This window comes from Pseudomonas sp. PGPR40 (assembly GCF_022014505.1).
Lineage (GTDB): Bacteria > Pseudomonadota > Gammaproteobacteria > Pseudomonadales > Pseudomonadaceae > Aquipseudomonas.
Window position 1 is genome coordinate 1 of sequence record NZ_JAKLSP010000038.1, and the last position, 52,223, is coordinate 52,223.

The 52,223-nt window shown below is 59.1% G+C and carries 37 protein-coding genes; 20 read left to right on the plus strand and 17 right to left on the minus strand.

The window, feature by feature from the left end:
* Positions 1-203 precede the first annotated feature (203 nt).
* The 3 genes from MEB48_RS25970 to MEB48_RS25980 all read right to left on the minus strand — a co-directional run bounded on the left by MEB48_RS25970 (position 204) and on the right by MEB48_RS25980 (position 3,445).
* Positions 204-1,025 (minus strand): M23 family metallopeptidase, encoded by an 822-nt coding sequence (locus tag MEB48_RS25970; protein WP_237886646.1) that lies wholly within the window; start codon positions 1,023-1,025, stop codon positions 204-206.
* A gap of 3 nt (positions 1,026-1,028) precedes the next feature.
* Entirely contained in the window at positions 1,029-2,408 is a 1,380-nt protein-coding gene (gene xseA, locus MEB48_RS25975; protein WP_237886647.1) for an exodeoxyribonuclease VII large subunit, read from the minus strand.
* Positions 2,409-2,497: 89 nt separating this feature from the next.
* Positions 2,498-3,445: a LysR family transcriptional regulator gene (locus tag MEB48_RS25980; RefSeq protein WP_237886648.1), complete on the minus strand. Its 948-nt coding sequence runs from the start codon at positions 3,443-3,445 to the stop codon at positions 2,498-2,500.
* Positions 3,446-3,545: 100 nt separating this feature from the next.
* On the opposite strand from MEB48_RS25980, the gene MEB48_RS25985 reads away from it, so the two are divergent.
* The 4 genes from MEB48_RS25985 to guaA all read left to right on the plus strand — a co-directional run bounded on the left by MEB48_RS25985 (position 3,546) and on the right by guaA (position 8,411).
* Positions 3,546-4,313 (plus strand): sulfite exporter TauE/SafE family protein, encoded by a 768-nt coding sequence (locus MEB48_RS25985; RefSeq protein ID WP_237886649.1) that lies wholly within the window; start codon positions 3,546-3,548, stop codon positions 4,311-4,313.
* Between the two features lie 187 nt (positions 4,314-4,500).
* Positions 4,501-5,049 carry a sugar ABC transporter ATPase gene (locus MEB48_RS25990; protein ID WP_237886650.1) on the plus strand — a complete coding sequence of 183 codons (549 nt, stop codon included), beginning with the start codon at positions 4,501-4,503 and terminating at the stop codon, positions 5,047-5,049.
* A gap of 215 nt (positions 5,050-5,264) precedes the next feature.
* Positions 5,265-6,734 (plus strand): IMP dehydrogenase, encoded by a 1,470-nt coding sequence (gene guaB, locus MEB48_RS25995; RefSeq protein ID WP_237886651.1) that lies wholly within the window; start codon positions 5,265-5,267, stop codon positions 6,732-6,734.
* Between the two features lie 99 nt (positions 6,735-6,833).
* Positions 6,834-8,411 (plus strand): glutamine-hydrolyzing GMP synthase, encoded by a 1,578-nt coding sequence (guaA, locus tag MEB48_RS26000; protein WP_237886652.1) that lies wholly within the window; start codon positions 6,834-6,836, stop codon positions 8,409-8,411.
* Between the two features lie 72 nt (positions 8,412-8,483).
* On the opposite strand, the gene treR is transcribed toward guaA, so the two are convergent.
* Positions 8,484-9,188, minus strand: a complete 705-nt coding sequence (gene treR / locus MEB48_RS26005) for a trehalose operon repressor (RefSeq protein WP_237886653.1) — start codon at positions 9,186-9,188, stop codon at positions 8,484-8,486.
* A 237-nt stretch (positions 9,189-9,425) separates the two neighbouring features.
* Between treR and treP the strand changes: the two genes are divergently transcribed.
* The 7 genes from treP (at position 9,426) to tadA (ending at position 19,086) form a co-directional block, all read left to right on the plus strand.
* Positions 9,426-10,868 carry a PTS system trehalose-specific EIIBC component gene (gene treP, locus MEB48_RS26010; protein WP_237886654.1) on the plus strand — a complete coding sequence of 481 codons (1,443 nt, stop codon included), beginning with the start codon at positions 9,426-9,428 and terminating at the stop codon, positions 10,866-10,868.
* A 118-nt stretch (positions 10,869-10,986) separates the two neighbouring features.
* Positions 10,987-12,636, plus strand: coding sequence for an alpha,alpha-phosphotrehalase (gene treC / locus MEB48_RS26015; protein ID WP_237886655.1), 1,650 nt, complete (start codon positions 10,987-10,989; stop codon positions 12,634-12,636).
* Between the two features lie 107 nt (positions 12,637-12,743).
* Positions 12,744-13,967 (plus strand): maltoporin, encoded by a 1,224-nt coding sequence (locus MEB48_RS26020; RefSeq protein ID WP_237886656.1) that lies wholly within the window; start codon positions 12,744-12,746, stop codon positions 13,965-13,967.
* 62 nt (positions 13,968-14,029) lie between these two features.
* The gene (ptsP, locus tag MEB48_RS26025; protein ID WP_237886657.1) at positions 14,030-16,564 is read left to right on the plus strand and encodes a phosphoenolpyruvate--protein phosphotransferase; all 2,535 of its coding nucleotides are present in this window, start codon (positions 14,030-14,032) and stop codon (positions 16,562-16,564) included.
* A 2-nt stretch (positions 16,565-16,566) separates the two neighbouring features.
* Positions 16,567-16,857, plus strand: a complete 291-nt coding sequence (locus MEB48_RS26030; RefSeq protein ID WP_237886658.1) for a PTS transporter subunit EIIB — start codon at positions 16,567-16,569, stop codon at positions 16,855-16,857.
* Between the two features lie 355 nt (positions 16,858-17,212).
* Positions 17,213-18,589, plus strand: a complete 1,377-nt coding sequence (locus tag MEB48_RS26035; protein WP_237886659.1) for a multicopper oxidase family protein — start codon at positions 17,213-17,215, stop codon at positions 18,587-18,589.
* Positions 18,589-19,086, plus strand: coding sequence for a tRNA adenosine(34) deaminase TadA (gene tadA, locus MEB48_RS26040; RefSeq protein WP_237886660.1), 498 nt, complete (start codon positions 18,589-18,591; stop codon positions 19,084-19,086). The genes MEB48_RS26035 and tadA overlap by 1 nt, the downstream gene beginning before the upstream one ends.
* A 149-nt stretch (positions 19,087-19,235) precedes the next feature.
* On the opposite strand, the gene cmoB is transcribed toward tadA, so the two are convergent.
* The 9 genes from cmoB to MEB48_RS26090 all read right to left on the minus strand — a co-directional run bounded on the left by cmoB (position 19,236) and on the right by MEB48_RS26090 (position 31,927).
* Complete coding sequence (gene cmoB, locus MEB48_RS26045; protein WP_237886661.1) at positions 19,236-20,192, minus strand: tRNA 5-methoxyuridine(34)/uridine 5-oxyacetic acid(34) synthase CmoB; 957 nt, start codon at positions 20,190-20,192, stop codon at positions 19,236-19,238.
* Complete coding sequence (cmoA, locus tag MEB48_RS26050) at positions 20,189-20,968, minus strand: carboxy-S-adenosyl-L-methionine synthase CmoA (RefSeq protein WP_237886662.1); 780 nt, start codon at positions 20,966-20,968, stop codon at positions 20,189-20,191. The genes cmoB and cmoA overlap by 4 nt, the downstream gene beginning before the upstream one ends.
* A gap of 110 nt (positions 20,969-21,078) precedes the next feature.
* Positions 21,079-21,723, minus strand: coding sequence for a lysoplasmalogenase (locus MEB48_RS26055; RefSeq protein WP_237886663.1), 645 nt, complete (start codon positions 21,721-21,723; stop codon positions 21,079-21,081).
* A 2-nt stretch (positions 21,724-21,725) separates the two neighbouring features.
* Positions 21,726-22,118, minus strand: a complete 393-nt coding sequence (locus MEB48_RS26060; protein ID WP_237886664.1) for a protease inhibitor I42 family protein — start codon at positions 22,116-22,118, stop codon at positions 21,726-21,728.
* Between the two features lie 262 nt (positions 22,119-22,380).
* Entirely contained in the window at positions 22,381-24,798 is a 2,418-nt protein-coding gene (lon, locus tag MEB48_RS26065; RefSeq protein ID WP_237886665.1) for an endopeptidase La, read from the minus strand.
* A gap of 330 nt (positions 24,799-25,128) precedes the next feature.
* Entirely contained in the window at positions 25,129-27,537 is a 2,409-nt protein-coding gene (locus MEB48_RS26070; RefSeq protein ID WP_237886666.1) for a glucose/quinate/shikimate family membrane-bound PQQ-dependent dehydrogenase, read from the minus strand.
* 215 nt (positions 27,538-27,752) lie between these two features.
* The gene (locus MEB48_RS26080; protein WP_237886667.1) at positions 27,753-29,135 is read right to left on the minus strand and encodes a carbohydrate porin; all 1,383 of its coding nucleotides are present in this window, start codon (positions 29,133-29,135) and stop codon (positions 27,753-27,755) included.
* 244 nt (positions 29,136-29,379) lie between these two features.
* Positions 29,380-30,618, minus strand: coding sequence for a serine hydroxymethyltransferase (gene glyA / locus MEB48_RS26085; protein ID WP_237886668.1), 1,239 nt, complete (start codon positions 30,616-30,618; stop codon positions 29,380-29,382).
* A 103-nt stretch (positions 30,619-30,721) separates the two neighbouring features.
* Positions 30,722-31,927 (minus strand): benzoate/H(+) symporter BenE family transporter, encoded by a 1,206-nt coding sequence (locus tag MEB48_RS26090; RefSeq protein ID WP_237886669.1) that lies wholly within the window; start codon positions 31,925-31,927, stop codon positions 30,722-30,724.
* Positions 31,928-32,276: 349 nt separating this feature from the next.
* Between MEB48_RS26090 and MEB48_RS26095 the strand changes: the two genes are divergently transcribed.
* From MEB48_RS26095 to MEB48_RS26105, 3 genes are all read left to right on the plus strand, one after another.
* Positions 32,277-33,665 (plus strand): aminotransferase-like domain-containing protein, encoded by a 1,389-nt coding sequence (locus tag MEB48_RS26095; protein ID WP_237886670.1) that lies wholly within the window; start codon positions 32,277-32,279, stop codon positions 33,663-33,665.
* 160 nt (positions 33,666-33,825) lie between these two features.
* Positions 33,826-34,056 carry a VF530 family DNA-binding protein gene (locus MEB48_RS26100; RefSeq protein ID WP_007941719.1) on the plus strand — a complete coding sequence of 77 codons (231 nt, stop codon included), beginning with the start codon at positions 33,826-33,828 and terminating at the stop codon, positions 34,054-34,056.
* A gap of 2 nt (positions 34,057-34,058) precedes the next feature.
* The gene (locus MEB48_RS26105) at positions 34,059-34,718 is read left to right on the plus strand and encodes a Pr6Pr family membrane protein (RefSeq protein ID WP_237886671.1); all 660 of its coding nucleotides are present in this window, start codon (positions 34,059-34,061) and stop codon (positions 34,716-34,718) included.
* 52 nt (positions 34,719-34,770) lie between these two features.
* Here the strand turns inward: MEB48_RS26105 and MEB48_RS26110 are convergent, their stop codons facing one another.
* Together MEB48_RS26110 and MEB48_RS26115 are read right to left on the minus strand one after the other, a co-directional pair.
* Positions 34,771-35,559, minus strand: coding sequence for a siderophore-interacting protein (locus tag MEB48_RS26110; RefSeq protein WP_237886672.1), 789 nt, complete (start codon positions 35,557-35,559; stop codon positions 34,771-34,773).
* Complete coding sequence (locus MEB48_RS26115) at positions 35,556-36,131, minus strand: PadR family transcriptional regulator (RefSeq protein ID WP_237886673.1); 576 nt, start codon at positions 36,129-36,131, stop codon at positions 35,556-35,558. The genes MEB48_RS26110 and MEB48_RS26115 overlap by 4 nt, the downstream gene beginning before the upstream one ends.
* A gap of 473 nt (positions 36,132-36,604) precedes the next feature.
* Here MEB48_RS26115 and MEB48_RS26120 point away from each other — a divergent pair, with 473 nt between their 5' ends.
* From MEB48_RS26120 to MEB48_RS26145, 6 genes are all read left to right on the plus strand, one after another.
* Positions 36,605-37,099: a CS1 type fimbrial major subunit gene (locus MEB48_RS26120; RefSeq protein ID WP_237886674.1), complete on the plus strand. Its 495-nt coding sequence runs from the start codon at positions 36,605-36,607 to the stop codon at positions 37,097-37,099.
* A gap of 109 nt (positions 37,100-37,208) precedes the next feature.
* Entirely contained in the window at positions 37,209-39,734 is a 2,526-nt protein-coding gene (locus tag MEB48_RS26125; protein WP_237886675.1) for a CS1-pili formation C-terminal domain-containing protein, read from the plus strand.
* A gap of 3 nt (positions 39,735-39,737) precedes the next feature.
* A complete protein-coding gene (locus tag MEB48_RS26130) occupies positions 39,738-40,985 on the plus strand; it encodes a hypothetical protein (protein ID WP_237886676.1) in 1,248 nt (415 codons plus the stop codon).
* Positions 40,986-41,028: 43 nt separating this feature from the next.
* The gene (locus tag MEB48_RS26135) at positions 41,029-41,772 is read left to right on the plus strand and encodes a molecular chaperone (protein WP_237886677.1); all 744 of its coding nucleotides are present in this window, start codon (positions 41,029-41,031) and stop codon (positions 41,770-41,772) included.
* Between the two features lie 31 nt (positions 41,773-41,803).
* Positions 41,804-42,298, plus strand: a complete 495-nt coding sequence (locus MEB48_RS26140) for a CS1 type fimbrial major subunit (protein WP_237886678.1) — start codon at positions 41,804-41,806, stop codon at positions 42,296-42,298.
* Positions 42,295-43,554, plus strand: coding sequence for a hypothetical protein (locus tag MEB48_RS26145; protein WP_442969124.1), 1,260 nt, complete (start codon positions 42,295-42,297; stop codon positions 43,552-43,554). Before MEB48_RS26140 ends, MEB48_RS26145 begins: the two co-directional genes overlap by 4 nt.
* Before the next feature lie 70 nt (positions 43,555-43,624).
* Here the strand turns inward: MEB48_RS26145 and MEB48_RS26150 are convergent, their stop codons facing one another.
* Positions 43,625-48,544: an NEL-type E3 ubiquitin ligase domain-containing protein gene (locus tag MEB48_RS26150; protein WP_237886679.1), complete on the minus strand. Its 4,920-nt coding sequence runs from the start codon at positions 48,542-48,544 to the stop codon at positions 43,625-43,627.
* 165 nt (positions 48,545-48,709) lie between these two features.
* Positions 48,710-51,820, minus strand: a complete 3,111-nt coding sequence (locus MEB48_RS26155; protein ID WP_237886680.1) for a transglycosylase domain-containing protein — start codon at positions 51,818-51,820, stop codon at positions 48,710-48,712.
* Positions 51,821-52,223 lie beyond the last annotated feature (403 nt).

Consider the following 52,223-nt stretch of genomic DNA (forward strand, 5'->3'; position numbering starts at 1 on the left):
TACAACCAAGCGAATGGCTTCCGCTTTTTCCTCGGCGTTAACAACCCGATATCCCATGATGCTTCCTTAGATCGACACTCCTACATCATGGTCCAAAAACATTGAGCCACAACAGCCTCGCTCCTACGGATTTGCGTGCGGTCACCCGAAATCTGTAGGAGCGAGGCTTGCCCGCGAAGAGGCCATCAGCCTCAACAACTATCTTATGGTTGAAACGCCCCAATAAAAATCGCCGGATCCACCCGCGCATCATTCAGGCTGATATTCCAGTGCATGTGCGGCCCGGTCGCGCGGCCGGTCGAACCGACTTTCCCGACCACGCCACCACGCACCAATTGCTGCCCAACCTTCACGTCGATCTTCGACATGTGACAGAACATGCTGATAAAGCCCTGACCATGGTCGACGAACACCGTGTTGCCGTTGAAGAAATAATTACCGATCAGCATCACCTTGCCGGCGGCCGGAGTCTTGATTGGCGTGCCGGCAGGCACCGCGAAGTCGAGGCCTGCATGGGGGTTGCGTTCTTCGCCATTGAAAAAACGGCGCACGCCAAACTTGCTCGACAGCGGCCCGTTGACCGGTTTGTCCAGCAGCAGGTTGCTCGGGGTGTTCGGGCTGAAGGTGCGGTAGGCCTGAATCTGTTCGGCCAATTCGCTCTCGATGCGCTTGAGGTTTTCCGGGTCCGGATTGACCTGCTGCTTGTTCTTCAGGGTGATGTGCTGTTCCGGGTATTTCTTGCTACCGACGGTGAAGCTCAGAGTGCGACCACCGCTCTCAAGAGACTGACTGCCCGGTTTGACAGTCAGCGGCACGCCGACGATCGCCAGCCAGTGGTTCTGTTCCTTGACCACCAATACCTGTTTGCCTTGATAGCTGGCTTTTGGCGCTTGGGCGGAGTTGCCCAGATCCACTACCGCCACGCCACCCGGCACCGGTTTGTTCAACAAGCGAGTGATGTAACTGTCGGCGTGGGCGCTGAAGGTCAGGCACAGCAACAGCAGCGGAGCTAAAAAACGCGGCATGGATCAATCCAGTAAAGAAAGGGTGACAGGCGTCAGGTGATTGTCTTCGACCCGCACGTGCAGCTCACCTTCGCCCAGTTTGGCTTTCAGGCGCTGACCGGTGTGGGTCTGCGCGGCGCTGCGGATCGCGTTGCCGCGCTCGTCCAGCAGAATGCTGTAGCCACGCGCGAGGGTCGCCAACGGGCTGACCACATGCAGCGTCTGCATCTGACTTTGCAGTTGCAGGCGGCGGGATTTAAGCCCTTCACGCATGGCTCGGGGCAGGCGCTCGGCCAGGCTGTCGAGGCGCTGGCGAAGCATCGCTAGTTGACGCCCGGGATGTTGCCCGGCGAGGCGGGTTTCCAGACGGATCAAACGTTCACGACGGGTGTTGAGGCTGCGTTCGAACGCGCGGCGCATGCGCATGTCCAGATCATCCAGACGTTGTGCTTGCTGGCGCAGTCGTTCGCCGGGATGACGCAGGCGCCGGGCCATGCCTTCCAGGCGCAACCGGTCGCGCATCAAACGGTCGCGGATGCGCATCACCAGGCGTCGGTGCAGACTTTCGACGCGCCGCACCAGATCGCTGGAGTCCGGCGCGAGCAGTTCGGCGGCGGCAGAGGGGGTCGGGGCGCGGACGTCGGCGACGAAGTCACTGATCGACACATCGGTTTCGTGGCCGACAGCGCTGACAATCGGCGTCACGCAGGCATCCACGGCGCGAGCCACGGCTTCTTCGTTGAAGCACCAGAGGTCTTCCAGCGAACCGCCACCACGGGCCAGGATCAATGCGTCGAAACCGCGGGCGTCCGCCAGTTTCAGCGCGCGGACAATCTGCGCGGTGGCTTCGCGGCCTTGCACGGCGGTGGGGATCAGCGTCAATTGGATCTGCGGCGCGCGGCGGCGGAACACACTGATGATGTCGCGGATCACTGCGCCCGTGGGCGAACTGATGATGCCAATGCGTTGCGGGTGCGCCGGCAGCGGCACTTTGCGTTCGGCACTGAACAGGCCTTCGGCACTGAGCTTTTCCTTCAATGCATCGAAGGCCAGACGCAGGGCGCCGTCACCGGCCGGTTCCACGGTGTCGAGAATCAGTTGGTAATCGCCACGGCCTTCAAACAGCGACACCTTGCCGCGAACCTTGACCGCCAAACCGTCCTTCAACGCTTGGCGAACCCGAGCGGCGTTCTGCCGGAACAGCGCACAACGCACTTGGGCGCCGCTGTCCTTGAGGGTGAAATACACATGGCCAGATGCCGGTCGGGCGAGGTTGGAAATTTCGCCTTCGACCCAGATATTGCTGAACACGTCTTCGAGCAACACCCGCGCACGGCCGTTGAGCTGGCTGACAGTCAGGACTTCCCGGTCCAGGCCGAGTCTTGCAAAGGGATCTTTAATCATGGGGCGCAGTTTAAAGGCAATCGGCGATCAATCTCCATGAATCAACACAAATCCCCTGTGGGAGCGGGCTTGCTCGCGAAGAGGTCATGTCAGTCGACATCATTGTTAAATGACCCACCGCTTTCGCGAGCAAGCCCGCTCCCACAGTGGGTTGTGCAGGCATTGATGAAGTGTTGAACCAGCATCGTGGGATGTTGCCGACAGGCGAGGGCGACCGTGCTCTGGCAATCGGGATCGGCCAAGGGCAGAAAGTGGATATCCGGCGGCGCGATGTCCTGCATCGATTCCGGTAACAGCGCGATGCCGAATCCGGCCTGGATCAATTGCAGTTGCGTGGTTTTGCGCGACACCACCCGAGCCGCCTGGGGAAAGAACCCCTGGCGCATGCACAACTCGGCGGACAGATAACTCAGGCCGCCACGTTGTGGATGAGGGATGGAAATAAATGCTTCATTCTTCAACTGCGCCAGATCGATGCCTTGCGCGGACTTATCCACAGCCAGCCGATGATTCGGCGGTACCGCCAGCAACAGACGCTCGCTGTACAGCGGAACAATCTGTACCCCTTCACGCTGACGCAATACCGGCAGGCGCAACAGACCCACATCGAGGCGACCTTCGGCCAATTCTTCCAGTTGCGCCTCGGAGGACAGCTTGACGATGTCCACGGACACACCGGGGTGCCGATCCAGATAGACGCTGATGCCTCGCAGCAGCCGACCGCTCATGGGCACGGTACTGGAATGGCTGAGGCGCAAAGTGCCGAGTTCACCGTTTCCCACCTGAGTGGCCATCTCGCTGGCCTTGGTCAGTTCGTTCAGCAGGTTTCTGGCCCGAGGCAAAAAGGCTTCACCCGCCGCCGTCAGTCGGGGCTGGCGCGCGGTGCGTTCGAACAGCGGCGTTTGCAGCCGGGTTTCCATGTCCTTGATCTGCCGGCTCAAGGCTGATTGGGCAATAAACAGTCGTTCGGCCGCAGCGCTGAAGCTGCCGCTCTCGGCGATTTCCACGAAGTAGCGTAATTGACGGGTTGAAAGCACAAGGCATGCCTTTTCGAGATGGGTGGTCGATGTTGAAGATATTAGTCGCAACGCTCGGCGCTGGCTAAAGTCAGCACAGGAATAAAAGGAAGCCGTGTCGATGAATGTGCTGGAGCTGTTAAACCAATGGCCGTGGGATACGTTGGATTGGCTGGTGATCGGGTTGGGCGTCGCCCTGGCCTACATCGTGTTCGGCATCGCCGGTTTTGGCACCGCGCTGGTGGCGGGGCCGATTCTGATCCTGTTCATGCCGCTGTCGAAAATCGTGCCGTTGCTGGTGTTGCTGGATTTCGTCGCGGCGTTCGGCAATTTGCTGCCTTCGCGACGGAATGTGGCGAGCCCCGAGTTGCTGCGATTGTTGCCGTGCATGGCAGTGGGCTGCACGTTGGGGGTGATTTTTCTGCTGAACCTGAAATCCGATGTTTTGCTGCTGTTGATGGGGCTGTTTATCAGCGCCTATGCGATTTACAGCCTGTGGATTAAAACCCGTCCGGCGCAATTGTCCGCCGGGTGGGCGGTACCGATGGGCACTGTGGGTGGGATGTTCGGGGCGTTGTTTGGCAGTGGCGGCTTTTTATATGCGATCTATTTGAACAGTCGATTACCCAAGGATGCGGCCCGGGCAACCCAGAGTGCGCTGATCAGTTGCAGCACCGTGGTGCGTTTGAGCCTGTTTGCCGTCGCCGGTGTGTATGCCGAGCTACCCTTGTTGGTATTGGCGCTGTGTTTGTTGCCAGCGATGGCGCTGGGGTTGTGGATTGGCCGGCGGTTGACCATGAAATTGTCCCGCGAGGCCTTCGTGCGGCTGGTGACCTGGCTGGTGCTGGCCAGCGGGATTGCCTTGATCGGGCGTTATTTGAGTACTTGACCGGATTTCGTCAGGGATTAAGCTGCCGGCCGTCCTGACGTCTTCGCGGGCAAACCTCGCTCCTACAGGATTGGATGCCGTTCGCAAATTTATTGAACGGCACCAATCCTGTAGGAGCGAGGCTTGCCCGCGAAAGCGTCCTCCGGCACGCCGCAGAAATATCCATTTGACGCAGTAGGCTTGCACCATGAATTCCCAAAGCATCATCGTCCCGAAAATCTCCACCCTGCCGGTACACGAACCCCGGGCCCGGGCGGTCGTGCGTTGGCTGGTGCGCAAGAACATCATTAAAGAAGAACTGACCACCTGTGGCCGCACCGGCAATCGCATGGCCCACGCCATCGCCGACGGTGCCCGCGCCGTGGTCCTGCACCCTGAAGCGCTGCCGTTCGGCGAGCCGATCAATGGCCTGGAGATCATCACCAAGCGCTGCATCTATACACCGGCCAAGGGGTTTCTCGAAGAAGCCGGTTGCGCCGAGTGCCGCAAGGAAATCGGCGAAGCGCTGTTCGAAAGCCTGGAAGACTGGATGCCAGGGCGCACCGATAACTTCACGTGTCCTGAATGCGGGCATGAAGACGACATCAACGGGTTTCTGTTCTTGCAGGAATGCGGCTTCTCCAACCTGGGGTTTATCTTCAACAATTGGCTCGAAGCCGGGTTCAAGCAGAGCTTCATCGACGAATTTGCCGATTGGCTGGATCAACCGGTGAGCTGGATCAAAGTCGAACTGTAACTGAACCCGAACCCGAACCCGTAGGAGCGAGGCTTGCCCGCGAAGCTTTTAGCACCAGTGAGGACGCCTTCGCGGGCAAGCCTCGCTCCTACGGATTTGTGTGCCAAAACCTCCGTCGATCACTGTGTCGATAATAGACAGAGTTTTACATTGAACCCGAGGGGGTGTCTGACTATAATGGCGCGCTTCCATTTTCCCGCTCGGGAGCCCCCGCGATGCTGCGTATCAGCCAAGAAGCTCTGACCTTCGACGACATTCTTTTAGTGCCCGGTTATTCCGAGGTTCTTCCTAACGAAGTCAGTCTCAAAACCCGCCTTACCCGTGGCATCGAGCTGAATATTCCACTGGTTTCTGCTGCCATGGACACCGTTACTGAAGCCCGTTTGGCAATTGCCATGGCTCAGGAAGGTGGCATCGGTATCATCCACAAGAACATGACCATCGAGCAGCAAGCTGCCGAAGTGCGTAAGGTCAAGCGTTACGAAGCCGGCGTGGTCAAGGACCCGATCACCATCGAGGCTGACGCCACGGTTCGTGAACTGTTCGAACTCACCCGCCAGCACAACATCTCCGGCGTTCCGGTACTGCACGATGGCGACCTGGTCGGCATCGTCACTTCCCGTGACGTGCGTTTCGAGAACCGTCTGGACGCCACCGTCCGTGAAGTGATGACGCCTAAAGAGCGTCTGGTCACGGTCAAGGAAGGCGCCAACAAGAACGATGTGCGTGAGTTGCTGCACAAGCACCGCATCGAACGCGTACTGATCGTCGACGACAAATTCGCCCTCAAAGGCATGATGACCGTCAACGACATCGAAAAAGCCAAGGCTTACCCACTGGCCAGCAAGGACGATCAAGGTCGTCTGCGCGTTGGCGCCGCAGTTGGTACCGGTAAAGACACCGGTGACCGCGTAGCTGCCCTGGTCCACGCTGGCGTTGACGTGGTAGTGGTCGACACTGCTCATGGTCACTCCAAAGGCGTGATCGACCGCGTTCGCTGGGTCAAGCAGAACTTCCCTGAAGTGCAGGTCATCGGCGGCAACATCGCCACCGGCGCTGCCGCCAAGGCCCTGGCCGAAGCCGGCGCTGACGCAGTCAAGGTCGGTATCGGCCCAGGCTCGATCTGCACCACCCGTATCGTCGCCGGTGTCGGCGTTCCGCAAATCAGTGCCATCGCCAACGTCGCCGCTGCCCTCGAAGGCACAGGCGTTCCGTTGATCGCCGACGGCGGCATCCGTTTCTCCGGTGACCTGTCCAAGGCCATCGTTGCCGGTGCTTCCTGCGTGATGATGGGCTCGATGTTTGCCGGTACCGAAGAAGCGCCAGGCGAAATCGAACTGTTCCAGGGCCGTTCGTACAAGGCTTACCGCGGCATGGGTTCGCTGGGCGCCATGTCCCAGGCTCAAGGTTCCTCCGACCGTTACTTCCAGGACTCCTCGGCAGGCGCCGAGAAACTCGTTCCGGAAGGCATCGAAGGGCGTGTTCCGTACAAGGGCACCCTGAGCGCGATCATCCATCAACTGATGGGCGGCCTGCGTTCTTCCATGGGTTACACCGGTAGCGCCGATATCGAAGAAATGCGCACCAAGCCTGAGTTCGTGCGGATCACCGGCGCTGGCATGGCCGAGTCCCACGTTCACGACGTGCAAATCACCAAAGAAGCGCCAAACTACCGCGTAGGTTGAGGCTTCAAGCAAATCGTTAAGCAACCGGGGCTGTTTTATTCAGCCCCGAGTTGTTTCTGAATCACGACTGTTTCTGAATTACTTAGACGAGACTGAATCATGGCCCTCGACATTCACGCTCACCGCATCCTGATCCTCGACTTCGGTTCCCAGTACACCCAGCTGATTGCCCGCCGCGTGCGTGAAATCGGGGTGTATTGCGAACTGCATCCGTTCGACATGGACGAGGAAGCCATTCGCGAATTCGCGCCAAAAGGCGTGATTCTCGCTGGCGGCCCCGAGTCCGTGCACGAAGCCGACAGCCCGCGCTGCCCGCAAGCGGTGTTTGACCTGGGCGTGCCAGTCTTCGGTATCTGCTACGGCATGCAGACCATGGCTGAACAGCTGGGTGGCAAGGTCGAAGGTTCCGAGCTGCGTGAGTTCGGTTATGCCCGCGTTGACGTAGTCGGTAAAAGCCGTCTGCTCGATGGCATCGAAGACCATATCGACGCCGATGGCCTGTTCGGCCTCGACGTGTGGATGAGCCACGGTGACAAGGTCACCAAGCTGCCGGAAGACTTCCACATCCTGGCCAGCACCCCGAGCTGCCCGATTGCCGGCATGTTCAACGATGCTCGCGGCTACTACGGCGTGCAGTTCCACCCGGAAGTGACCCACACCAAGCAGGGCGGTCGCATCCTCTCGCGCTTCATCCTCGACATCTGCGGCTGCGAAGCCCTGTGGACGCCTTCGAAGATTGCTGAAGACGCCATCGCCCAGGTCCGCGCCCAGGTTGGCACCGACAACGTGTTGCTCGGCTTGTCCGGCGGCGTTGACTCCTCGGTGGTTGCCGCGCTGCTGCACAAGGCAATCGGCGACCAGTTGACCTGCGTCTTCGTCGACAACGGCCTGCTGCGCCTGCACGAAGGCGAGCAAGTGATGGCCATGTTCGCCGAGAACATGGGCGTCAAAGTAATTCGCGCCAACGCCGAGGACCAGTTCCTCGACAATCTGGCCGGCGAAAGCGACCCGGAGAAGAAGCGCAAGATCATCGGCCGTACCTTCATCGACGTGTTCGATGCCCAGTCCAACAAACTGGATAACATCAAGTACCTCGCCCAAGGCACCATCTACCCGGACGTGATCGAGTCGGCTGGCGCGAAAAGCGGCAAGGCTCACGTGATCAAGTCGCACCACAACGTGGGCGGCCTGCCGGAAGAAATGAACCTCAAGCTGGTTGAACCCCTGCGCGAGCTGTTCAAGGACGAAGTCCGTCGTCTGGGCCTGGAACTCGGCCTGCCGTACGACATGGTCTACCGCCACCCGTTCCCGGGCCCAGGCCTGGGTGTGCGGATCCTTGGTGAAGTGAAGAAGGAATACGCCGACCTGCTGCGTCGCGCCGACCACATCTTCATCGAAGAACTGCGTAAAGCTGACTGGTACCACAAAGTCAGCCAGGCATTCGTGGTGTTCCAGCCGGTGAAATCGGTTGGCGTTGTCGGCGATGGCCGTCGTTACGCCTGGGTCGTTGCCCTGCGTGCCGTGGAAACCATCGACTTCATGACCGCGCGTTGGGCACACCTGCCTTACGAACTGCTGGAAACCGTCAGCGGCCGGATCATCAATGAAATCGAAGGCATCTCCCGCGTCACTTACGACGTGTCGAGCAAGCCGCCAGCGACGATTGAGTGGGAGTGATCCCGGCTTTAGCTGATCGTCCGTAACACCCAAAAGGCCCCGTGAACGTGAGTTCACGGGGCCTTTTGCATCTCAGCGCCGCGCCACATCCGAAAAGTAGAACTTATCCAGCGTATGCCGTGATTCGGTGTACTCGAACTGCCTGCCATCCTGCAAAAACGTCTGGTTACTGACCACGATCACATGGCTTTGCCCGTCGAGGTCCAGGTGTTGCTGGTCATCCTTGCTGCGGGGCATCGCTTCGATGGTGCGCTGGGCGTAGGCGATTTGCAGTTGCAGGGTCTGCTCGATAAAGGCGTAGATCGATTGTTCGGCGATGTCGCGGGACAGGCCGGGAATCACGTCGCTGACGAAATGGTTGATGTCGAGGATCACCCGTTTACCGTCGATCCGCCGCACGCGCTTGATCCGGGTGATCAGGCTACCTTCTGCCGCCTTGATGTGTTCGAGCAGCGGACCTTCGAGGGGGATTTGTGTGAACTCGACCACCTCAGTGCTGACGTCGTTGCCCAGCCGCGGGTAGGTTTCCTGGAAGCTGACGATGCCGCCGAGCTGAAATTCGATCGGGTTGGTCGACAGCACGAAGGTGCCTTTGCCGTGGACTTTCTGGGCGAAACCGCGTTCCTGCAATTGCTCGATGGCCTTGCGCACGGTGCCGCGGCTGGCCTGATAGCTGTCCATCAGTTCGGTTTCGGAAGGCAGTCGTGCGCCGCGTTCCAGACGTTCGGTCGTGATGCTGGCAAGCAGATCGCTGTAGATCTGGTTGTATTTACTCATGGGGATGGCTCTATGCCGCGCTGTGCTCAAGGTTTTGAACCTTAAGGGCAGGGTAGGGGTTTGTCCATGTGGCTTTAGGTTTCTTTGACTTCGGAGGTAGGAAATGTCGCCGCCTGTCGGGTTCAGGGTAAACAAAATCAAACTCGTCTGTACGAGTTGTTGCAATAACTCGTACAGACGAGTACTTTTCGCTTCGGCATGCTGCCAATAACAAAAAACTACAGCGGATGAACAAGCATGAGCCATGACTATCCGAACATCGTCACTGAGCTGCTGCACAGCCTCGGTGGCAGCGACAACCTCGAGCAGGCCGCGCATTGCGTCACACGGTTGCGCCTGGCCCTCAAGGACCCGAGCCTGGTCGACAGCGCCACGCTGAACCAGATCGATCTGGTCAAGGGTTCGTTCTATACCGGCGGCCTGTTCCAGGTGGTCATCGGCCCCGGCGAAGTGGAAAAGGTCTACGCCGAACTACGCCGGCAAACCGGTCTCGCCGCCTCGACCATCGCTGACGTTAAACAGAAAAGCGCCGACAAGATCCACCCGATGCAGCGATTGGTGCGGGTGTTTTCCGACGTGTTCATGCCCATTCTGCCGGCGCTGATCATTGCGGGCCTGCTGATGGGCATCAACAACCTGATCGGCGCCAAGGGCATGTTCATCGAGGGCAAGACCCTGCTGGACGCCTACCCGAAGCTTGACGGGCTCTGGAGCCTGATCAACTTGATGGCCAACACCTCGTTCGTATTTCTTCCTGCACTGGTGGGCTGGTCGGCGGCCAAGCGTTTTGGCGGCAGCGAAATCCTCGGCATTGTGCTTGGCCTGATGCTGGTACACCCGGACCTGCTCAACGCCTGGAATTACGGCAAAGCGGTAGCCGGGCTGGAGGGGCAGAGCCTGCCGTACTTCGACATCCTCGGTATGTTTCAGATCGAGAAAGTCGGTTATCAAGGGCAAATCCTGCCGATCCTGATGGCGGCCTATGTAATGAGCGTCATCGAAAAATGGCTGCGGGCGCGAGTGCCCAACGCGGTGCAATTGCTGGTGGTACCGATTACCACGATCGTCGTCACCGGTGTGCTGGCGCTGGCGGTGATTGGTCCGGTGACCCGCCATCTGGGGATTCTCATTACCGAAGGCGTGGTCACCCTGTTCGACCTGGCGCCCATGGTCGGCGGCGCAATTTTCGGCCTGCTCTACGCACCGCTGGTGATCACCGGCATGCACCACATGTTTCTCGCGGTCGACCTGCAACTGATCTCCACCCAGGGCGGCACCTTCATCTGGCCGATGATCGTCATGTCCAACCTCGCCCAGGGCAGCGCGGCACTGGCGGTGTTCTACATGACCCGCAGTGTGCGGGACAAAAGCATGGCCTCGACCTCAGCGATTTCTGCCTACTTCGGCATCACTGAACCGGCCATGTTCGGGGTCAACCTGCGCTACAAATTTCCGTTCTATGCGGCCCTGATCGGCTCGGCTCTGGGCAGCATTTTCCTGTCGCTGAACAAAGTCCAGGCTTCGGCGATCGGCGTCGGTGGGTTGCCCGGTTTCATCTCGATCATTCCACAGTTCATTCCGATGTTCGTGGTCGGGATGGTGATTGCCATGGTCGTACCGTTTGTTCTGACCTGCGGGTTGAGCATGAGGATTGTCCGGCCTGGGTATCGGGTTGCCTGATGGATCGCATTCGCGAGCAAGCCCGCTCCCACAGTTGACCGCATTCCAATGTGGGAGCGGGCTTGCTCGCGAAGGGGCCATAACGGTCACCGCATCAACTTACTGAAGGAATACCGCCATGCAAGACTGGCAACGTTCGGTGATCTACCAGATCTACCCGAAGAGTTTTCACAGCCACGCCGGCAACCCCACGGGGGATTTGCTCGGCGTCGTGGCCAAGCTCGACTACCTGCACTGGCTGGGTGTCGATTGCCTGTGGATCACGCCGTTCCTGCGTTCTCCCCAGCGCGACAACGGTTACGACATCAGCGACTACTACGCCATCGACCCGAGCTACGGGACCATGGCCGATTGCGAGTTGCTGATCGCCGAGGCCGGCAAGCGCGGGATCAAATTGATGCTCGACATCGTGGTCAATCACACCTCGATCGAGCATACCTGGTTCCAGCAGGCCCGCAGCAGCCTCGATAACCCTTACCGCGATTTCTACATCTGGCGCGATCAACCGAACAACTGGGAATCCAAGTTCGGCGGTTCGGCCTGGGAGTACGAGGCCCAGACCGGTCAGTACTACCTGCACCTATTCGACCACACGCAGGCCGACCTGAACTGGGACAACCCCCAGGTGCGCGCCGAAGTCTTCAAGATGATGCGTTTCTGGCGCGACAAAGGTGTGGGCGGTTTCCGTCTGGACGTGATCAACCTGATTTCCAAACCGGCGGATTTCCCCGAGGACAACACTGACGGTCGACGCTTCTACACCGACGGCCCGCACGTCCACGACTACTTGCAGCAGATGCACCGCGAAGTGTTCGAGGGCCATGACCTGATCAACGTCGGCGAGATGTCGTCTACCAGCCTGGAACACTGCATCCGCTACTCGCGACCGGAGTCGAAAGAGCTGTCGATGACCTTCAACTTTCATCACTTGAAGGTGGATTACCCGAACCTGCAAAAGTGGGTTCGCGCCGATTTCGACTTCCTCGCACTCAAGCGCATCCTCTCCGATTGGCAGACCGGCATGCAGGCCGGCGGCGGCTGGAACGCGCTGTTCTGGTGTAACCATGATCAGCCGCGTGTGGTCTCGCGTTTTGGTCATGACGGTGAGCATCGGGTGGTGTCGGCGAAGATGCTCGGCACGGCGCTGCATTTCCTGCAGGGCACGCCGTTCGTGTATCAAGGTGAAGAGTTGGGCATGACCAATCCGGGGTTCGATCACATTGATCAGTACCGCGATGTCGAGACTCTGAATATCTTCCGGCTCAAGCGCGAGGCAGGTAGCAGTGACGTCGACAACATGGCGGCGATCATGCAGAAGTCCCGGGACAACAGTCGCACACCGATGCACTGGAACGCCGAGCCTAATGCCGGTTTCAGCGCTGCCGAACCCTGGATCGGCGTGCCGGCCAACGTGGCGCAGATCAATGTCGCGCATCAACTCGATGATTCGGATTCCGTGCTGCATCACTACCGTCAGCTGATTGCCCTGCGCCGCCGTGAAACGCTGATGTCCGACGGCGTGTATCGGCAGTTATTGCCTGAGCACACGAAAATTTGGGCGTACGTGCGTGAAGGCGATGGTGAGCGTTTGCTGGTGTTGAACAACTTCTATGGCTCGCCGTGCGAAGTCGAACTGCCGGATGACGTGATCAATGAAGCGATGGCGCAAAGGTTGGTAATCAGCAACTACGCGGACTGTCCGGATCGAAGCCGACAGGTGTTTCTACGGCCCTATGAGTCGTTCGTTCTGCACCTGAAAGATCACTAGCCCTTAACCAATAAAAACACCGTTTCAAAAAACACGCAGAACGCTGCGCGGGGGAGTTTTGCGCGCCGATTTTGCTGCATCACACAATAAAAATAATGAGGTGGTTCTTGAAAACAACAATAAATCGCAGCCTTGTAGCAGCGGGCGTGTGCCTGGCATTACCACTGTCGGCCCAGGCGCTGGAATTCGCCGGTTACTTGCGCAGCGGCGTCGGGACCTCGGTTAACAGCGGTAAACAGCAGTGTTTCCAGCTACCAGGAGCGCAGTCCAAATACCGCTTGGGTAACGAATGCGAGCAGTACGCTGAACTTGAATTGCGTCAGGATCTGTACACCCTGGACGATGGCTCGGTGCTCAGCGTCGACGGCATGGCCTCGCTGTATAACCAGTACGACAAGGACCTGACGTTCAACGGCGAGAACGGCTCGGTGCGCCTGCCGCAGCTGTATGCGCAGTGGTCGAACATGCCCAGCCTCAACGGCGGCTCGCTGTGGGCCGGTCGGCGTTACTACAAGCGGAACGACATCCACATTTCCGACTTCTACTACTGGAACCAGAGCGCCACCGGCGGCGGTATCGAAGATGTGCTGATCGGTGATCTGAAGTACAGCTACGCCTTCTCGCGCAAGGACAATCTGTATCAGAAGGACTACATCAACCGTCACGATTTCAACGTCGCCGGCTTCAACACCAACCCCGGCGGTGAGCTGGAATTCGGCCTGAGCTACATCGACAAACCCGACAGCCGCGACGCTCATCGCGGTTGGGCAATTACCACCCAGCATGTGCAGAAAGGCTTTCTGGGCGGCAAGAATAAACTGGCCTTTCAGTACGGCGAAGGGCCCGGCACCGGGTTGGGCTATACCGGTAACGTGAGGCTGGACGACAACAGTAAAAGCTACCGCGTGGTCGAGTTCTTCGACTGGCAAGTGACGCCGCGTTTCGGCGGGCAGGTCGAAGCGGTCTATCAGAAAGACATCCGCCCGGACGGCGCCGACCAGAACTGGATTTCCCTCGGGATTCGTCCGACGTATGCGATCACCGAGCAGATCAAACTGGTGACCGAACTGGGCCACGATCAGGTCGAAGCCACGGGCGGGACGCGCAAGCTGAGCAAGTTCACCTTCGCCCCGACCTGGTCGCCCAAGGGTCCGGAATTCTGGGCGCGCCCCGAGGTGCGTCTGTATTACACCTATGCCAACTGGAACGAGGCGGCCAAACGGGCGGCCAATGAACTGGCGGCGGGTTCGGCATTGTCCGATACCGGCGCTTTCGGCACAGCGCGACACGGTGCGAACGTCGGATTGCAGGTCGAGTATTGGTGGAAATAAGCGATGCTGTCGGAGCCTCGCGCTCCATCGGCACTTCAAAGAACAAAACAGCAGGTGACGTCATGGCCACATCCCAACAATTGCAACTACTGGCACCCCTGTCCGGCGTGTTGATGCCGCTGGACCAGGTGCCCGATCAGGTGTTTTCCAGTCGCGTGATCGGCGACGGTCTGTGCATTGATCCGACTTCACAAACCTTGTGCGCACCGCTGGCCGGCGTGATCAGCAATGTGCAGGTCAGTGGGCATGCCGTCAGCATCACCGACGACAATGGCGTGCAAGTGCTGATGCACATCGGCCTCGACACCGTGAACCTGGCTGGAAAGGGTTTCACCCGGTTGGTGGAGGAAGGTCAGCGGGTTGAGGTGGGGCAGGCGCTGATCGAGTTCGATGCCGATCATATCGCCTTGAACGCCCGCAGTTTGTTGACCTTGATGCTGGTGGTCAGCGGTGAGCCGTTCACCTGGCTGACGCCCGAAACGGGTGTGGTGCAAGGCGGTCAGCCGCTGCTGAGTCTGAATCCGTCCGACGTGGCGACTGATGAGCGGACGCCGGAGGAGGGCGAGGCGCTGTTCTCCAGACCGGTGACGCTACCCAACGTCAACGGCTTGCACGCGCGCCCTGCGGCAGTGTTTGCCCAAGCGGCGAAAGGCTTTTCGGCGAGCATTTGCCTGCATAAACAGCAGGACAGCGCGAACGCCAAATCCCTGGTGGCGATCATGGCTTTGCAGACTGCCCATGGTGATGTCCTGCAGGTCAGCGCAGCGGGCGCGGATGCTGAAGTGGCGATCAAGACGTTGGCCGAGCTGCTGGCTGCCGGTTGCGGGGAAGCCGTGACGGTGGTTGCCGAAGTTGAGACGGTTACAGCTGAGACCTTATCGCTGAAGGTGCTGCGCGGCGTCTGTGCCTCGGCGGGGTCGGCGTTTGGCCAAGTGGTGCAGATTGCCGAGCAGACCCTCGAGGTGAGCGAATCGGGCGTTAGTCCTCAGGTTGAACGTGAGCATCTGTCCCGGGCGTTGGCGGCGGCGGTTCTAGCCCTGCAGCAGTTGCGGGACAACGCAACGGGTGACGCCCAAGCCGACATCTTCAAGGCGCATCAGGAACTGCTCGAAGACCCAGGCCTGCTGGATCAGGCCCTCGCACTGATCGACGCCGGCAAAAGCGCCGCTTTCGCCTGGCGTGCGGCCACCGAGTCGACGGCAACCTTGTTCAAAAGCCTGGGCAATGCCTTGCTGGCCGAACGGGCGGCGGATTTGGCCGACGTCGGTCAACGGGTGCTCAAGTTGATTCTTGGCGTGGAGGATCGTGCGATGGAGTTGCCGAATGGGGCGATTCTGATTGCCGAGCAACTGACGCCCTCCCAGACGGCTGGCCTGGACACGCGCAAGGTGCTGGGGTTCGCCACGGTCGGCGGTGGCGCCACCAGCCACGTGGCAATTCTCGCGCGGGCCTTTGGTTTGCCGGCGATCTGTGGTTTGCCGGTTCAGGTGCTTGCACTGATCAATGGCACCCGGGTTTTGCTCGATGCCGACAAAGGCGAACTACAGCTTGATCCTGATCTGGCCGCCATTGAGCAGTTGCAAGCCAATCGCCAGCGACAAAACAAACGCCAACAATACGAGCTGGAAAATGCAGGGCTGGCGGCTTGTACCCGCGATGGGCATCACGTTGAAATCACCGCCAATATCGCTTCGCTGGCCGAAGCCGAACAGGCCATGACGTTGGGCGGTGAGGGCGTCGGTCTGTTGCGTTCGGAGTTTCTTTATCTGGATCGCAACCACGCGCCAAGCCATGACGAGCAGGCATCCACCTACACCGCTATCGCCCGCGCCCTGGGACCGGCGCGCAATCTGGTGGTGCGAACCCTGGATGTCGGCGGCGACAAACCGTTGGCCTATGTGTCGATGGAGCGCGAAACCAATCCATTTTTGGGCATGCGCGGGATTCGCTTGTGCCTGGAGCGTCCGCAGCTGTTGCGCGATCAGTTCAAGGCGATTCTGAGCAGCGCCGGGCTGGCTCGCCTGCACATCATGCTGCCGATGGTCACGCAGCTGTCGGAGTTGCGGCTGGCCCGTCAGTTGCTTGAAGAAGAGGCGCTGGCATTGGGGCTCACGGAACTGCCGAAACTGGGAATCATGATCGAGGTACCGGCAGCGGCGCTGATGGCTGATCTGTTTGCGCCCGAGGTGGATTTCTTCTCCATCGGCACCAACGACCTGACCCAATACACCCTGGCCATGGACCGCGATCACCCACGGCTGGCCAGTCAGGCCGACAGTTTTCATCCGTCGGTGCTGCGCCTGATCGCCAACACCGTGAAAGCCGCTCATGCCCATGGCAAATGGGTCGGCGTGTGTGGCGCCCTGGCATCGGAAAAACTGGCGGTGCCGCTGTTGCTGGGGCTTGGGGTGGATGAACTGTCGGTGAGCGTGCCATTGATTCCAGCGATCAAAGCGGCAGTTCGCGAAGTGAATCTGCTGGACTGTCAGGCCATCGCCCAGCAAGTGCTGGGGCTGGAAAGTGCCGAGCAGGTACGCGAGGCACTGCGGCTGCACCATGAGGCGACTGTCGATACTTCACTGGTTCTGGAGAACTGAACATGTTCGAGAAAATGCAGCGAGCGTTCTGGAAAGCGTTGACCCCGGATCTGGTGGTGGATGAGCCGAAAGTGGAGGCTCAGCCTGTTTTCGGTTTGGCAGCGAATGTCGTGGCCGCGCTGGGTGGTGTGGATAACCTCAAGTCGCAGCAGCACGTGGCGTTGACCCGGGTGCGGGTTGAATTGCGAGATATGGCGCGGATGGATCGGCAGGCATTGACTGCGGCGGGGGTGCCGGGGGTGATGATGCTGGAGGATGGAGTGGTTCATCTGATCACCGGTCTTCATTCATAACCGGACCTTTGTGGTGAGGGGGCTTGCCTGTGGCGAGGGAGCTTATTCCCGCTGGGCTGCTGAGCGCCAACTCTACACGGTGATCGTTCCCACGCTCCGCGTGGGAATGCCTCAAGGGACGCTCCGCGTTCCCGCCACACCGCCGCTGTCGAGCCAGACACCGATGTGACGCAGAGCGTCACGGGCTGCATTCCCACGCAGAGCGTGGGAACGATCATTCACAAGTACATTGCCAGCCGTGCTTTGACTGTGACCATCCGCCGCGCCGCCCTTACTGTTTCTCAACCGCAGGTGTATCGTATTCGCCTTTTGCAGGCCTCCGCGTCTGTGGCTGATACGTGAGGTAGTTGAGTTCATGTCCTTTACCCGTCGACAAATACTCGGTGGTCTGGCCGGTCTTGTGGTAGTTGGCGTGGGGGCCGGTGGCGCGTCGCGTTACTGGCTGGGCAAAATGGCCGACGCGGATGCCGGCCACGACTATGAGCTGATCGCCGCACCGCTGGACGTCGAACTGGTGACCGGGCACACAACCCAGGCCTGGGCGTTCGGCCCGTCGGCGCCGGGCACTGAATTGCGCGTGCGTCAGGGCGAATGGCTGCGGGTGCGCTTCATCAATCATCTGCCGGTGGCGACCACCATTCACTGGCACGGCATCCGCCTGCCGCTGGAAATGGACGGCGTGCCCTACGTCTCGCAGTTGCCGGTGCTGCCGGGCGAATACTTCGACTATAAATTCCGCGTGCCCGACGCCGGCAGCTACTGGTATCACCCGCATGTGAACAGCAGCGAAGAACTCGGTCGCGGATTGGTCGGCCCGCTGATTATCGAAGAGCGCGAGCCCACCGGTTTCAAATACGAAAAGACCTTGAGCCTCAAGAGCTGGCACGTCGATGAAGAGGGCGCCTTCGTAGCATTCAGCATTCCTCGCGAAGCGGCCCGTGGCGGCACGGCGGGGGGCTTGTCGACCATCAATGGCGTCTCGCAAGCGGTGATCGACTTGCCCGCCGGGCAGATCACTCGCGTACGGTTGCTCAACCTCGACAATACGCTGACGTACCGCCTCAACATCCCCGGCGTCGAAGCGCAGATCTACGCGCTGGACGGTAATCCGATTGAACCGCGCCCATTGGGTAAGGAATACTGGCTGGGTCCTGGCATGCGCATTTGCCTGGCGATCAAGGCACCGCCGGCCGGCGAAGAATTGTCCTTGCGCAACGGCCCGGTACGCTTGGGCACCTTCCGCTCAGTGGCGAACACCGATGCGCCGACCGAATGGCCAGCGGCGCTGCCCGCCAATCCTGTGGCCGAGCCGGACCTGGCCAATGCCGAGAAACTCAACTTCAATTTTGAATGGGTGGGCTCGGTGTCGGTCAACGTCGACAATGGCAAACCGCCAAGCCTATGGCAGATCAACGGCAAGGCCTGGGACATCACCGACAAGACCTGCGCCGATCGACCGATTGCCAAGCTCGAAAAGGGCAAAAGCTATATTTTTGAATTGAAGAACATGACTCAGTATCAACACCCGATCCACCTGCATGGTATGAGTTTCAAGGTCATTGCCTCGAACCGGCACAAGGTCATTCCGTACTTCACCGACACGTATTTGTTGGGCAAGAACGAGCGCGCGCAAGTGGCGCTGGTGGCGGATAACCCTGGGGTCTGGATGTTCCACTGCCATGTGGTCGACCACATGGAAACCGGCCTGATGGCCGCCATCGAGGTGGTGTGATGCGTCAGATTCGCCCCGCAGCGATTATCGACCGCAGCCGTGATCGTGATTTCATGCGCGAAGCCCTGGCCCTGGCCGCTCAAGGCGCGGCGCTGGGTGAAGTGCCGGTGGGTGCGGTGCTGGTGCAGGACGGTGAAATCATCGGACGCGGTTTCAACTGCCCGATCAGTGGCAACGACCCCAGCGCCCACGCCGAGATGGTCGCGATTCGCGCTGCCGCCCAGGCCGCCAGCAACTATCGCCTGCCGGGCAGTACGTTGTACGTGACGCTGGAGCCGTGCAGCATGTGCGCCGGGCTGATCGTGCATTCGCGGATTGCGCGGGTGGTGTACGGCGCGCTGGAACCCAAGGCGGGAATTGTGCAGAGCCAGGGGCAGTTTTTTACCCAGGGCTTTTTGAATCATCGGGTGTTGTATGAGGGTGGGGTGTTGGCGGAGGAGTGTGGCGCGGTGTTGAGCGAATTCTTTAAGGCGCGTAGAGCCAAACCAATAGACTAAACACTGACCCAATGTGGGGGCGGCGGTGCGACGATTCGACTTGCTCGCGAAAGCGGTGGATCAGTCAACATCCCTGTTGAATGTTAGTCCGTATTCGCGAGCAAGCCCGCTCCCACATTTTGATCTCCATGGGGAGGGAGATCGGTGTTTTATTTGCGGGCGACGATGACGGCACGCATCGGCGCCGGCAGCCCTTCGATCGTTTTGCTGTGATCTTCTGGATCAAGGAAGTCGCTCAACGACTGATACTTCATCCACTCCGTCCCGCGTTGTTCCTCGACCGTGGTCACGCTCACATCCACGCAACGCACATCGCTGAAGCCGGCACGGCGCAGCCACAGTTCCAGCGCTGGCACCGATGGCAAAAACCACACGTTACGCATCTGCGCGTAACGGTCTTCCGGCACCAGCACCTGTTGCTGATCGCCTTCGATCACCAGCGTCTCCAGCACCAGTTCACCGCCCTTGACCAGGCAATCCTTCAGCGCCAGCAAATGCTCGATCGGCGAGCGGCGGTGATAGAACACGCCCATGGAAAACACTGTGTCGAAGCCTTCCAGATTGGGAGGGAGATCCTCAAAGGGAAACGGCAAGTGCCAGGCATTCGGTTCCGACAGATAACGTTGCACCGCTTGGAACTGGCAGAAAAACAGCCAGTTCGGGTCGACACCGATCACGCTGTCAGCGCCGGCGCCGAGCATGCGCCACATGTAATAGCCGTTGCCGCAACCGACATCGAGGATGCGTTTACCCTTCAGGTCCAGGTGCGGAGCGACCCGCGACCACTTCCAGTCCGAGCGCCATTCAGTGTCGACGTGCACGCCGAACAGGTCGAACGGCCCTTTGCGCCAGGGCGACAGGCCCATTAGTGCGGTGCGCATTTGCGCGCGGGTTTCGTCGTCGCAATCGGTGTCCAGTTTCAAGCCGTTCACCAAGTCGACTTCACTCGGCTGAATCTTCGGCAACGCATCCAGCGCACTCTGCCAGCGCTCCAGATCGCCGTGACCTTTTTCCATTTTCTTATCGAGTTGCACTTGCAGGGTGTTGGCCCATTCAGCCAGTGGTGTACCGGCCAGACGGCGGGCGAGGGGGGACAGATCAATCATGGCAAGGCAATCAACGAGGCAAAGTTAAGACACTGGAACCACGGCACGACTTTCGAGAACCCGGCGGCCAGCAGGCGTTCGCGGTGTTCTTCGAGGCTGTCGGGCTTCATGACATTTTCGATGGCGCTGCGCTTCTGGGCGATTTCCAGTTCGCTGTAGCCGTTGGCGCGTTTGAACGCGACGTGCAGGTCGGTGAGCAACGCATGTTCTTCGGGATCGTTGAAGCGCAGCTTCTCCGAGAGAATCAGCGCGCCGCCGGGCAACAACGATTGGCGGATGCGTGAGAGCAGCGCGGTGCGCTGGTCCGGGGCGATGAATTGCAGGGTGAAGTTCAGCGCCACCACCGAGGCCGGCTGAAACTCGAGAGCGAGGATGTCGCCTTCGATCACTTCCACCGGCAGCAACTCCTGGAACATCGAATCCTGGCCGTTGAGGTACTCGCGGCAACGCTCGACCATGGCGGCGGAGTTATCCACAGCGATGACGCGGCAGCCATCGGTGCGCACGTGCCGGCGCAAGGCCTGGGTCACCGCGCCGAGGGACGAGCCCAGGTCGTAGAGCACGCTGTTGGGCTGGGCAAATTGCGCGGCGAGCACGCCGAGGTTTTCCACGATGGTCGGATAACCTGGTACCGAGCGCTTGATCATGTCCGGGAACACCCGAACCACATCCTCGTTAAAGGAGAAGTCAGGCACCTGGGTCAAAGGCTGGGCGAAAAGGCGATCGGATTCTTTGCTCACGGCGGTTCCAGCGGCGTAGGTGGAAAAGGCTGGCATTTTAGCCAAATTGACGGGGGGATGCGCGGGTTGTCTGATAAACCGCGTTTACCCCAACGCGGGACGCGGAGCGTCCGTGGCTGCATTCCCACGCAGAGCGTGGGAACGATCTATAGAGGACGGCGAACGGATTGAGAAAAAGTCGACGCCGCAATCCCCCATTGCCCCAGCCAGTAGCTGAGGATGATCACGTAAGGCGCGGCATGAAATGGCATCACAAACCGGTTAATGCCAATCAAACTGTCAGAAAACACAAACGCCACGGCACCCGCCGCCGCCAGCAACGCCGAGCGTTTGGGCACGTCGGTGCCGAGTCGGGCCAGGGCGCGCCAGAGCATGGCGCTGATGGCCAGCCCGTAGACGATCACCGGGATTAGCAGCGGTCCCAAGCCTTTGGCAATCAGAATCCCCAGCAGTACCGCGCCGACGCTCATCGCGATGATCAACGGCAACAGTGCCAGACGCCGGCAATCGCTCAAATAAGCCTTCAGATACGCCAGATGCGCGAGCAAAAATGCCCCTAGGCCAAACACGAACAAATCCCCCGGCCATGCCAGCAACACGTCGCCGACCAGGGAAAAAATCAACCCCAGGCTGATCCAGCGTCGATAGTCACTGGGCGGCGCATCGTGCAACCAGCCAAGCAAAGCCAGCACCGGCATCGGTTTGACCAGCAGGCAGAGCAGCGTCGCATGCACACTCAGGCCATAAACAAAGGTCACTGCGCCCATCAACGCCAGAATCAGCCAGCCCACGATCAGTTAACCGCGATGGCGCAGTCGAAGGTTTTCACCGCCGGCACTTCGGGTGCCCACGGCTGTGAATAGGTCAGACGCAAACGGCCAGTGCCGGTGGCGAAGGCCTGGAAACGCCAGGTCGAAAGGCCGGCGCTGCCGACGACCCCGGCATCTTCCGGGTTGCTATAGACCTCGGGGCTGAGTGCTCGCAACACACCACCGGCTGAATCCTGGATCGTCCAGCGGTAACCCGTGGTCGGGTTGCTGGGCAGGGTCAGAATCAGGTTTTGCCCGTTGTGCAGTTTCGCCGGGCATTCGCTTTGTTTTTCCACGGTCACGTTCTGGTTCGGTTGCGTGGCGCAAGCGCTCAGCAGAGTGAGGGCGAGGGGGATCAACAGGCGGATGGGGGACATAAGATCAGTGGCTCCGGCGTTCACGACGAACGGCGAGCATAACTGAAGATGAGACAAAGTGTGACAGCGTGGCGGGAGATGATCGTTCCCACGCGCAGCAAAGGAATGCATCCTGTGACGCTCCGCGTCACGCTCGTGATGGGACGCGGAGCGTCCCGGGCGGCATTCCCACGCGGAGCGTGGGAACGATCAATGAACGACGCAAAACACTGTAGGAGCGAGGCTTGCCCGCGAAAGCAATCGCACAAGCACTACATAACTATCAGAACAATATCTTCGCCACATCCGCAAAGCGCTTGGCAAAGTGCACGGTAATCCCTTCTTTCAGATACTCCGGCAGTTCCTCAAAGCTGCCGCGATTAGGCTCCGGCAGGATCAACTCGAAAATCTTCTGCCGCCGCGCCGCGATGACTTTCTCGCGCACGCCGCCAATCGGCAATACATGCCCGGTCAGCGTCAGTTCACCGGTCATGGCCACGCCTTGTTTCGGCGGCTGGTTGCGGGCGAGCGAGAGCAGGGCGCTGGCCATGGTCACGCCGGCGCTCGGGCCATCTTTCGGCGTGGCACCTTCCGGTACGTGGAGGTGGACGAAGGCTTCGTCGAAGAACGTCGGATCACCGCCAAATTGCTTCAGATGGGAGCTGACGTAGCTGTAGGCAATTTCCGCCGACTCTTTCATCACCTCTCCCAGTTGCCCAGTGAGTTTGAATCCACGGTTGAGGGTGTGAATGCGCGTGGCTTCGATCGGCAGGGTCGCGCCGCCCATGCTGGTCCAGGCCAGCCCGGTGATCACGCCGATGCCGGACAATACTTGCTCGTTGCGGAACACCGGTCGGCCGAGTGAGGTTTCGAGGTCTTTCGGGCCGAGTTTGATCACTGCTTTCGGATCGTCGAGCAGCTTCATCACCGCTTTACGCACCAATTTTCCGAGGTTCTTTTCCAGTTGGCGCACCCCGGCTTCACGGGCATAACCGTCGATCAACGCTCTGAGGGCGTTGTCGTTGATGCTCAGGCTGCCTTTGGACACGCCGGCCTTTTCCAGCTGTTTCGGCCACAGGTGACGCTTGGCGATCGCGACTTTCTCTTCGGTGATGTAGCCCGACAGGCGAATCACTTCCATCCGGTCCAGCAACGGGCCGGGAATCGAATCCAGGGTGTTGGCGGTGCAGACGAACAGCACTTTCGACAGGTCCAGACGCAGATCCAGGTAATGGTCGAGGAATTCGACGTTCTGTTCCGGATCGAGGGTTTCCAGCAGCGCCGAGGCGGGGTCGCCCTGGTAGCTCTGGCCCATTTTGTCGATCTCGTCGAGCATGATCACCGGGTTCATCACTTCGACGTCTTTCAACGCGTGGACGAGTTTGCCCGGTTGCGCGCCGATGTAGGTGCGGCGGTGGCCCTTGATCTCGGCTTCGTCGCGCATGCCGCCGACGCTGAAGCGATAGAACGGCCGGCCGAGGGATTCGGCGATGGACTTGCCGACGCTGGTCTTGCCCACGCCCGGCGGGCCCACCAGCAACACGATGGAGCCGCTGATCTCGCCTTTATAAGCGCCGACCGCGAGGAATTCGAGGATGCGGTCTTTGATGTCATCGAGACCGGCATGGTGTTTGTCCAGCACCTTGCGCGCGTGTTTGAGGTCGAGTTTGTCCTCGCCGTACACGCCCCAAGGTACCGAAGTCGCCCAGTCGAGGTAGTTGCGGGTCACCGCGTATTCCGGTGAACCGGTCTCGAGGATCGACAGCTTGTTCATTTCCTCTTCAATGCGTTTCTGCGCCTGGGGCGGCAATACTTTGCCCGTCAGACGTTGCTCGAACTGCTCGACGTCGGCGCTGCGATCGTCCTTGGTCAGGCCTAACTCTTGCTGGATGACCTTGAGCTGCTCCTTGAGGAAGAACTCGCGCTGATGCTCGCCGATCTTGCGGTTCACTTCGGCGGAAATTTCTTTCTGCAGGCGCGCGACTTCGACTTCCTTGCGCAGCATCGGCAGGACTTTTTCCATGCGCTTGAGCATCGGCACGCAGTCGAGCACTTCTTGCAGCTCGCTGCCGGTGGCCGAGGTCAGCGCGGCGGCGAAGTCGGTCAGCGGCGACGGGTCGTTGGGGCTGAAGCGATTGAGGTAGTTTTTCAATTCTTCGCTGTACAACGGGTTGAGCGGCAGCAGTTCCTTGATCGCGTTGATCAGCGCCATCCCATAGGCCTTGACCTCGTCGGTCGGCTCGGTGGGCTGGTGCGGGTATTCGACTTCCACCAGGTAGGGCGGGCGATGGTGTTTGAGCCAGGTTTTGATGCGTACGCGGGTCAGGCCCTGGGCGACGAATTGCAGTTTGCCGTTTTCGCGACTGGCGTGGTGGACTTTGACCAGGGTGCCATATTCGGGCAGGGCCGAGGTATTGAAGTGGCGCGGATCTTCTTGAGGGGTGTCCATGAAGAACAGGGCCAGGGAATGGTGCTCGGACTGGCTCACCAGTTCGAGGGTTTCGGCCCACGGTTCTTCGTTGACGATGACCGGCAGTACTTGCGCCGGGAAGAAGGGCCGGTTGTGGATCGGGATGATATAGACCTTGTCCGGCAGGTTCTGGCCAGGCAGGGCGAGGCCTTTGCCGGGAGTGTGGTGTTCGTTTTTGTCTGTTTCTGCGTATTCGCTCGGGTCTTCGGGGAATTCTTGCTGGTCGGTCATGGGGCACCTGCGCAATAGAGTATGGGTCTTAGATGGGGCAGGCTTTTGGTGGTTTCAATGGCTCTGGATATTTCAGCGTGTGTGTTCAGGGTTTTGACAGGTGCCTGGACCTGGCGCCTGACAGCCGACCAATCCCTCTCAAACGTACGCCGACCCACTTGTAGGAGCGAGGCTTGCCCGCGAAGGCGGCGTGTCAGGCGACATCAATGTTGAATGTCAGGCCGTCTTCGCGGGCAAGCCTCGCTCCTACAGGGGATGTGCAAGATTGCAGTGCCACAAAAAAGGCGACTCCCTCACAGGAGTCGCCTTTCTTTTAACTGCCGCTACCGCTTATTCCGACAGTTTGTACGCAATCACATAGTCACCTTGCTTGGTGCCCAGCGATCCATGACCACCCGCTACAACGAGCACGTATTGCTTGCCGTCTTTGCCGGTGTAGGTCATTGGTGTGGTTTGCGCGCCTGCTGGCAGGCGGCCTTCCCACAGTTGCTTGCCGTTTTTCACGTCGTAGGCGCGCAGGTACTGGTCGAGGGTACCGCTCAAGAAGGCCACGCCACTGGCGGTGGTGAAGGCCCCGCCCAGGCTCGGTACGCCCATGCTCAGTGGGATCGGGACCGGCGCGCTGTCGCGCACGGTGCCGTTCTTGTGCATCCAGATGGTTTTGTTGGTGGTCAAATCGACTGCGGCCACATAGCCCCAGGCCGGTGCCTGGCATGGCAGGCCCATTGGCGATAGCAGCGCTTCGAGGATCACGCCGTAAGGCGCGCCTTTGTTGGGCTGCACGCCTTCGGTTTCGCTGACGCGAGGGCCTTGTTTGGCGATTTCGGCGGCCGGGATCAGTTTCGATTTGAACGCCATGTAGCTCGGGTTCACGAAAGCGATCTGACGCACCGGATCAATCGAGATGCCGCCCCAGTCGAACACACCGAAGTTACCGGGATAAACGAGCGAACCTTGCAGCGACGGCGGGGTGAACATGCCGTCGTAACGCAGGGATTTGAAGTCGATCCGGCACAGCATCTGATCGAACGGGGTCACGCCCCACATGTCGCGTTCCTTGAGGACCGGCGGCACGAAGTTCAGGTCGGACATCGGTTGGGTCGGCGAAGTGTAGTCGCCTTCCACCGCGCCTTGCGGCACTGGAATTTCCTTGATCGGCACGATCGGTTTGCCGTTGCTGCGATCCAGCACGTAGATGCTGCCTTGCTTGGTGGACGCGAGCACCGCCGGTTTCACACCGTCTGCGGTTTTCAGGTCCATCAGGGTTGGCTGGCCGCCGACGTCCATGTCCCACAGGTCATGGTGGGTGAACTGGAAGTGCCAGCGCACCTTGCCGGTGGCGATGTCCAGTGCGGTCAGGCCGGCGGCGTGCAGTTCCGATTCAGGAGTACGTGCACCACCGAATTGATCCGGGGTCTGGTTGCCCATCGGCAGGTAGATCATGCCGAGTTTTTCGTCGACGCTGAAGATCGACCACATGTTCGGCGAGTTGCGGGTGTAGACCTTGCCTTCGGCAATCGGCGTGGTGTCGTCCGGGTTGCCGCTGTCCCAGTTCCACACCAGTTTGCCGGTGTGTACGTCGAATGCGCGGATCACGCCGCTTGGTTCGTCGATGGAAACGTTGTCGGTCACGTGGCCGCCAATCACCACCAAGTCTTTGGTGACCGCCGGTGGCGAAGTGGAGTAGTAACCGCCAGCGGTGAATTCACCGATGTTGGTCGTCAGGTCAACCTGGCCACCGTTACCGAAGTCTTCGCACATTTTGCCGGTATCGGCGTTCAGGGCGATCAAACGGGTGTCGGCGGTCGGCAGGAAGATCCGGCGCGGGCAGACGCTGGTCACTGGCGCGTTGGCCGTGCCGGTCGGGCTCTGCTCGGACGCGTAAGCGGCGTCATCGTGATAGGTCACGCCACGGCAGGTCATGTGCGCCCAACCCTTGAAGTTCGCCGCGTTTTGCGTGGAGAGCTTCGGATCGAAACGCCAGAGTTCCTTGCCGGTGTCCGGGTCCAGCGCGATCACCTGGCTGTGCGGCGTGCAGACATAGAGCATGCCGTTGGCTTTGAGCGGGGTGTTTTCGGCGGTGGTTTCGCCCGGGTCGTTCGGGCCAGGCAGGTCGCCGGTGCGGTAGGTCCAGGCAGGCACCAGTTTGCTGACGTTCTGCGGCGTGATCTGCGCCAGTGGCGAATAACGATCGCCATGGGCGCTGCGGCCGTAGGAGTTCCAGTCGCCGTCGGGCATGGCCGGAGCAGTGTTGGTCATGCCAGGCACGGCGTCGCGATCCAGTTCGCCTTTGATTTCACCGGGGTTGGTGAACAGGCTGGCCAGCGCGGCGATACCGGCGATAACCACGGCAGCGCTCAGTACACCGGTGCCGACCGGGTTGAACTCGCCGGTACGCAACGGGCGACGAAACCATGGCAACAACATGACGATGCCGAGGGCAAAGAGCAGCGCCAGACGTGGCACCAGTTGCCACCAGTCCAGGCCGACTTCCCACAGTGCCCAGACCGTACTGGCGAACAGCACCACCGCGTACACGCTCATCGCTGCATAACGGTCGGCCAGCAGCAGCCCCCCGGTCAGCATCAGGCCGATACCGGCCAGCAAGTAATACAGCGAGCCGCCAAGCATGCTCAGCTTGATCCCCCCGGCCAGCAAGGCCAGGCCCATTAGCAGAAGCACGATACCGAGCAGGCTCGGTAGCAGACGGCTTCGACTGAAAGCACCATCAGCGCTCATAGTGTGATTCTCCGTGACGTTTTAAGTAGTCCCGCGCAAGTTCACTGTAGATGACGATCTTGTGCGGGCAGGGTTCATCGAAAACTGTTCAGTTGAAATGGAACGCCGCAATCCCTGTGGGAGCGGGCTTGCTCGCGAAAGCGGTGTGTCAGTCAACATCCATGTTGAATGTGAAATTGCCTTCGCGAGCAAGCCCGCTCCCACAGGTTTTTCGCCTAGAACGACGAGGTGATCTTGATCCCGCCAATCAGCGCGTCATCAACCTTGTCCACGCCACCGGGATGGCGGATGTATTGCAGGTTCGGGCGCACGGTCAGCCAGTTCGTGACGTGCACGCCGTAATAGAGTTCGGCGCTGTATTCGGTGTCTTGTGGCGGCAGGAACGACGGATCGTCGTAGTCGAAGACGGCGCGAGCCTGATTGGTCGCTTCGGCGTTCTTGCGATAGGCCGGGTTGACGTGGACACGGGCCAGGGCAAAACCGATGTCGTCCCTGGCGCGGGCATCGAACAAGCCTTTGTAGACGACGCCGGCCTGGACATAGTTGTCGATGGCGTTGGTCTTCTTGTCGTGCATCGTGCCGTTGGCGAACACGCTCAGGCCGCGAGAATGGTCACTGGCGCGGCTGGTCAGTTGCTGCTGAATACCGAGCCATACGCCGTGCTTGCTCGATGCGCTGCGGTAAGCCTCGCCGCTGAGGGCTGCCGGCTGACCATGGCTGTCCTTGTAGACATCGGTGGCCTTGGCGTTGCTGTAGTAGTAACCGGCCCGGTATTCACCCGGCAGGCCATTGAGCTTCGGGGTCCAGACCAGTTCCACCGGCAGGATCGCGCCCTGAGTGCCGCTGCCGCTGAGCTTGAAGCCATTGTCGCGATCCAGGTTGGACGGGTTTTGCTCATAAACCCCGACTTGCGCGTAGAGCTCCGGCGTCAGGTGATATTTGACCCGCATCGCCCACTGGCTGACCGGCCAGTTGTACCAGATGTCGCCGACCCAGTTGCCGACCTGGGAGCCGCAGAACGCCAGGTTCTGGAAGTCGCAGGGGAAGCTGTTGAAGTCTTCGCCCTCACCGAAGCGGCCGACTTTGATGTCGAGTTTCTGATCGAAGAATTTTTGCTGATACCACATCTGCGTCAGGCGCCAGGTCTGGCCGCGACCCCAGACTTCCTGAGCCGAGGTGAAACCGCCGACCCGCGGATCGTTGATCCGGTCGTTGCTGATGTTGTTGCCGTTGCGTTCGGTGATGGTCAGCTGAAATTCAGCGTCGTCCCAGCCGAGAATCTTCTGCAAGTCCAGATGGCTGCCAAAGGCGAACTGGTCGCTGTAGCGAGCGGTGCGGTCATGGTCGTAGCCACCGTGCAGATTGCTGCCCATTTCGCCGGTGTAATCGATTTTGAAGTCGTAACCTTTTTCCGCAAGTTCGGTGCGCGTGCCGTTCCAGTCGCCGAGCATCCACGGCGAATCGCTATCGAAGGCCGGTGCAGCCTGGGCGCAGGTGGCGAGGCCCAATGCGGTGAAACCGCCGATCAGGTTCAGGACTTTTCGATTGGCCACAGGAGGAAAGACAGCGCTGTCTCGCGGAGTTTGAAAATCAGGCATAGAGAAGGAGTTCTTGGTCTTTTTTCTAAAGGGGGGTGCACTGAACGCAGCGGGATGAAGCAGGGGGAGAAGCGTTTCAGCAGGACGGGCGTAAGGATAATGTCCTGTAACACATAGAGAAAGAGCTTTTATTGACATGAATCATTTCGGATTTGGTAACAGTCGGCTGCGACGTGTCGCCGCAGTAATCTGCCCGTGCAAAAAAGGGCGGACTAAAGCGCCCGCCCCGCATGTTTCAGTGCCGTCAAGTCATTAGATAGACCGGGAAGCATTCACACAAATGCATCACCCGTCGGCGGACTTTTTCCAGCAGTACCGCATGGGTCGGTTGTTCAAGCAGATCGGCAATCAGGTTGGCCACTTCGGCGCATTCGGCTTCGCCGAAGCCCCGCGTAGTCAGGGCAGGTGTGCCAATGCGAATGCCGCTGGTGATCGCAGGTTTTTGCGGATCGTCGGGGATCGCATTCTTGTTCAAGGTGATGTGGGCACTTTCGAGCAACGCCTCGGCCTCTTTGCCGGTGATGTTCATCGCGCGCAGATCGAGCAGGAACATATGGCAGTCGGTGCCACCTGACACCACCCGCAGGCCTCGCCGCGTAAGGATGTCCGCCATGGTCCTGGCATTGTCGATGACGCGTTGCTGATAGTGTTTGAACTCATCACCTATGGCTTCGTTGAACGCCACAGCCTTGGCGGCGATGACGTGCATCAGAGGCCCGCCCTGATAAACCGGGAATATCGTCTTGTCGAGCAGCGCCGCGTATTCGCGTTTGGCCATAATCAGGCCGCCCCGTGGGCCGCGCAGGGTTTTGTGCGTGGTCGACGTGACGAAGTCGGCGATGCCAACCGGCGAAGGGTACAGGCCGGCTGCGACCAGCCCGGCGTAGTGCGCCATGTCGACCATCAGGTAGGCCCCGATTTCATCGCAGATGTTGCGAAAACGCTGGAAGTCGATGGTCCTTGAATACGCCGAAGCACCCGCAATGATCATCTTCGGCCGGTGTTCCCGGGCCAGGGCTTCCATCTCGGCGTAGTCGAGGGTTTCGCTGGATTTTTCCAGACCGTAAGCGTACGCGGTATAGAACTTGCCGGAAAAGTTCACCGAGGCGCCATGGGTCAGGTGCCCCCCATGGGCCAGGGACATGCCCAGGAGGGTGTCACCGGGGTTGAGCACCGCAAGAAACACCGCCTGATTGGCTTGCGAGCCAGAGTGCGGCTGGACGTTGGCGTAGTCGCACCCAAACAGTTTGCAGGCGCGTTCGATGGCGAGGCTTTCAATTTCGTCGACCACTTTACAGCCACCGTAATAGCGCTTGCCCGGGTAGCCTTCGGCGTACTTGTTGGTCAGCACCGAACCCTGTGCCTCCAGCACTTCTTCGCTGACGTAGTTTTCCGAAGCGATCAGCTCCAGATGGGTTTCCTGACGGTTGCGTTCACGGCTGATCAGACGGGCGATGACAGGGTCGAAATGGTGCAGGCGCATGGAGTCATTCCTTGGATAAGTGCTTCGGTCACGGAGGCTGGCGCGAGATGCGGTGATGCGTGTGACAGTCCGCCGCCGACCACAATGGAGTCGTAACGAACGATCATGGTCGATTGCCCTCGGTGACGGCGGTGGCTCTGCTTTCCCTGGTGCAGGTCAGTATGAAATGCGCCACGAGTCCGAAGATCAGCCCCCAGAATGCAGCGGCCAGCCCCAGGAAACTCATGCCCGAGGCGGTGACCAGAAAGGTGATCAGCGCCGCTTCACGTTGCTTCTCGTCAGCCATGGCGCCTGTCAGCCCGGCGCTGATCGCCCCGAACAGGGCCAGGCCGGCGAGGGAGGCGATCAGCTCTTTGGGCAAGGCAGAAAACACTGAAGCCAGGGTCGCGCCGAAGATGCCCATCAGAATGTAGAACACCCCGCAGGCGATCCCGGCAATGTAACGTTTGTCGCGATCTTCATGGGCTTCGCGGCCGGTGCAGATCGCGGCGGTGATGGCCGCGAGATTGAGACCATGGGAGCCGAATGGCGCCATCAAAATCGAACCGATGGCCGTGACCGAAATAATCGAGCGTGCCGGGGTGTTGTAGCCCGAGGTACGCATCACCGCCATGCCCGGCACGTATTGCCCGGTCAGGGTGACCAGGGCCAGCGGCAGGCCGATATTGATGATCGCGTGCCAGCTCCACTCCGGTGCAACGAAGATCGGGTGGGCGACATCGATGCTGATCGATCCGCTGTTGAGTTCGCCGAACGAGGCCGCCACGGCGCAGCCGACAACCAATACCGACAGAATGGCGTAGCGCGGTGAAAAGCGTTTGAAGATCAGGTACGCCGCGATCATCGACAGCACCAGCGCCGGCTGCAGCTTGATCGAGGTGAAGAGTTCGGCGCCGAAGCGAAACAGGATACCGGCGAGCATGGCGGCGGCGATGGCTTTGGGCAGGCGACTCATCAGTTTGTCGAACGCGCCGGACAGGCCGACCACCGCGATAATCACCGAAGCCGCCACATAGGCGCCGATGGCCTGGGGCAGGGAAACCGTGGGCAACATCGACACCAGTAACGCTGCGCCCGGTGTCGACCATGCCGTAATCACCGGAACCCGCAGACGCCAGCTCAACAGCAGGCCGGTCACGCCACTGCCGATGGAAATGGCCCAGATCCAGGACGACACCTGATCATTGGGCAGGTGCGCTTCCCGAGCCGCCTGAAACACAATGATCAGCGGGCCGGCATAGGAAATGATCACGGCGATGAAGCCTGCGATGATCGCTGACAGGGATAGATCCTTTCTGAGTGTGTCCATGATGTCTCGACTTGGCGTGGCTGGCACCTGATGATTCAGGCGTGATATTGAGTCGATTGATTCGATTCGAGATGAGTGTATTTGAATGAATTGAGTTGATTCAATAGGGCGAGAGACTGTGAGGATGTGTTTTTTTGCCAGCGGTTTTTATTTATCAGCTTTTTCTGAGATAACTATTTGATTGTTAAGAAAATAATACTTGTCTAGAAGATTTTATGTGAAAAGCGTTGGTCGATTCAATCACCGCATCAATCAACTCAATTTGCAGATTGGGTCGATTTATAAGTTGGCTAACTTCCCTGTGATATGCTCGGATATTCATCATTTCTACGATGGGTAGCGATCATTCATGTGGGTTCCTCAGCTAAACGAGTTCGGCCAGCCGATGTATTTGTCGATTGCCGACGCGTTGGCGCGCGATATCAGCAACGGCGTGTTGAAAGAAGGTGATCGTCTGCCGACCTTGCGGGAGCTGGCCACCACACTGAATGTCACGCCGGGTACCATCAGCCGGGCCTATAGCGAAGCCCAACGGCGGCGTCTGGTGCAGGGGGAAGTGGGGCGTGGCACTTATGTGCTCAACCAGAAGCAACTGGAACTGCCAGCCAGCAACAGTGCCGCCCCGCTGAGTCTGGGGCAGTCCGAATCATTGGATCTTTCGATCATCAAGCCTTATAGCGAAACCCTGGAGTACTGGTTGCGCGATGCATTGGTGGGCATGGCCAAGAGCACGGATTTTGCCCGTGCCCTCGATTACGCCCCCGATGGCGGGCATCTGGCTCATCGCGAGGCGGGCGCGCAGTGGTTGCGCCATTCATTGCCCGATGCGCAATGGCAGCAAGTGGTGATCACCGCAGGCGCGCAGCATGGTTTGATGGTCGCGATGAGTGCGCTGACCAACGCCGGTGATCTGGTGCTCTGCGAGGCGCTTTGTTACCCCGGCATCATTTCCCTGGCCCATGGTCTGGAACGACGTCTGCGTGGCGTGCCAATGGACGATGAAGGCATCATTCCCGAAGCTCTGCGCGAACTGTGCCAGCGTGAGAAACCGGCGATGCTGGTCTGCGTGGCGACGTGCCAGAACCCGACGGCCGCGATCATGTCGCAAAAGCGTCGGGCGCAAATCGCGGCGTTGGCCGAGGAGTTCGACTTCATCATCCTGGACGATGACATCTACGGTTTTCTGGCCACCGACCCGTCGATCAAACCGCTGTCGGCGTTCGCTCCGGAGCGTTCGGTGTACCTGACCAGTCTATCGAAGTCGATCATGCCGGCCTTGCGGATCGGCTATCTCTATAGCCCGCCGAAACTGTTGTCGCGCCTGACCTCGATGGTGCGCAGCAGCGTCTGGATGCCGTCGCCGTTGACCGCTCAGCTGGCCAGCAACGTGATCACAGGGGGGCTGGATAAAAAGCTGATCCGTATTCAGCGCAACGAAGCCGCCGGGCGGCAGGCGATCGCTCAGGAAATATTCGCCAATTTCGAGCTCAAGACCCAGCCGTACTCCTACCACGTCTGGTTGACGCTGCCCGAGCCTTGGACCAGCGATGAATTCACCATGCTGGCCCGTGCCAATGGTGTGTTGGTCCTCAGTGGCACCCAGTTCCAGGCCGAACGTACCGGGATGACCCGCTGCGTGCGATTGGTATTGATGTCGCCCACCAGCCAGGACGAATTGAGATTTGCCCTGACCAAACTGGCCAGCCTGATCGATTCGGACCCGCGACGTTATTACTGAGCCGACGGCGCTATCGCCTGACGTTTTTCTCAGAGGCTGTCCAACTCGCCTACAGTTAATTCAGCCTCTGACGAATGCCTTTGTCCGGGGCCCTTCCACTGCACGAAGGCCTCGGCTAAGGTGCGCGGCTCCCAATCCTTTCATCGCTCGAAGGCCCGGCATGACCGAACAGAACACCAACCCGCTGCACGGCGTGACGCTGGAACAGATCCTCAACGCCCTGGTTGAACACTACGAATGGTCGGGGCTGGCCGAGCGCATCGACATCCGCTGCTTCAAGAGTGACCCGAGCATCAAGTCGAGCCTGACATTCCTGCGCAAAACCCCGTGGGCGCGGGAGAAGGTCGAACGCTTGTATGTGAAGCTGATGCGCACCAAGCGCCCGGTCTGAGCATGGTCATACCCTCAGCCGCGAGACGTCGTTGTGTTGCCGTGGCGGCGATTCTGGGTTGGGCGGGCTTAAGCATTCAGATGTACCTGATTTTCTACTCACGCTGGAGTGTCGGGGCCAGTCTGCTGGGCGGGCTGGTGAGTTTTTTCAGCTTTTTCACTGTGCTGACCAACACGCTGGTGGCAGTGGTACTGACTTGTGAGCTGACAGCCCGAGAGTCGGCGGCGCGACGCTGGTTTTTGCGGCCGTGGGTGAGCAGTGGGATTGCGGTGAGCATCACCGTGGTCGGTGTGGCGTACAGCCTGTTGTTGCGCCACTTGTGGCATCCCGAAGGCTGGCAATGGCTGGCCGATGAGCTGATGCATGACGTCATGCCGCTGCTGTTTCTGGCTTATTGGTGGTTCGGTGTGCCCAAAGGTACGTTGCGGCTGCGGCACATTGCGTTATGGGTGATCTATCCGCTGGTGTACTTCGGCTATGCGTTATGGCGCGGGCATCTGCTGGCGGTTTATCCCTATCCGTTCATAGATGTCGACAAGTTGGGTTATCCACAGGTGTTTGTGAATGCAGGGGGATTGTTGGCGGGGTTTGTGCTGATTTCACTGCTGGTGATTGGGCTGGATCGGTGGCTTGGGGGGCGTGATAGAGGTATGGATTTGTAGCGTCTGTAGCATCACCATCGCGAGCCTGCTCGCGATGGGCGCTTAAAGTCCCTCAGTTCTCGTCTCCATCCAGCCGCCAATAGCCGACGGCTTTTACGAATTGCTCATCTAGTCCGTGCTCATCGAGCAATACCCGGCGAATCTGCCGCGACACCTTGGTCTCGGTCGCCACCCACGCATACAGATTGCCATCGGGCACCTTGATCTGTTGCACGGTGGTCAGCAGGTTATTCCTGCCTCCTTCACGTAGCACCCAGATCACATCAACCTGTGCGGCACTTTCCAGGCGTTGTTGTTCGGCGCCGTTTTCCACTTCCACAATCACCAGTGCATGGCGGTTGGCGGCCAGGCCTTCGAGGCGACGGGCGATGGCGGGCAGGGCGGTTTCGTCGCCGATCAGCAAATAGCTGTCGAAAATGTCCGGCACGATCATCGAGCCCCGAGGCCCGCCGATGTGCAGGAACTGGCCGGGTTTGGCCTGCTCGGCCCAGGTCGAAGCAGGGCCATCGCCGTGCAGCACGAAGTCGATGTCCAGCTCCAGCGTGGCCAGGTCGTAACGACGCGGTGTGTAATCGCGCATCGCGGGCATCGGCCCGTTGTCTTTGCCAACCCCAAGAATCAGAGTTTCCAATGCCGCTTGTTCTGCTGCATTTTGGGGGAACAGCAGTTTGACGTGGTCGTCCGTTCCGAGGCTGACAAAGCCTTCAAGCTCAGGACCGCCCAGCGTAATCCTGCGCATACGCGGGGTCAGGTCGACCACTCGCAGGACTTCCAGGCGACGGCGTTTGATCTCGTGGCTGACACGGTAAATGGATTGAGATGGCACGATAACGTCGGTCATTCGGCGTTCTCCTGAACGGGTTGAACGGCAGGGCCGTCGACGATGGCTTTGGCTGTGTTGTTGAGCAGGTCGCGTACACGCAGGATCTCTTCCGGGCTCCAGCGGCCATGGTGCATTTGCAAGGCATGACGCAAGTTATGCACCGCTTCGTGAATCTCGGCGGGACGGTCATGGCCGCGCAACGAGCGCTTGCTGACTTCAATGCGCATGCGCACGCCGTCCAGGGCAATCGCTTGTTCACTTAAAGACAGACGTCCGGCGTCGGTCACGCTGTAACTTTTTTTTCCATCTTCGGCATCGCCCTGAATCATTTCGCTTTCTTCCAGAAAGGTCAGGGTCGGGTAAATCACGCCAGGGCTTGGGCTATAAGCACCGTCGAACATGCTTTCAATCTGGCGGATCAGGTCATAGCCATGGCAGGGCTGCTCGGCGATCAGTGCCAACAGCAGTAATTTCAGGTCGCCAGGTGCGAATACCCTGGGACCACGGCCGCCGCGTTCGCGTCCGGGGCGTTTCTCGAAGCCGTCGCGGGCGTCACCGTGGTCTCGGTGGGGGGAATGATGGTCTCTCATTGGTTTGCTCTCGTCGTATTTAGATACAACTTAAGATATATCTTATGTCTTGATCAAGGCGCTTTCCGTGGGGGCGCACTTATGCCGACGAGCGGTGGCATAGCAGAATGTCTACCGTCTGCAATGTAGGAGCGGGCTTGCCCGCGAAAACGGTATATCAGGCGACATCAATGTTGACTGTTCCGCCGTCTTCGCGGGCAAGCCCGCTCCTACAAGGATTGCGCGGCTATAACTGCTGTCTGGTTTTTTCAATAAAACTGTATGTAAGGCGTAACTTACAGTCATTGTTTTATATTTTGATTTTTTGCGGTTTTGTCTTTCTGGTCATGAGGTTGTTGAACTACGAACTCATAGGAAGTTGCCTGCTTACTTTCCAGAGCAATAAGTCGATCATGCCCCGGCGTTGAAAGCGCACAGCAATAAGCTGTCTGAACTTTCAATGGACCGATCCTTTAAAAGAAAACAGGTACTGAATGATGTTCAAGAAATTTGCAATCGCTGCCCCTCTGGCTGTTCTGGCTCTCCAATCCTCCATGGCTTTCGCCGCGGGCGAGGCTGCTCACTCGATCAATCTCATCGCTCACGTGCCCACCAATGGTTTCTATGTGGTGCCAACCGACCCTGATCTGGTCAACAAGGATCAGGACATGAGCTTCCAGCCAGCCACTGGCAAGATGGGAGAGGTCAATGGTTTCTTCGACGTGCGCAACAATAACGGCTCGGTTCATGCCAGCCTGGAAAGTGCACCTAAATTGATCTCCGGTGCTCAGTCGATTGATTTGAAAGTCGAGTTCAATAACAAGGAACTGACGCTCACTCCACAACTGGTCGTGGGGGAATCCGAGTCCGATGCAAACTACCGCGCACCGCTGAAAATCACCGCCAAGGGCACCACCTTCCAGCCGGGCGACTACACCGGTGTGGTCGCAATGACCTTCGACGCCGTTGCTCCGGTCGTCACGCCTTGATCGAGCCTCAAGGCAACAAACGCTAACTGCTCAAGTGGCGTTCACCGGCGGACAACCCAACCGGCTTGTCCGCCGGATTCCAACCCGTTCGTAACCAGAGTAAGAGTTCATGTTCCCGATGACACCCATCGCGGCTGCGCTTGCGCTGTTGTTTTGTGCCAGTGCAGTGGCGGCTCCCGTTTCTTCCGCCGGTACGACACCGCGAAGTCTGTTGGCTCAGGCCAAAGGCCTGCCGGCCGATTTCGAGGAGCATTTCTTTGATGTGCCCCTGGCTGTTCGGGTGGAACTCGATCAGCAACCGCTGGGGGAGGCCATGGTGGTGTTGTCTCGCGATGATCGCATCACCTTGCTTGAATTCACCGACACCAGCGAAAACCGCTTCGGCCCCGCCGAACGGGAAAAGTGGGCCAGTTATCTCAAGCCAGGCGTGCCGCTGGGCACGTGCACCGGTTCGTGTCCGGATCAGGTGTTGGCCGTGCATTACAACCTGGAAAACTCCCTCGTCTCGATCCTCACCGAAAACGCTGAGCGCGACGTCGAGGCCAAGCGTTACTACGAGCAGCCTGATGGCGGCAGCAGCGGTCTGATGGTGCGCAACCAGCTCAATCTCAACGGTGGCCAGCAACAGGATCTGGGCGGACGCTTCGGTCTTGAAGCCAGCGCCAGCCTGGGCAACTGGAGTCAGACATTCAACATGCAACTGGCCCGTCTTGGCGGTCCGGATGACAAGCTTTATCACGCGGTCCATGAGCTTTACACCCAACGCGAATTGCAAGGCAGCTTCTTTCGCCTGGGCTATTTCACCCCCAATTCCGAAGGACTGACCCGCCAGCCGCGCACGTTCGGCACCAGTCCCGACACGGCTGTCGGCGTCATGTATGGCAGTTCCGACAGCCTGGCCATCAACAGTCCGATGCCCAGCGTCTATCCGGTCTACGTCACGGCCAATCGCCAGGGCTCGGTGGAAATCTACCGCGACGGTCTGTTGATCAATACCCAGTCGGTGCCCGCCGGTTTGCAGACCCTCGACACCCGACCGCTGCCGGGGGGCATCTATGAAGTCGAAGTGCGTCTGATCGAAGACGGTCAGATCACCTCGAGCACTCAAGAGTTGGTGTACAAACCCAACAACTGGCGCAACCTCGACGATCGCTGGCGCTACAACCTGTTTGCCGGGGAAGAAAGCAAACTGTTGAGCAACTGGGATCAGCAGTCCAGCGGCAGCGCCACGGCGGGGGCCTCGGTCAATTACCTGGCGCACCCACGGGTCATTCTGGGGCTGTCGGCGCGTCAGGTTCGCGAAAAACTGCAATACGGCAGTTCCATCGACTGGACCCTGGCCAATCACCTCAGCCTGTACGCCAACGTCTACCAGACGCAGGACCACGGCACCGGTCTGGACCTGCAAAGTCTCTATAACTATGGCGCCGGCAGCGTGGTGATCAGCCACAACCGCAGTTGGCTGGACACCACCAATCTTTACGAAACCCTGCCGGATGGCACCCGGATACGTCAACGCAACGTATTCGTCGGCGAGACCAGCAATTCATCGCTGGCACTCAATCATCGACTCAGCAGCAAAAGCACGATCAATGCCCGGGTATCCCACAGCGAGGGCAACGTCGAAGGCGTCGGCCTCGATCTGGGCTGGAACCAGCGCACCAATCTGTTTGGCAGCGATGGCAACTGGCGGCTGTCACTGTTCGATCGGCCGGGCAGTTTCAGCAGCGGCAACGATCGCAATCGTGGCGTCGACCTGAGCATCAACCTGGCGCTCGGCACACCTGGACAGCAGATCACCGGCAGCATCGGTTCGCGCACGGCCCGGGATGGGGGACGCGACAACAACGCCTCCATTGGCTGGCGCAAAGACCTGAAAGATCACGTGCTGCAAAACGTCTCGGTGACGGCGCTCACCGATACCTATGGCGTCGGCGTTTCCAGCCTCGCCAACTTTCGAACCGACGCGATCAATGGGGATGGCTTCGTTCAGCGTTCGTCCTACAACGGCAATTTTACCGGCGGCCTCAACCTGGACAGTACCCTGGTCCTCGGCGGTCAGCAGATGGTGTTGACCAGCCAGCATGAGATGCGCGGTGCCGGGCTGATTGTCGATGTGGAATCGGACATCGACGACATTGCCCTGCGTGCCGACGATTACAGCGGCGGCAGCGCGGCGCTGAAGCCGGGACGCAACTTCATCCCCATCACCGCGTACCAGAACAGCTCGGTGAGTTTCGATTTCGAAGGCAACCATGTGCCGGCGGCCACCATCGAACCGGCCCGCACCCGTTATCACCTGAACAAGGGTGGGGTCGAGTACCGCAAGGTGCGGGTGATGAAAACCCTGACCGTACTGGGCCGGCTGGTCGATTCGCAAGGGCAGCCGCTCAAGGGCCACCACGTGATCAACCACGCCAGTCGTGGCGTGACAGAGGTCGATGGTTTCTTCTCGATGGAAATGAATGCCGGTTCGCCAACGCTGGAAGTGCGCCAGGGCAACCAGTTGCTGTGCCAGTTCCGTCTCGAGGCCGACCGCCATCGCAGTGAAAATAACGTGTTGATGATCGGTGACCTGCGGTGCACGCCGGACACCCTGGCCGATATCAGCTTCGCCGAGCAGAAGGCGGGTTGAGTGATGAAAAGGTCAATACGTTCACTGGGGGGGCTGGCGGTATTGCTGTTATTGAGCCTGGCAGGTGAGTCGGCGTCGGGGGCAACCATGGATATCCGCGCGGTGTTCCGCCCCGACCCGGCAAAACCGATGCATAACGAATTCATCAACATGACCCCCGTCACCGGGCATTGCGCGAATCAACCTGCGTTCTGCAAGGAGAGAGACCTGTTTTCTCTGCTGACACCGATCGGCTTCCGGTCTGTCGGTGCGATCGAGGCCGGGCACGACCAGCGCAGTGGCCCGATGTTTCGGGTCCCGGGGGACTGGCGAAGACTGAGCGTGCGACATGCCGACACGCAGGAAGAGGCCGAGGTCGAAGTGCGGATCGTCTCGATCGGAGGCCGCTACATTCTTTCCGATACGGCGGAAAACCTGGTGGGCGAAGGCGAGCCCACGACATGGCCCGGCTGGCATATACGTCTATTGGGCGACTGGACCTGGGCACCGCCATCACCGTGCAGAAGTACCGGCGGTATGTATGCGTGGCCAGACGCCAGAACATTCTTCTGGCTAACGTCCGGAACGAGCGTGTGCGCCGCTCGGGCCAATTACCGCATCCCGGGCTTTACCTATGAGCATGTGCAGATTGGCTATGAACTGCGTACACCCAACCCGTTGAAAATGTCTTCGGGCCAGTACTACGGCGACCTGACCTACACCGTCGGCCCCGGAATGGATTTCGACATGGGGGACATCATGCAGCCGAATGACTCGGTATTGACGCTCAGTTTCAACCTGGATGTAGAGCACACCTTGAAGGTCGACCTGCCACCGGGTGGAAACAAGGTGGCGCTGGAACCCGAAGGCGGGTGGAACCGCTGGATCGAAAGCGGTCGTCAGCCGACGTGGATTTACCGCGATCAACTCTTCTACATTTCGGCGTCCTCGCGCTTCAAGGTCATTATGCAGTGCGATTCGCTGGGCGGTACTCGATGTTATCTGCGCGGCGAGAACGGCAACAGCACACAGGTGGAGACCAGGCTCAGCCTGCCCGCGGGAATCACCGGCCCCGGTAACGGGCCGGTCAATCATCTCACCTTGATGAATAACGTTTGGATAGGCCCTTTTCAGCCTGGTCATTATCTGGATCGCAAGCCAGGTTCGCTGCGTTTCGAGATGCCGCGGGACGCGATCGATTTTCTGCTGCGTCCCGGCTTCAGCGGCACGCTCAAGGGCAATATCACCATCATTTGGGATTCGGAAGTGTGAACGTCCGGAACCCTTCATTTTTCGAATTTTTGGGATTGAAAACATGACACGTCTGTTTTTGCTGTCGATGCTCAGTGTGTTTTGCATAGCGGCGAACGCCGGGCCGCAAATCAATGTCGGCACTGTTTATGACTATCTGGATGGCGACAAAAGTACTTACCTGAAGCGGGTCTTCAATAGCGGTGACAGCACCGCGTTCGTCAAGGTCAACGTATTGGAGATCGTGTATGAGGCTGACGGCACGTCTCGGGAAATTCCGGTCGAGACCGCTGCCGACAAGGCGTCGCGCAATGGCCTGATGGCAAGTCCCGCGCGGCTGATCGTACCGGCGCAGGGTATGCAGGGCACTCGTCTGCTGTACATGGGCGAACGTGATCGCGAGCGTTATTTCCGCGTGCGTTTCGTGCCGGTGGTGCCGGAAAAGGAGGACGACTTCGTGGTCAGCGGCGAAGAACGCGAGGACTACAAAAAGACCCTGAGCGCCGGCGTCAACGTTATGACCGGGTTCGGCACGATCTTCTTCGTGCGGCCCAAAAACGCCCGTTTCGAGACGGCCATCACTGAAACCGACAGCCGTTACGAGCTGCGCAACAACGGCAACTCGGTGCTCGTCGTCGATGAGTTCAAAAGCTGTTCATTGAGCAAGGAGAGCGATTGTGGCGCCACCACCAAACACCATGTGCTGGCGGGCAAGTCATTCGCTTTCGACAAGGAAAAGGGCCGTGAGTACCGTTTCAAATTGCTCGAAGGCGAACGTAAACAGGACTTGAAGGTAGTGAGCCGTTAACGGCTGCTTCCATGGGGGGTAGGTAATGAATATGAGCAAGCAATGCGCCGTCGTCGTATTGATGGCAATCACTGGACTGATGAGCACCATGAGTTGGGCCGCTCGCGAGGAGCACACGTTCGAAGTATCGCTGACGGTTCCGAGTCGGGCTTTCTACATCATTCCGTCCGAACCGGACTGGATTCACCGGCCACAGCCACTGCTCTGGAGCTACCCCACATCAACCTTGGGCAGTCTGCGAAAGAACTTCGACGTGCGCCACGACACCAGCGCGATTGAAGCGCGTCTGGAAAGCGCGCCCTACCTGTCGAATGGCAGGCCGGACGATGACATCGCTCTGCGGGTCAGATTCAACGGCGTTGAACTGAGTACTGTCATGGGCCAGGTCGTGTCCCGGGAAGAAGCCGCGGCGGGCAAGCGCGTGGCGCTGCAGATCGACCCCATAAAACCGGTCGGCGGATACCGCGCGGGTGATTATGCCGGCAACGTCTTGCTGTTGTTCAACGCCAGGGCGCCGGGAGAATGAAATATCGAGCGACGAATCTATCGGGGATGACACTAATGGGCTTTTTGAAAAAACTGACCGGCAAACTGGCGTTGCTGATGACGCTGTGCGTGCCTTCGGCAGAGGCGGCGAATCAAGAGATCCGCGCATTGTTCACGCCCGATCCAGCGCAACCGAACAGGAATGTGTTTATCAACAAGACGCCCAACAGTGGTTATTGCGCGATCTATCCTTCCGAATGTGCGGCCAACCAAACGTTCAGCATTCAGGTGCCGATTCGTTTCAATTCCACTCGCGCCGTCGTGCCCGGCGGTGGTGGTGTGGGGGTGAAAGCGCCCGCCAATTGGCGGCAGCTGACCGTCACCAATCGCGACACCCAGGAAGCGGAGACCGTTGAAATACGCATCATTGGCATGGGTTCAAGATATGTACTGAGCGATACAGCCGCCAACCTGGTGGGGGTAACAGACATGCTCGAAGGCCATCAAAAGCTTTGGACCGACCGTAGTTGGGTTTACGCAGCACCGCCTTGTCTATACAGCGGTGTGGGAAGCTACAACGATTCGGCTTATCGTTTTTTCTGGAAGACGCCCGTGCAAGCGGCGTGTACCAAGTTGCCCGCCTTTACCATCCCGAGCATGTCGTTCGAGAATATGGATTTTGCCTATGAGCTGCGCACCCCCAATCCCTTGGGTATGTCATCCGGGCTTTACACCGGATCGATGGTTTATTCCGTCGGGCCAGGCGCGGATTTCGACATGGGGCCGATGATGGTGCCGGACGATAGTTTGCTGAGCCTCGATTTTGTACTGGATGTTCAGCACACGCTCAAGGTCGACCTGCCACCGGGTGGGAACAAGGTGACGCTGGAGCCGGAGGGCGGCTGGCGACCCTGGATCGAGAGTGGTCGCAAGCCGACCCGCATCTACCGTGACCAATTGTTTTACATCTCGGCGTCGTCGCGCTTCAGAGTCATGATGCAGTGCAGTCAGCCGAGCGGGAACAGTTGCCCTTTGCGGGGAAGGACAAAATTCGCCCTTGTGGACACAAGACTCAGTCTGCCCGACGGAATCGAGGGCAACAACGGGCCGGTCAAGCAGCTCTTGCTGAACAACGGCGTTTGGTATGGACCCTTTCAGCCTCGGTTTTATGCGGATCGAAAAGCGGGGAAATTGCATTTCGAGGTCTATAAGGAGTCCATCGATGTTGTAGTAGGTACCGGATTCAATGACACGTTCAGCGGCGACATCATCGTTATCTGGGACTCGGATGTGTGACGCTCCGGTAAAAATTGCAAAGGCTCCTGAAGTCAAGGCGACGCCTGGACTCCAGGAGTTGGTTACTCGTTTACAACGCGTGTTTGTCCAGCAGCATCCGGGTCAGGCTTCGTCCCAGTTGCAGTTTTTCATCGGCCAGCGTGTTTAGGCTATCCGAGTAGGCCTGCTCATTGATTTCGCCAGCCTCCCTGCGTTGCTCGAGAAGTCGTAACTTCTCATCGAACGCCCGATCATTCGAACGGAATCTCAGGTCATGGGTCTCGCGCAGGTACTGGTCCCAGAACGGCTGTTCGAGCATGACGTCAAGCAAGCCGTCCCCTTGCTCCAGCGCTAGAACGGTGACGTACGCCTGCTCGATGGCGTTGTCGCTCACGGCGGCGATCTGCTGGTAAAGCATGCCCTCCGATTGCCAGGGCAACTCAAGGCGCGATGCCAGACGGGTCTGATACGCCAGGTAAATTTCCACTTCTTCGACCCTGCTCGGGCGTGACAGCGCATCGGCCCGTGCGATGTCATTGACCCGTTGCAAGCGCGCGGCGCCCTTGCTCAAGCTCACCAGCCGGGCTTCCAGCTCGGCGGCGTTGGTCGTGTACGAATAAGCCTGGGAGGCGAGCGCCTGGATGCCCATGGTGTTGAAGACTTCGGAGCTGGCATCGGCACACGTGGTGGGTTGCTCGGCGGTCTGGAATAGTTTTTCGCGCAACGGTGTATCCAGATCCACCGCGTCGATCAGTTCCCAGACGCGACGGGACAAGGCCTTGCGAGTAGCGCCACCGGCTCTGAAGTCGGCCGAATCCGTCAGGCTGTCGATGATTTTGAAGAAACCATCGGAGTTCGGCTCATTCATGAGATTGTCCCAGGCCTCCGCTCTGTACGTCCCCAGGCCAGGCGAGTTCGCACCCCAGAGCGATGAGTCATCATCGACCGGCCATTTGGCGCGCGCATTGGCGGCCAGAGGGGCGTAGGTGTTCTGGCGCGGCAAGCCCGATGAATCGCGGTATTGGAACAGGAGCTGGCGCTGGGTATCGTGCAAGGAGTCGATGTCCAGCCGCGCGCGTGCTACCACCAATGCTTGCCTTGACCCGTTGACGACAGTGGGTACGGTCTTGATCGGGTTGTTACGCAAATCAAGAAAAAACCCCTTGGGGCGATGCTTGCTCAGCAAGCCGTCTGGCCAGTTATCGATCCCGGTGTTTGAAAGGTTGAGCACTTTCAGGCGTGGCATGCGCTCGACATTGGGCGGCCGGCGTAGCGGGTTGTTATCGAGCCGCAGGGTTTGCAGGTACGTCAGATGCTTCAATCGCTCGACCGCTGCGTCATCCAGTTCAAAAAGGTTATAGCTCAGACGCAGGGTTTCGAGCAGGTGCATGCTTGCCACGTTTTCCGGCAAACGGGTCAGGTGACAGCGACGAGCACTGAGGTGGCGTAGTCGGGCAAAGTCTTTCAAAAGTCCCGTGGAGCCCGGCGAGAACTTCACCCCATCCAGACTCAAAGTGCTGATCTGTTCCAGATACGGGCGAATTTGCGGCAATGTCTTCCACCAGGGCTCCAGGTTGAAACTCAGTGACTCAGAGGACAAGTCCAGAGCGTAGCCCTTGTCGAAGTGCGTGCTGCGCTCACCGAATTCCAAAGGTTTTCGCTGGAAGCATTCCATCAGGCGATCAGCGATAAAAGTGATTTCCCTAGGCGCAAGAAGCGTATTGTCGGGCTCGAATGGCGTGTTCTTTATCTTCCATGCAGCAAGGATGTTTTCCAGCTCTATGAGCTCTTGCTTCAGGTTTTTCAGCAACTGAACAGGATCGGTGCCGGGAGGCATGGAGCGAATGAAGTTGTCGACGTCATGTTCACGCAGGTGCGGATACAGATTTTTCATTCGTTGCTCAAGGGTGACTGGCTGTCTGGAGAAAGTAGGGCCGCATAGAAGCAGGCTCGTTTCCAGCTCCGCTACCGGCCGGATGAAAGGTTCTAGCAAAAGGGTGCGGCGTTCCGCCGGTGCCATGGTCTTGGCCATAATCCATTGCTTGAAAGCTTGTCCCTGGCCCAATCCATAACCTATTGACCGGCGTGCCTGCACCGGCAAGGCACGCAGCAGCGCTTCGTGAAAGTCGACAGTATCGGAAAGCGAGCGATGTTGACCGTCAACAACCTCATACCGATCGTCTCCCACCCGTAAGAGCAGTCGTACTTGAGTGGCATCGTCAGGACCGACGCTGCACCGCAAAGGACCTTCGGCGGTGCCGTCACGTACTTCCACGCGCAGATCGCGCAGGCCCTCGCTGTTGAATCGCAGCGCGTTGAGCGCCAGGCGCTCGGTGTCGGCGGTTAGTCGTTCGGCCTGATAAAAGCCCTCGCTGGCGCGTGTCGAGCGAGTTTCAAAAGCACATTCGCGCACACGGCTCTTGAGATCCAGTGGTAGGCGTTGCTGTGCATCAACGATACGCAGATCGTCCTGCCTGGCATTGGCGACAAGGCGTTCGGCGATGATCGTCGGCAGTTCAGGGTATTGCCGCTGCATGACCTGAACGCGTCGATTGGTACTGCGTGCGCGAAAGCGATAGATGTAATCCGCGATGTTGGTCTTGCGCCCGTCGACCTGGTCGGCCAGGCGATCACGCAGGCGCTGCACCTTCGCCTGTCTGGAGAGCCCCGGTCCGACCAGCGCTTCGAGCTGTCGCTCACCGAGAAACCTGACGACCCGCTCCGGCAGCCTGCCTGCCATCACGTCCGCCAGCCCGATCTCCAACGTCCGTTCCGGCCGGGCATTGGCGTTGCCGTACAGGCGGGACGCGCCGAGCAGGTCGGATCGTTCATACACCCTCAAGGCATGGTCGGACGGCCAGCCCGGCAGTTCGGTGATCAGTTGCTCGAACCAGTGCGATGACGGGTCTATCGGGCTTCCCGAACGAATCTGCGTAGTCGTGGCAGCAACATCTTCCATCGCCCTGAAGCGGTTTACCGTGTCTTCCAGCAATAGCGGCGGCTCGGCGTTTTCAACATGCATGCGCCGCAGTGCGTCTTCTTCGGTGCCGCTGATCAGGCGGATGTTTTCCAGTTGCCGTGAGTTTAAGCCATCGGTCATGTGCCCCAGCCGATGCATCAGCTTCGGGTGCTCCCAGGTCAAGGGGTTTTCACCTTCATGGCGCCAGGCGCCGCGACCGTTATGGGACAGTTTCGGTGCATAGGCTTCGGGACGGGTGGGGTGTTCAAGTCGATACTGTGCGGTTTGCGGATCTTTGCGAGTCACATAGTGGCGACCTTCCAAAGGAAGAATGTCCCGGCCTTGATGGCGATGCAGTCCCAGCCGGTCTGGCCTGGAGTCTGTTGGCAGCGTCAGGCTGGGGTGGGCGTAGGGCTCGATGTCGGGGTGCCACAAGCGGGTTTCACCGGTTGGCAAGCTCACCGGTTGCATGCCCTCGACCAACACGGAAATCTTCAGCCGGAATGCGTCGGCGATGCTCGCCCCGGCGGCGAACGCGGCCAGTTGAACCACATCCGTCACGACCCCCACAACGTGATCCGCTGCTTCTGCCCATAGTCCCTCGGCCAGGTCCACAGCACCTTCAATGACATCACTGGTCAGTTGATACGCCGTGTAGGCCAGCATGAGTTCGCCCAGCCCGGGAACGAATGGCGTAGAGATCAACAGAGCAACGTTGAAAATATCGGAGGCTATTTTTTTGAAGTTATCCCACCAGGCCCACCGCGCCTTACTATCGGTGTCGGCGGTCGACACGGCGATGTCCCGAGCATCATTGAGAATCTTGTTCAATTTGTTTTGATAAAGATGTACCCAGAGGTCGCCCGTGATCGGCGCAATGTCGAAACTCAATCGCGGGTTATCGATCGGCACTTCCCGCCAGCTCGGGCCCGGATCGAACGGTTCCTTTCGATGCCATTTGACCGCGAACAGACGTTGCTGCAGCCCGCCGAAGAAATGCCCGCGTTGCGAATGGTCGACGAACCGGCTGAAGAACTGGCGGTACGTCATCCCGGTGGAAGCGATCAGCGCGTCGTCGCGCAGCTGGCGCATCAGTTCATTCATGAACGCGACGGGCGAGGGGTATTGCTTGAGCGGGTGCTGCGGATCCTGCGGCACATAAGCGATCACAGGCATCACCTCGTGCGATTGTTCCAGGTCTGCAGTGATCAGCATGATGCCGGTCAAGGGACCGTCGAGAATGGACAGGTCGGCAAATTGCACCGGCTTGCCTTTCCAGGTGGTGTTGCGCTGGCCTTCCAGCATTTCAATGACCATGTCACGGGCATCGGCGTCGACATCGCCGGCCATCGTCGCCTGTTCCACGGCGGCTCTGAAAGCGGCTTTCTCGCTTTCAACGATATGGCTTTGGAGCCAATACCTTGCAAGGCGATCACCCTGCAACAACTGCTCTTCCAGGTATCGGGTGTAGCGGGCGCCGATGTCCAGCTCACGGCATAACGTCTGGAACCTGGCGATGGAGAGCTTGTGTTTGAGGGGCAAGACATCGAACTGACCACGCTGATCGGGCTGACTGATGAAGTCCGAATCCGGTTCGCAGGTTTCGCCACGCGCGAAGTTGTGCAGGGCGGCGTCGATCAGCGAAACAGTATGGGTGACGACCCCCCCGGACATATCGATGACATACCAGGGGAGTTCTTTGGGCAGATAAAGATGCAAGTACGTTTTTTTAACGTCGACATCAATATCCAGTTTCTTCAGCGCATCGGTGAGTAGGGGCTCGGCAAATTCATAAACGTTTTGCAACTGTTCAAGAAATCGATCCACCTGGTTGCGGGAAGACCAGAGCTCGAGGCTGGCTTTTTGTAAGCGGGATTGATCGAGTGCGGTGGCTGTCTTGATCCAGGGCTCGGGCGCTTTTTCGACGCGGCCCAGTTCCCGGGTATTTCGCAATGAAACGCTTTGAAAAACCGGATGAATCCGGTTTTTGATCAATTCGTAGTGCCGGCCTTTATGGTCGGTTATCGACGTACTTCCTTGTAAGTCAGGCATGTCGTTAATAAACCTTGAGTGTTGATGGGAGTCATCAGCCTAACGCCCAAGGCTCAAAGTAAAAGTCTGAATTATTGTTTGCTTGAACAGCGTCCCTGCTCCCAAAGCATTGGAATTATCCATGCCGAAAATAATTAATTACCACCTGTGCGCAGTGAAGTTATGTCAACGCCGTGCTAACTCCGTCGGCAAGCAGTTTGTATGGCTGCCGGGTTGCAGGTAGGGCGTCAGAATCGGTGCCATGCCCTTGAGTACTTGCACCGGCAATGCCGAGGTGAACTTGAACGCCTCGGCCGTGCGCCCGGGCACGAACGCGGTCAATGTGCCGAAGTGTGAATCACCGATAAAGAATACAAACGTCGCCGTCCGGTTGATGGATTTGGAGCTTAGAATCCGTCCGCCCGAACCGATCGCTTCAATGCGGTTGTCGCCTGTGCCCGTTTTGCCGCCCATCGCCAACGGTTTGCCATCGGGGGTTACAAAACTGCCGGACACCCGTTTCGCCGTACCGGCATCCACCACTTGCGACAAGGCTTCGCGCATGGCCGTGGCGACTTCGGAGGGCATGACCCGTTTGCCGACGTCCGGATCATTGATCAATTTGGTTTCATAGGGTGTGTTGGCCGCGAAGTGCAGGCTATCGATGCGTAGCGTCGGCATGCGCACCCCGTCGTTGAGAATGGTGCCGATCAGCTCCGCCAACGCTGCCGGACGGTCGCCGGAACTGCCGATGGCGGTGGCCAGTGAGGGCACCAGGTGATCGAACGGATAGCCGACTTTCTGCCAGCGCTGGTGAATGTCGAGGAACGCCTCGATCTCCAGCATGGTGCGAATGCGGCTGTCACGGGCGCCCTTGTGGCGGCTCTTGAACAGCCAGCTATAGACTTCCTGACGCTCGAACTGGCTGGCTTTGACGATCTGGCTGAACTTGGCGTCAGGGTTGTTCATCAGGTAGCCGATCAACCACAGGTCCAGCGGGTGGACCTTGGCGATGAACCCTTGGTCCGGCAAATCGTAACTGCCTGGGCCGTAGCTCAGGTAGAGGCGTTCGAGGCGTTCATCGGTCAGTTTTTCTTTAAGCTTGGCGCCTTTGAGGTGCGAGCGCACGAAGGTGTTGAAGCTTTCCTGGTCGGCCTGGGGGAATAGATAGCGATGCACGGCGGCCATGCGAATCGGCGTCGGGCGCATGCCATCGAGAAAGGTCTCGAGCCGCGCCTGGGTGTCCTTGTTGCGGTACTTCTTCCAGAACTTCAGCAGGAACGAGGTCCCTTCCTTGTCGGCGAATGAGGCCAGGTATTCCTGCCGCCGAGGATCGCGATCGTCCTTGAGCAATTCGGCGCTGCTGTTTGGGCCGGAATAGGTGCTGTAGCGCACCAGGTCACGCATCAGCCGAATGAACGGCAGATTGATTGACTCACGAATGGCATCGCGCAGGGTCGGCAGGCGGCCGTTGTCCTCCTTGCGGAAGTTAACGAACGTGTGCAGCCCGCCACCGGTGAAAAATGCTTCGCCGGGGCTGGCGGAGTATTTGCGATCCAGCGCGGCGCCGAGCATTTTCGACAGATCGCGATCGGTGTTCTGAATCAGGTAATCGACGGCCCAGCGGCTCAGACGGTCCTGGTCCGGGATGTCGACTTTTTTCAGTTCAGGGATGGTCATCGTCCCGTATTTATCGTGCAGCTCGGCGATGATCTGCAGGTAGGTGGTGAGCACACGCATTTTTGCGGTGGAGCCCAGTTCCAGTTTGCTGCCTTCATTGATGTCGAACGGCTGGTCGGTGCTGTCGGTCTGCACCCGTACCCGCGAGCCGTCCGGGGTCAGTTCAAACAGAGTGAAGCTGTAGCGCACCTGTGTGGTGCTGGTGGGGGTGAGCAGGCGTTCGCCAATCAGGCCGATTTCCGCTGCATAGGTTGGGTCGGCCAGATGTTTGAGGTACGCGGTGGCCTGGGTTTGCAGCTCGCCTTGCAGGGTGCTGGTGGCGGACAGGTCGAGACGGTCGAGGTCATACAGCGGACGATTGAGCAACCCGCCCAGACGGCTGCGCGCCACGCTGATGCCTTTGTTGGTTTCGATTGGCTGAATGGTGGGTTGGGTGGCCCAGTCGCGGTAAGTCACTTTACTGGCCAATGCCGCCGTCGCGAGTGGCGCATCGATCACGCCATTCTGTGCCAGCAAGCGAAGATGGCTGTCGGTGAGACTGGCCAATTCATCACGGCCCTTGGTCAGGTAATGGGAAGGGCGGCGCTGGGCGATCATCAGTGACAGCATCTCGCGCAGGGCCAGGCCTTTTTCCGACAGACTCTTCGGATCGGTATCGGTGCTGGCCAGCCGTTCGTTGGCCTGGTTGAAATCGGCGCCGTACCAGACGCGCAGGCCTTCGGCCATGCCATGCACTTCACCGTGGCCCGGTACCGCCGACAGTGGAACACTGTTGAGGTAGTCGCGAATCACATTTTGCCGGGCCTGAAGAGTTTCCGGCCCCGCCTGGTAGGCCCGCACGCTGGCGGAAATCATTTGCCGGATTTTCTCCGCGCCCGACACCGTCAAGCCATCGGGCGAGTGTCGATATTTCTCAAGCTGCGTTGCCAGCGTGCTGCCGCCCGCCGACTGACCGGGCAGACGCAACAACTTGGCCACCTGGGACCACGCTGCCATGCCGAACCGTGGCCAGTCCACGGCGGGGTTGGCCAAAGGTTGATGGGGATCGAGCAAAAAGCGGTTTTCGATGAAGAGCAAACTGCTGACCACCACCGGGGGGATCGCCGCAAAGCTTGAATAAAGTTGTTGCGGGTATTTGAACTGGTACAGCGGTGCCGCGCGGCAATCGGTGATCGACAGCCCGGCCTGGATTTTCTCTGCATAGGGCACGAAAAAGCCCTTTTCGCTGTATTTCATCAGCGCCGGGGAAAAGCGGGTTTGTGCTGACACCACATAGTCGCGCTTGAGCAGGCGCGGCAGAAATTCATCCAGGGTGCTGTAACCCAAGCGTTGATCGAACGGGCCTGCGCCAGGGTAGCGAATCGCGTCGCTGGGGCCGGGTTGCATCTCGTACTTCAGCGAGGCGGCATATTGGCTGATTTCCCGGGCCTGAAACTTGGAGGTGCGCATTTCCTTGGCCGCGGCGAGGCCCAGGACAATCAGGATAATCAGCAGCAACAACCAGAACGCCCCCCAGCCGTGTCGGGACCGGCGGGGTTTCTCAGGTAAAGGCGCTTCATCCACTCGTTCAGTCGGAACCACAGTTTTACTCGAATCGGTTTGCCACAAAGCGCCCATAGTCGACTGATCCATTCACGCAGATTGATCGGACTTGTTTGAAGCTTAGACGGTGGTTGGCGTTGGTGAAAAAATTGTGAAGGAGTAAGTGATGCATGGATGTGGCGAGGGGGGCTTGCCCATCTGTAGGAGCGGGCTTGCCCGCGAAGACGGCAGTGCAGTCAACATCGATGTCGCCAGACAGACCGCTTTCACTGTAGGAGCGGGCTTGCCCGCGAAGGCGGCAGTACAGTCAATAGTGATGTCGCCTGACCTACCGCTTTCGCAGGCAAGCCTGCTCTCATCAAACAAAAAATAACCAATTGATTTAAAAAGAAAAATCACGCTGCCTTCACCAAGTCCATCCCCAGTTTCCGAGCCTTGCGCAGCAAGGCTCGGAACTGACGTTCCTGGCTTCTACTTT

Bases quoted from the DNA above. Each gene is read 5' to 3' on its own strand.
- MEB48_RS26110 (WP_237886672.1), bottom strand. From the start codon at position 35,559: ATGACCGACGTTATCGTGCCATCTCAATCCATTTACCGTGTCAGCCAC.
- MEB48_RS26030 (WP_237886658.1), top strand. From the start codon at position 16,567: ATGTTCGAGAAAATGCAGCGAGCGTTCTGGAAAGCGTTGACCCCGGAT.
- MEB48_RS25990 (WP_237886650.1), top strand. From the start codon at position 4,501: ATGAATTCCCAAAGCATCATCGTCCCGAAAATCTCCACCCTGCCGGTA.
- treC (WP_237886655.1), top strand. From the start codon at position 10,987: ATGCAAGACTGGCAACGTTCGGTGATCTACCAGATCTACCCGAAGAGT.
- MEB48_RS26105 (WP_237886671.1), top strand. From the start codon at position 34,059: ATGGTCATACCCTCAGCCGCGAGACGTCGTTGTGTTGCCGTGGCGGCG.
- MEB48_RS26095 (WP_237886670.1), top strand. From the start codon at position 32,277: ATGTGGGTTCCTCAGCTAAACGAGTTCGGCCAGCCGATGTATTTGTCG.
- guaB (WP_237886651.1), top strand. From the start codon at position 5,265: ATGCTGCGTATCAGCCAAGAAGCTCTGACCTTCGACGACATTCTTTTA.
- MEB48_RS26125 (WP_237886675.1), top strand. From the start codon at position 37,209: ATGTTCCCGATGACACCCATCGCGGCTGCGCTTGCGCTGTTGTTTTGT.
- xseA (WP_237886647.1), bottom strand. From the start codon at position 2,408: ATGATTAAAGATCCCTTTGCAAGACTCGGCCTGGACCGGGAAGTCCTG.
- cmoA (WP_237886662.1), bottom strand. From the start codon at position 20,968: ATGCCAGCCTTTTCCACCTACGCCGCTGGAACCGCCGTGAGCAAAGAA.
- MEB48_RS26060 (WP_237886664.1), bottom strand. From the start codon at position 22,118: ATGTCCCCCATCCGCCTGTTGATCCCCCTCGCCCTCACTCTGCTGAGC.
- MEB48_RS26115 (WP_237886673.1), bottom strand. From the start codon at position 36,131: ATGAGAGACCATCATTCCCCCCACCGAGACCACGGTGACGCCCGCGAC.
- MEB48_RS25970 (WP_237886646.1), bottom strand. From the start codon at position 1,025: ATGCCGCGTTTTTTAGCTCCGCTGCTGTTGCTGTGCCTGACCTTCAGC.
- MEB48_RS26100 (WP_007941719.1), top strand. From the start codon at position 33,826: ATGACCGAACAGAACACCAACCCGCTGCACGGCGTGACGCTGGAACAG.
- MEB48_RS26135 (WP_237886677.1), top strand. From the start codon at position 41,029: ATGACACGTCTGTTTTTGCTGTCGATGCTCAGTGTGTTTTGCATAGCG.
- treR (WP_237886653.1), bottom strand. From the start codon at position 9,188: ATGAGTAAATACAACCAGATCTACAGCGATCTGCTTGCCAGCATCACG.
- guaA (WP_237886652.1), top strand. From the start codon at position 6,834: ATGGCCCTCGACATTCACGCTCACCGCATCCTGATCCTCGACTTCGGT.
- ptsP (WP_237886657.1), top strand. From the start codon at position 14,030: ATGGCCACATCCCAACAATTGCAACTACTGGCACCCCTGTCCGGCGTG.
- cmoB (WP_237886661.1), bottom strand. From the start codon at position 20,192: ATGATTGATCTGTCCCCCCTCGCCCGCCGTCTGGCCGGTACACCACTG.
- lon (WP_237886665.1), bottom strand. From the start codon at position 24,798: ATGACCGACCAGCAAGAATTCCCCGAAGACCCGAGCGAATACGCAGAA.
- MEB48_RS25985 (WP_237886649.1), top strand. From the start codon at position 3,546: ATGAATGTGCTGGAGCTGTTAAACCAATGGCCGTGGGATACGTTGGAT.
- MEB48_RS26140 (WP_237886678.1), top strand. From the start codon at position 41,804: ATGAGCAAGCAATGCGCCGTCGTCGTATTGATGGCAATCACTGGACTG.
- MEB48_RS26150 (WP_237886679.1), bottom strand. From the start codon at position 48,544: ATGCCTGACTTACAAGGAAGTACGTCGATAACCGACCATAAAGGCCGG.
- MEB48_RS26090 (WP_237886669.1), bottom strand. From the start codon at position 31,927: ATGGACACACTCAGAAAGGATCTATCCCTGTCAGCGATCATCGCAGGC.
- MEB48_RS26080 (WP_237886667.1), bottom strand. From the start codon at position 29,135: ATGCCTGATTTTCAAACTCCGCGAGACAGCGCTGTCTTTCCTCCTGTG.
- treP (WP_237886654.1), top strand. From the start codon at position 9,426: ATGAGCCATGACTATCCGAACATCGTCACTGAGCTGCTGCACAGCCTC.
- MEB48_RS26035 (WP_237886659.1), top strand. From the start codon at position 17,213: ATGTCCTTTACCCGTCGACAAATACTCGGTGGTCTGGCCGGTCTTGTG.
- MEB48_RS26145 (WP_442969124.1), top strand. From the start codon at position 42,295: ATGAAATATCGAGCGACGAATCTATCGGGGATGACACTAATGGGCTTT.
- glyA (WP_237886668.1), bottom strand. From the start codon at position 30,618: ATGCGCCTGCACCATTTCGACCCTGTCATCGCCCGTCTGATCAGCCGT.
- MEB48_RS26070 (WP_237886666.1), bottom strand. From the start codon at position 27,537: ATGAGCGCTGATGGTGCTTTCAGTCGAAGCCGTCTGCTACCGAGCCTG.
- MEB48_RS26120 (WP_237886674.1), top strand. From the start codon at position 36,605: ATGATGTTCAAGAAATTTGCAATCGCTGCCCCTCTGGCTGTTCTGGCT.
- tadA (WP_237886660.1), top strand. From the start codon at position 18,589: ATGCGTCAGATTCGCCCCGCAGCGATTATCGACCGCAGCCGTGATCGT.
- MEB48_RS26155 (WP_237886680.1), bottom strand. From the start codon at position 51,820: ATGGGCGCTTTGTGGCAAACCGATTCGAGTAAAACTGTGGTTCCGACT.
- MEB48_RS26130 (WP_237886676.1), top strand. From the start codon at position 39,738: ATGAAAAGGTCAATACGTTCACTGGGGGGGCTGGCGGTATTGCTGTTA.